General features: G+C 60.3%; 48 protein-coding genes (1 of these 48 running past the window's edge). 20 read left to right on the top strand and 28 right to left on the bottom strand.

What is annotated here, in order from left to right; all coding sequences use genetic code 11:
- From AAAV44_RS07515 to AAAV44_RS07490, 6 genes are all read right to left on the bottom strand, one after another.
- On the bottom strand, nucleotides 1–581 hold the 5' portion of the coding sequence (locus AAAV44_RS07515; protein WP_035137222.1) for an ABC transporter ATP-binding protein. The gene continues 121 nt to the left of window position 1, outside the view; the window shows 581 of its 702 coding nt (coding positions 1–581); its start codon is at nucleotides 579–581; its stop codon lies beyond the left edge, outside the window.
- 12 nt (nucleotides 582–593) lie between these two features.
- On the bottom strand, nucleotides 594–1,454 hold the full coding sequence (locus AAAV44_RS07510) for an ABC transporter ATP-binding protein (protein WP_055310550.1): 861 nt from the start codon (nucleotides 1,452–1,454) through the stop codon (nucleotides 594–596).
- Nucleotides 1,444–2,523 (bottom strand): branched-chain amino acid ABC transporter permease, encoded by a 1,080-nt coding sequence (locus AAAV44_RS07505; RefSeq protein ID WP_349115226.1) that lies wholly within the window; start codon nucleotides 2,521–2,523, stop codon nucleotides 1,444–1,446. Before AAAV44_RS07505 ends, AAAV44_RS07510 begins: the two co-directional genes overlap by 11 nt.
- Nucleotides 2,524–2,532: 9 nt before the next feature.
- Nucleotides 2,533–3,414: a branched-chain amino acid ABC transporter permease gene (locus tag AAAV44_RS07500; protein ID WP_099432746.1), complete on the bottom strand. Its 882-nt coding sequence runs from the start codon at nucleotides 3,412–3,414 to the stop codon at nucleotides 2,533–2,535.
- A 139-nt stretch (nucleotides 3,415–3,553) separates the two neighbouring features.
- Nucleotides 3,554–4,741 (bottom strand): ABC transporter substrate-binding protein, encoded by a 1,188-nt coding sequence (locus AAAV44_RS07495; protein WP_349115225.1) that lies wholly within the window; start codon nucleotides 4,739–4,741, stop codon nucleotides 3,554–3,556.
- A gap of 269 nt (nucleotides 4,742–5,010) precedes the next feature.
- Complete coding sequence (locus AAAV44_RS07490) at nucleotides 5,011–6,177, bottom strand: ABC transporter substrate-binding protein (RefSeq protein WP_349115224.1); 1,167 nt, start codon at nucleotides 6,175–6,177, stop codon at nucleotides 5,011–5,013.
- A gap of 253 nt (nucleotides 6,178–6,430) precedes the next feature.
- Here AAAV44_RS07490 and AAAV44_RS07485 point away from each other — a divergent pair, with 253 nt between their 5' ends.
- Entirely contained in the window at nucleotides 6,431–7,774 is a 1,344-nt protein-coding gene (locus tag AAAV44_RS07485; RefSeq protein WP_349115223.1) for a homoserine dehydrogenase, read from the top strand.
- A gap of 271 nt (nucleotides 7,775–8,045) precedes the next feature.
- Here AAAV44_RS07485 and AAAV44_RS07480 read toward each other — a convergent pair whose 3' ends face one another.
- Complete coding sequence (locus tag AAAV44_RS07480; RefSeq protein WP_349115222.1) at nucleotides 8,046–9,608, bottom strand: cation:proton antiporter; 1,563 nt, start codon at nucleotides 9,606–9,608, stop codon at nucleotides 8,046–8,048.
- Between the two features lie 184 nt (nucleotides 9,609–9,792).
- On the opposite strand from AAAV44_RS07480, the gene AAAV44_RS07475 reads away from it, so the two are divergent.
- On the top strand, nucleotides 9,793–13,539 hold the full coding sequence (locus AAAV44_RS07475; RefSeq protein ID WP_349115221.1) for a phosphoribosylformylglycinamidine synthase: 3,747 nt from the start codon (nucleotides 9,793–9,795) through the stop codon (nucleotides 13,537–13,539).
- A gap of 99 nt (nucleotides 13,540–13,638) precedes the next feature.
- Nucleotides 13,639–14,574, top strand: coding sequence for a DMT family transporter (locus tag AAAV44_RS07470; RefSeq protein WP_226790398.1), 936 nt, complete (start codon nucleotides 13,639–13,641; stop codon nucleotides 14,572–14,574).
- A gap of 189 nt (nucleotides 14,575–14,763) precedes the next feature.
- Here AAAV44_RS07470 and AAAV44_RS07465 read toward each other — a convergent pair whose 3' ends face one another.
- The 4 genes from AAAV44_RS07465 to AAAV44_RS07450 all read right to left on the bottom strand — a co-directional run bounded on the left by AAAV44_RS07465 (nucleotide 14,764) and on the right by AAAV44_RS07450 (nucleotide 18,238).
- Nucleotides 14,764–15,906, bottom strand: a complete 1,143-nt coding sequence (locus tag AAAV44_RS07465) for a diguanylate cyclase (protein ID WP_349115220.1) — start codon at nucleotides 15,904–15,906, stop codon at nucleotides 14,764–14,766.
- 189 nt (nucleotides 15,907–16,095) lie between these two features.
- Nucleotides 16,096–17,118 (bottom strand): 2-keto-3-deoxygluconate permease, encoded by a 1,023-nt coding sequence (locus tag AAAV44_RS07460; protein WP_349115219.1) that lies wholly within the window; start codon nucleotides 17,116–17,118, stop codon nucleotides 16,096–16,098.
- Between the two features lie 150 nt (nucleotides 17,119–17,268).
- A complete protein-coding gene (locus AAAV44_RS07455) occupies nucleotides 17,269–17,592 on the bottom strand; it encodes an AzlD domain-containing protein (protein ID WP_035137063.1) in 324 nt (107 codons plus the stop codon).
- Nucleotides 17,582–18,238, bottom strand: coding sequence for an AzlC family ABC transporter permease (locus tag AAAV44_RS07450; RefSeq protein ID WP_349115234.1), 657 nt, complete (start codon nucleotides 18,236–18,238; stop codon nucleotides 17,582–17,584). The genes AAAV44_RS07455 and AAAV44_RS07450 overlap by 11 nt, the downstream gene beginning before the upstream one ends.
- Before the next feature lie 162 nt (nucleotides 18,239–18,400).
- Here AAAV44_RS07450 and AAAV44_RS07445 point away from each other — a divergent pair, with 162 nt between their 5' ends.
- Nucleotides 18,401–19,213, top strand: coding sequence for an HD domain-containing protein (locus AAAV44_RS07445; RefSeq protein ID WP_349115218.1), 813 nt, complete (start codon nucleotides 18,401–18,403; stop codon nucleotides 19,211–19,213).
- Here AAAV44_RS07445 and AAAV44_RS07440 read toward each other — a convergent pair.
- Genes AAAV44_RS07440 through AAAV44_RS07430 form a run of 3 tightly spaced genes read right to left on the bottom strand, consistent with a single transcriptional unit; the run spans nucleotide 19,210 to nucleotide 22,835 of the window.
- A complete protein-coding gene (locus AAAV44_RS07440; RefSeq protein WP_349115217.1) occupies nucleotides 19,210–20,415 on the bottom strand; it encodes an electron transfer flavoprotein subunit alpha in 1,206 nt (401 codons plus the stop codon). The genes AAAV44_RS07445 and AAAV44_RS07440 overlap by 4 nt on opposite strands.
- Nucleotides 20,416–21,231 (bottom strand): electron transfer flavoprotein subunit beta/FixA family protein, encoded by an 816-nt coding sequence (locus AAAV44_RS07435; protein WP_349115216.1) that lies wholly within the window; start codon nucleotides 21,229–21,231, stop codon nucleotides 20,416–20,418.
- A gap of 2 nt (nucleotides 21,232–21,233) precedes the next feature.
- The gene (locus AAAV44_RS07430) at nucleotides 21,234–22,835 is read right to left on the bottom strand and encodes an FAD-binding oxidoreductase (protein WP_349115215.1); all 1,602 of its coding nucleotides are present in this window, start codon (nucleotides 22,833–22,835) and stop codon (nucleotides 21,234–21,236) included.
- A gap of 345 nt (nucleotides 22,836–23,180) precedes the next feature.
- Between AAAV44_RS07430 and AAAV44_RS07425 the strand changes: the two genes are divergently transcribed.
- The 9 genes from AAAV44_RS07425 to AAAV44_RS07385 all read left to right on the top strand — a co-directional run bounded on the left by AAAV44_RS07425 (nucleotide 23,181) and on the right by AAAV44_RS07385 (nucleotide 32,927).
- The gene (locus AAAV44_RS07425; RefSeq protein WP_035137058.1) at nucleotides 23,181–23,477 is read left to right on the top strand and encodes a hypothetical protein; all 297 of its coding nucleotides are present in this window, start codon (nucleotides 23,181–23,183) and stop codon (nucleotides 23,475–23,477) included.
- A complete protein-coding gene (locus AAAV44_RS07420; protein WP_117746254.1) occupies nucleotides 23,474–23,983 on the top strand; it encodes a hypothetical protein in 510 nt (169 codons plus the stop codon). The genes AAAV44_RS07425 and AAAV44_RS07420 overlap by 4 nt, the downstream gene beginning before the upstream one ends.
- A gap of 89 nt (nucleotides 23,984–24,072) precedes the next feature.
- On the top strand, nucleotides 24,073–24,672 hold the full coding sequence (locus AAAV44_RS07415; protein ID WP_349115214.1) for a hypothetical protein: 600 nt from the start codon (nucleotides 24,073–24,075) through the stop codon (nucleotides 24,670–24,672).
- A 49-nt stretch (nucleotides 24,673–24,721) separates the two neighbouring features.
- Nucleotides 24,722–24,946 (top strand): hypothetical protein, encoded by a 225-nt coding sequence (locus tag AAAV44_RS07410; RefSeq protein WP_349115213.1) that lies wholly within the window; start codon nucleotides 24,722–24,724, stop codon nucleotides 24,944–24,946.
- Nucleotides 24,947–24,955: 9 nt separating this feature from the next.
- Complete coding sequence (locus AAAV44_RS07405; protein ID WP_349115212.1) at nucleotides 24,956–26,386, top strand: hypothetical protein; 1,431 nt, start codon at nucleotides 24,956–24,958, stop codon at nucleotides 26,384–26,386.
- Nucleotides 26,387–26,504: 118 nt separating this feature from the next.
- Nucleotides 26,505–27,221 (top strand): DUF554 domain-containing protein, encoded by a 717-nt coding sequence (locus AAAV44_RS07400; RefSeq protein ID WP_349115211.1) that lies wholly within the window; start codon nucleotides 26,505–26,507, stop codon nucleotides 27,219–27,221.
- Between the two features lie 87 nt (nucleotides 27,222–27,308).
- Nucleotides 27,309–29,069, top strand: a complete 1,761-nt coding sequence (locus tag AAAV44_RS07395; RefSeq protein ID WP_349115210.1) for a TerB N-terminal domain-containing protein — start codon at nucleotides 27,309–27,311, stop codon at nucleotides 29,067–29,069.
- Nucleotides 29,062–30,366 (top strand): ATP-binding protein, encoded by a 1,305-nt coding sequence (locus tag AAAV44_RS07390; protein WP_349115209.1) that lies wholly within the window; start codon nucleotides 29,062–29,064, stop codon nucleotides 30,364–30,366. The genes AAAV44_RS07395 and AAAV44_RS07390 overlap by 8 nt, the downstream gene beginning before the upstream one ends.
- A 116-nt stretch (nucleotides 30,367–30,482) precedes the next feature.
- Nucleotides 30,483–32,927, top strand: coding sequence for a DEAD/DEAH box helicase (locus AAAV44_RS07385; protein ID WP_349115208.1), 2,445 nt, complete (start codon nucleotides 30,483–30,485; stop codon nucleotides 32,925–32,927).
- Nucleotides 32,928–32,954: 27 nt separating this feature from the next.
- Here the strand turns inward: AAAV44_RS07385 and AAAV44_RS07380 are convergent, their stop codons facing one another.
- The 4 genes from AAAV44_RS07380 to AAAV44_RS07365 form a co-directional block, all read right to left on the bottom strand.
- Nucleotides 32,955–33,833: a fused MFS/spermidine synthase gene (locus AAAV44_RS07380; protein WP_349115207.1), complete on the bottom strand. Its 879-nt coding sequence runs from the start codon at nucleotides 33,831–33,833 to the stop codon at nucleotides 32,955–32,957.
- Nucleotides 33,834–35,741 carry an elongator complex protein 3 gene (locus AAAV44_RS07375; protein WP_349115206.1) on the bottom strand — a complete coding sequence of 636 codons (1,908 nt, stop codon included), beginning with the start codon at nucleotides 35,739–35,741 and terminating at the stop codon, nucleotides 33,834–33,836.
- Nucleotides 35,742–35,840: 99 nt separating this feature from the next.
- Nucleotides 35,841–36,740 carry a DUF4097 family beta strand repeat-containing protein gene (locus AAAV44_RS07370; RefSeq protein ID WP_349115205.1) on the bottom strand — a complete coding sequence of 300 codons (900 nt, stop codon included), beginning with the start codon at nucleotides 36,738–36,740 and terminating at the stop codon, nucleotides 35,841–35,843.
- Nucleotides 36,737–37,453 (bottom strand): helix-turn-helix transcriptional regulator, encoded by a 717-nt coding sequence (locus AAAV44_RS07365; protein ID WP_349115204.1) that lies wholly within the window; start codon nucleotides 37,451–37,453, stop codon nucleotides 36,737–36,739. Before AAAV44_RS07365 ends, AAAV44_RS07370 begins: the two co-directional genes overlap by 4 nt.
- A gap of 267 nt (nucleotides 37,454–37,720) precedes the next feature.
- Here AAAV44_RS07365 and AAAV44_RS07360 point away from each other — a divergent pair, with 267 nt between their 5' ends.
- From AAAV44_RS07360 to AAAV44_RS07350, 3 genes are all read left to right on the top strand, one after another.
- A complete protein-coding gene (locus tag AAAV44_RS07360; RefSeq protein WP_349115203.1) occupies nucleotides 37,721–38,593 on the top strand; it encodes a hypothetical protein in 873 nt (290 codons plus the stop codon).
- Between the two features lie 118 nt (nucleotides 38,594–38,711).
- Nucleotides 38,712–39,551, top strand: coding sequence for a methyltransferase domain-containing protein (locus tag AAAV44_RS07355; RefSeq protein ID WP_349115202.1), 840 nt, complete (start codon nucleotides 38,712–38,714; stop codon nucleotides 39,549–39,551).
- 309 nt (nucleotides 39,552–39,860) lie between these two features.
- Complete coding sequence (locus AAAV44_RS07350; RefSeq protein ID WP_260699365.1) at nucleotides 39,861–42,542, top strand: DEAD/DEAH box helicase; 2,682 nt, start codon at nucleotides 39,861–39,863, stop codon at nucleotides 42,540–42,542.
- Between the two features lie 79 nt (nucleotides 42,543–42,621).
- On the opposite strand, the gene AAAV44_RS07345 is transcribed toward AAAV44_RS07350, so the two are convergent.
- From AAAV44_RS07345 to AAAV44_RS07320, 6 genes are all read right to left on the bottom strand, one after another.
- Complete coding sequence (locus tag AAAV44_RS07345) at nucleotides 42,622–44,379, bottom strand: DUF2130 domain-containing protein (RefSeq protein ID WP_349115201.1); 1,758 nt, start codon at nucleotides 44,377–44,379, stop codon at nucleotides 42,622–42,624.
- Between the two features lie 140 nt (nucleotides 44,380–44,519).
- Nucleotides 44,520–45,065, bottom strand: coding sequence for a metallophosphoesterase (locus AAAV44_RS07340; protein WP_349115200.1), 546 nt, complete (start codon nucleotides 45,063–45,065; stop codon nucleotides 44,520–44,522).
- 66 nt (nucleotides 45,066–45,131) lie between these two features.
- Nucleotides 45,132–45,311, bottom strand: a complete 180-nt coding sequence (locus tag AAAV44_RS07335) for a hypothetical protein (protein WP_195364020.1) — start codon at nucleotides 45,309–45,311, stop codon at nucleotides 45,132–45,134.
- Nucleotides 45,312–45,329: 18 nt separating this feature from the next.
- Nucleotides 45,330–45,656, bottom strand: a complete 327-nt coding sequence (locus AAAV44_RS07330) for an HIRAN domain-containing protein (RefSeq protein ID WP_117655201.1) — start codon at nucleotides 45,654–45,656, stop codon at nucleotides 45,330–45,332.
- Between the two features lie 425 nt (nucleotides 45,657–46,081).
- Entirely contained in the window at nucleotides 46,082–47,461 is a 1,380-nt protein-coding gene (locus tag AAAV44_RS07325) for an aldehyde dehydrogenase (protein ID WP_349115199.1), read from the bottom strand.
- Nucleotides 47,462–47,470: 9 nt separating this feature from the next.
- Nucleotides 47,471–48,691 carry an iron-containing alcohol dehydrogenase gene (locus AAAV44_RS07320; RefSeq protein WP_349115198.1) on the bottom strand — a complete coding sequence of 407 codons (1,221 nt, stop codon included), beginning with the start codon at nucleotides 48,689–48,691 and terminating at the stop codon, nucleotides 47,471–47,473.
- Between the two features lie 253 nt (nucleotides 48,692–48,944).
- Between AAAV44_RS07320 and AAAV44_RS07315 the strand changes: the two genes are divergently transcribed.
- On the top strand, nucleotides 48,945–49,508 hold the full coding sequence (locus AAAV44_RS07315; RefSeq protein ID WP_070097113.1) for a ferritin family protein: 564 nt from the start codon (nucleotides 48,945–48,947) through the stop codon (nucleotides 49,506–49,508).
- 241 nt (nucleotides 49,509–49,749) lie between these two features.
- On the opposite strand, the gene AAAV44_RS07310 is transcribed toward AAAV44_RS07315, so the two are convergent.
- Both AAAV44_RS07310 and AAAV44_RS07305 read right to left on the bottom strand, forming a co-directional pair.
- Nucleotides 49,750–50,631 carry a hypothetical protein gene (locus tag AAAV44_RS07310; protein ID WP_349115197.1) on the bottom strand — a complete coding sequence of 294 codons (882 nt, stop codon included), beginning with the start codon at nucleotides 50,629–50,631 and terminating at the stop codon, nucleotides 49,750–49,752.
- A gap of 542 nt (nucleotides 50,632–51,173) precedes the next feature.
- Nucleotides 51,174–52,610 carry a PLP-dependent aminotransferase family protein gene (locus tag AAAV44_RS07305; protein WP_349115196.1) on the bottom strand — a complete coding sequence of 479 codons (1,437 nt, stop codon included), beginning with the start codon at nucleotides 52,608–52,610 and terminating at the stop codon, nucleotides 51,174–51,176.
- A gap of 145 nt (nucleotides 52,611–52,755) precedes the next feature.
- On the opposite strand from AAAV44_RS07305, the gene pdxS reads away from it, so the two are divergent.
- Both pdxS and pdxT read left to right on the top strand, forming a co-directional pair.
- Nucleotides 52,756–53,646 (top strand): pyridoxal 5'-phosphate synthase lyase subunit PdxS, encoded by an 891-nt coding sequence (gene pdxS / locus AAAV44_RS07300; protein WP_349115195.1) that lies wholly within the window; start codon nucleotides 52,756–52,758, stop codon nucleotides 53,644–53,646.
- Between the two features lie 20 nt (nucleotides 53,647–53,666).
- Entirely contained in the window at nucleotides 53,667–54,254 is a 588-nt protein-coding gene (pdxT, locus tag AAAV44_RS07295) for a pyridoxal 5'-phosphate synthase glutaminase subunit PdxT (RefSeq protein ID WP_349115194.1), read from the top strand.
- A 349-nt stretch (nucleotides 54,255–54,603) separates the two neighbouring features.
- Here pdxT and AAAV44_RS07290 read toward each other — a convergent pair whose 3' ends face one another.
- Together AAAV44_RS07290 and AAAV44_RS07285 are read right to left on the bottom strand one after the other, a co-directional pair.
- A complete protein-coding gene (locus tag AAAV44_RS07290) occupies nucleotides 54,604–55,515 on the bottom strand; it encodes a hypothetical protein (RefSeq protein ID WP_349115193.1) in 912 nt (303 codons plus the stop codon).
- Between the two features lie 152 nt (nucleotides 55,516–55,667).
- On the bottom strand, nucleotides 55,668–57,083 hold the full coding sequence (locus AAAV44_RS07285) for an MFS transporter (protein ID WP_349115192.1): 1,416 nt from the start codon (nucleotides 57,081–57,083) through the stop codon (nucleotides 55,668–55,670).
- A gap of 205 nt (nucleotides 57,084–57,288) precedes the next feature.
- Between AAAV44_RS07285 and AAAV44_RS07280 the strand changes: the two genes are divergently transcribed.
- Entirely contained in the window at nucleotides 57,289–57,558 is a 270-nt protein-coding gene (locus AAAV44_RS07280) for a peptide deformylase (protein ID WP_349115191.1), read from the top strand.
- Nucleotides 57,559–57,671 lie beyond the last annotated feature (113 nt).

The raw sequence follows: 57,671 nt of genomic DNA, 5'->3' as shown, positions 1-57,671 counted from the left end.
TGCGCGTTTTGCTCGACCAGAAGTACCGTGGTACCGGCCTTGTGCAGGTCCTCGACAATCTGGAAGATCTGTTCGATCAGAATCGGTGCCAGACCCATGGAAGGTTCGTCGAGCATAAGCAGTTTGGGGTTACTCATAAGGGCGCGCCCCATAACGAGCATCTGCTGCTCGCCGCCCGAAAGGGTGCCGGCGACCTGGCGACGACGTTCCTTCAGGCGCGGGAACTGCTCGTAGACGCGCTCCAGGCCCGGAGCCACCGTGGACTTGGGCTGCGTATAGGCACCCATCTCCAGGTTCTCCTCGACCGTCATCTGCAAAAAGGCGCGACGACCCTCGGGAACCTGAGCCAGGCCCTTACCAACCAGCTTATCAGCGGGCGTATGAGTAATGTCCTCGCCCATAAACTTGATGGAACCGGTCTTGGAACGCAGCAGGCCCGAGACGGTCTTGAGCGTTGTGGACTTGCCGGCGCCGTTGGCGCCGATCAGGGCCACGATCTCGCCCTCGTTAACGTTAAAGGAGATGTCCTTAATGGCGTGGATGGCGCCGTACCAGACGTTGATGTTGTAGACGGAAAGCATCGGCTCTGCCATTTAGTTCTCTCCCTTATCCTGCTTGCCCAGATATGCCTCAATAACAGCGTCGTTGTTCTGGATTTCCTCTGCCGTGCCCTTGGCGATGACCTTACCAAAGTTGAGCACGCAGATGCCCTCGCAGATGTTCATAACGAGCGACATATCATGCTCGATAAGCATGATGGCGATGCCGAAGGTGTCGCGAATCTTGACGATGTTCTCCATGAGCTCCGCGGTCTCGGACGGGTTCATGCCGGCGGCAGGCTCGTCGAGCAGCAGTAGCTTGGGGTTGGTGGCAAGCGCGCGGACGATCTCCAGACGACGCTGAGCGCCGTAAGGCAGCGATCCGGCCTGCTCGTTTGCCAGATGCTCCATATCAAAGATGGACAGCAGCTCCATGGCGCGCTCGTGAGCAGCCTTCTCGTGCTTCCAATACGTCGGCAGGCGCAGCACGCCCTCAAAGCCGGAGTAACGCTCCTGGTTATGCAGGCCAACCTTGACGTTATCCTCCACCGTCATGGTGTTGAATAGGCGAATGTTCTGGAAGGTACGGGCAATACCCATGCGGTTGACCTGGTAGACCGACTTGCCCGAGGTGTCCTCGCCGTCGAGCAGGATGGTGCCATGCGTGGGCTGGTACACCTTGGTGAGCAGGTTGAAGACCGTGGTCTTGCCGGCGCCGTTGGGACCGATCAGACCGGCGATCTCGGTCTTGCCGATAGTCAGGCTAAAGTCGTCGACTGCCTTAAGGCCACCGAACTCAATGCCCAGGTGGATGCACTCGAGTGCAGGGCGCTCGCCCAGGTCACGATCGGGAACGATGGCGCCAGAAGGATACGGGACCATCTTGCCCTTCTTGAACTCAAATTTACTGGGCATCGGCTGCCACCTCCTTCTTGGAAGCAAAGCGGTCCTTGACGCGACCGAAGAACGCCTTGAGCTGCGGGTTGTTGGTAAAGATCATGACCAGGATCAACACGATGGCGTAGATGAGCATGCGGTAGTCCGAGAACTGACGAAGCAGCTCGGGAAGCACCGTGAGCAGCGCCGCCGCGATGACGGAGCCGCGCATATTGCCCAGACCGCCCAGGACCACGAACACCAGGATGAGAATGGACGTGTTGAAGTCGAACTTGGTGGCGGAGAGCTGCGAGAAGTTACCGCCGAAGAGGGCTCCGGCAGCACCGGCGAGGGCAGCGGAAACCACGAAGGCGATCATGCGGTACTCGGTGACGGAGATGCCTACGGACTCGGCTGCAATCTTGTTATCGCGCACGGCCATAATGGCACGGCCGGTACGGCTGCGAACCAGGTTGAGCACGATCACGAGTGCGACCATGACCAGGATGGCACCGGCGAGGAAGGTCGAGTACGTCGACACGCCCGAGGCGCCCTGGGCGCCCTTGATGATGGCGGTGCCGTCCTCGAGCAGGTGCAGGTCGTCGATCGTAGAGTTGCCCGTGATGTTAAAGATCACGTGCAGGCCGCGGGAGTCGACGCCCACAATGAGGCAGGTGACGATCTCTTTGATGATCTCGCCAAAGGCCAGCGTCACGATAGCCAGGTAATCGCCGCTCAGACGAAGGACCGGGATGCCAATCAAGAAGCCCAGGATGGCGGCAGCGATGGCGCCGACCACGATACTGATGATAAGGCGCAACGGATCGGAGGGAACGGCGCTCTCCAGCGCGACGGCGGTGACGATTCCCGTATAGGCGCCGACACTCATAAAGCCCGCGTGGCCCAGCGACAAGTCGCCCGCGATGCCGACGACGAGGTTAAGGGAAATGGCCATGACGATATAGGCCGTGATGGGAACCAGCTGACCGGCGATCATGCGCGGAATCATGTGGTTAGACTGCATAAAGAACACGATGGCGAAGGCCACGATGCACATGGCGTACGTGACAAAGTCGTGACGCGTCTGCTTGTCTTTAAGAAACTTCATAACGCTCACCTACACCTTCTCGGGGACGTACTTGCCCAAGAGGCCGGCAGGCTTGACGAGCAGGACGATGATCAGAACACCAAAGACGATGGAGTTGGCAAGGCTCGTGGAAATGTAGGCCTGCGCCATCGCCTCGATGATGCCGATGAGAATGCCACCGACAAAGGCGCCGGGGATGGAGCCGATGCCACCGAAGACGGCGGCGTCGAAGGCCTTGATGCCAGGCATGGCACCCGTCGTGGGCTGCAGCACCGGCGAGTAAGAGCACAGCAGCACGCCGGCGATGGCGGCAAGGGCGGAGCCGATGGCAAACGTCATCGAGATGGTGCGGTTGACGTTGATGCCCATGAGCTGAGCGGCGGCCTTGTCCTCGGACACGGCGCGCATGGCTTTGCCCATCTTGGTCTTACCTGTAAAGAACATCAGGCCGGCCATGATAACCAGGCAGGCGACGATGGTGACGAGCGAGACGGCGCTTACGTTGAACTTGGCCAAGAACTCCGGCACCTGGAAGGTGACGAGCGAAGTGAAGTTCTTAGGCGTGGCGCCCCACAGAAGCTGCGCGGCGTTCTGCAGGAAGTAAGACACGCCGATGGCCGTGATCAGAACGGCCAGAGGGCCTGCTTGGCGCAGCGGCTTATAGGCCAGACCCTCGATGAGAACACCAAGAACCGTGCAGACCACACAAGAGAGAACTACAGATGCCCAGCCCGGGAGGCCGAGATACGACGTGGCACAGAACGAGACATAGGCACCGACCATGATGACGTCGCCGTGAGCGAAGTTGAGCATCTTGGCGATACCGTAGACCATGGTGTAGCCCAACGCGATGATGGCGTAGACGCTGCCCATGGACAGGCCGTTGACCAGGTATTGGATAAAGACCGTCATGTTCCACATCCCCCTTTCGAATAGGTTTCCAGTTGATGTATGAAACAGGGACGTTACATCGTCCCTAGATACCAAGCAAGCAGGGAAGGCCAAAACCTCCCCTGCTTGGGATCAAAACCGCTCTATGTAAGGCGGCCTATTAGGCCTGTACGTACTTGCCGTCGGTAATGACGTACGCCGTCGGGTCCTTCTGGACCTGGCCCTTGTCGTTCCAGGAGAGCTTGCCAGTCAGACCGTCAACAGTAATGTTGCGCATAGCCTCGGGAAGCTTCTCGGCAACCTCGGTGGGATCGGCGTCGACACCCAGGCCGGCCTCCTTGAGAGCCTCGACCACCGCATGCACGCCGTCGTAGGCGTCGGCGGCAAACTGGTCGGGGGTATCGCCGTACTTATCTTTGTAAGCGTTGACGAAGTCGGCGTTCTTCTCGTCGTCGGCGGAGAACGGGGTCATGAGCAGCAGACCCTCGGCAAGAGAGGTGTCGAAGCCCTCAACGCCCAGGATGCCGTCCATGCCGTCGCAGCCCATCATCTTGACGTCGTAGCCCATGTCCTTGGCGTTCTTGAGCAGGACGGACGCCGGCGTGTAGTAGATCGGCGCAAAGATCATGGTGGCGCCTGCCTGCTTGGCCTTGGTCAGCTGGTTGGTAAAGCTCGTGGCGGAGTCGTCCTTAAAGGTCTCCTCGTCGACAATCTCGAGCTTGGACTTAGCGGCCTGGGCCTTAAAGGAATCTGCGATGCCCGAAGAATAGGCGTCGCCGGAGTTATAGAACAGCACGAACTTCTCGTCCGGATACTTCTGGGCCAGGAACTTGGCAGCGTTGACACCCTGGTTGGGGTCGGTAAAGCAAACCTGGAAGACGCAATCCTTGCCCTTGGTAACGTCCTCGGAAGACGCGGACGGGGTGATCATGAACGTCTCGGGGTCGTTACCGCACTCTGCGGCAACGGCGACCGACGCACCCGTGGTGGTCGGACCGACGAGGGCCTGCATGCCCCAGTCGAGCAGGGTGTTGAAGGCGTTGACGGCCTTCTCGCCATCGGCCTGGTCGTCCTCGGCCTTGCTGACAAGCGGCAGCTCCTTAGTCGAGAAATCCTTGCAGCCAAGCTCGACAGCCTGTGTAACGGACTTGCCGTAGGACGCGTTGGCGCCGGTCAGCGGGCCGATGGTGCCGATCTTAAACGAAGCGTCGCCCGACGCGGAACCGCTGTCGCCGCCGTTGGAGGAGCAGCCAGCTAGAATGGACATCGCCCCCAGACCTGCTGCGCTCGCGATAACGCTCCTGCGATTCATAACAGGGTTCAATGACTTACCGGTGAGGCTCGACATGCGGCTCTCCTCTCAAATCTCGTCGGGTTTCGGTTACCCGACAGGCCATCCTTCGCCGTGTTCGGCGTTCGCAAAATAGTAGACGCTTTAGTTGAGAAAAGTGGCGATTATTTCAACTTTTCTTTTGTTTTGCCCATTTATCCATAATTCTGCGTATTCCTGTCGGTTTATGCAGTTTAGCCACTTTATTGTGTGAAAGTAATGTTTCCGTTCTGTTACAGGCGTCCTTGCCCTGCATAAAACGGCCCCACCGGTCTCGTTATATGCACTTAGGCGGCGATGTACTTGCCGTCCTGGATTACATAAGCCGTAGCGGGCTTTTCGACCTGACCCTTGTCATTCCACGTCAGCTCGCCCGTCAGGCCCTCGATCTTGATCTTGCGCATGGCACGGGCAAGGTCGCCGGCAATGTCGGCGCCGTCGGCCGTAATGTCGATGCCCGCTTTGTCGATGGCCTCGGCGATGGCGTGGACGCAATCGTAGGCGTCGGCGGCAAACTGGTTGGGCGTCTCGTCGTAGGCATCCTTATAGGCCTTGACGAAGTCGGCATTCTTCTCATCGTCAGCCGAAAACGGGGTCATGAGCAGTACGCCCTCGGCAAGAGAGGTATCGAAGCCTTCCACAGAAAGCAGGCCGTCCATGCCGTCGGTACCCATGAGGGTCATGTCGTAGCCCATGTCCTTGGCGTTCTTGAGCAAAACGGACGCCGGCGTGTAGTAGATCGGCGCAAAGATGAGCGTGGCGCCGGACTCCTTGGCCTTGGTGAGCTGGTTGGTAAAGCTCGTGGAAGAGTCGTCCTTAAAGGTCTCGGTATCGACGATGTCGAGCTTGGACGCCTTGGCCTGCTCGGCAAAAGCGTCGGCAACGCCCGAGCTATACGTATCGCCGGAGTTGTAGAACAGGGCGATCTTGGCATCCGCGTACTTCTCGGCCAAGAACTTTGCGGCGCTGGCGCCCATGGTGGGATCGGTGAAGCAAACCTGGAAAACCGTGGTCTTGTCCTTGGTGACGTCGAGCGACGAGGCCGAAGGCGTGACCATAAGCATGTCGTCGGCAATCTCGCCCGAGACGGCAACGGCGGCACCAGTCGTGACGGGGCCGACGAGAGCCTGCATGCCCCAGTCGCACAGGGTATTGAAGGCGTTGATGGCCTTCTCGCCGTCAGCGACGTCATCCTCGGACTTAAGCGAGAGCTTGAGGTCCTTGGTCGAGAAATCCTTGGCGGCGAGCTTGGCACCCTTCTCGGCCGAGACACCATAGGTTGCCGCGGCGCCGGTCAAAGGGCCGATGACACCGATCTTGAAGGTCTTGCCGTCATCGGCGGAGCCGCCGTCCGAGCCACCCGACGAGCAACCAGCGAGTGCTGCGGTGCTACCGAGCGCCGCAGCGCCGGCGAGAAAGTTCCTACGGCTGAGCGTGCTGTTGATGTTGAACATGGTGTCCCCCTTTTTTTCGCTGGCCGCAGCGCGGCCGTCTTGCGGTACGGGGCAAACCTTATGGCGCAAACGTTGACAGTTTGTTACGGAGTTCCGTTTGTAGCGAGCATGTTTCCAATGTTTCCGCAGCGTTTCGGGGGTGCCGTTTTGTGCGACTCCTGTTGCCTGGCGAGCACGCGCCCTCGGTTCACGCTAGAATGCACTCAACCTTTAAGCGGTTAATCCATCCATAAGATGCACGAAGGAGCTATCTATGAGCGAACCCCTGCGCACCGTGAACGTCGGTCTGATCGGTCTGGGAACCGTCGGCGGCGGCGTGGCCCGTCTGATCAAGAGCCACCACGATGAGTACCTGGCCGCCTACGGCATCGACCTTAAGCTGACCCGCGCCTGCGCGCTTGCCTGGGAGCAGGCCGAGGCGGCAGGCATTGAGCGCGAGGCCTTTACGAGCGACTGGCACGATGTCGTCACCGACCCCGCCGTCGACATCGTCGTCGAGCTGATCGGTGGCGAGCATCCCGCAACCGAAATCTTCACCACTGCCTTTGAGCACGGCAAGCACGTCGTCTCTGCCAACAAGGCCCTGCTGGGCCGTCACGTCGAGACGCTTGCCGAGAAGGCGCGCGCGTGCGGCGTGCAGATTAAGTGCGAGGCCAGCTGCGGCGGTGGCATCCCCATTGTCAGCACGCTCGAGCACGACCTGGTGGGCAACAAGATCCTGACCATCGCCGGCATTCTCAACGGCACCACCAACTACATCCTGTCGCGCATGGACGCCGAGGGCGCCGATTACGCCGACGTGCTCGCCGACGCCCAGGCAAAGGGCTATGCCGAGGCCGACCCGTCCGCCGACGTCGACGGCTTCGATGCCGCCAGCAAGACGGCAATCCTCGCCTCCATCGGTTTTGGCACCCGCGTTACCACCGACGATGTTTACCAGCAGGGTATCCGTACCATCGGCGCCGAGGACATCGCCCAGGCCCGCGAGCTCGGCTACACCATTAAGCTGCTCGGCATCGCCCGCAACACCGACGCCGGCGTCGACGTTCGCGTGCACCCCACGCTGATCCCTGCCGATCACATGCTCGCCAAGGTCAACGGCGCCATGAACGCTGTCTACGTGGTAGGCGACGCCGTGGGCGAGACCATGTTCTACGGTGCCGGCGCAGGCTCCTTCCCCACCGCGAGCGCCGTCGTGGGCGACATCCTGTCGCTCTCCGAGCAGATCAGCCGCGGCGTGGCTCCGCTACCCGAGATTGAGCCCTATGGTCACAACCTCGCCTTTAAGCCTATGGACGAGCTCCAGACCAAGTACTATGTGCGCCTGAAGGTCGCCGACCGCGTGGGCGCCCTGTCCGAGACAGTCGACATCTTTGCCAAGCACAACATCTCGATCTCGCTCATCAACCAGGTCGAGGACGGCAAGTCGGGCGTCAACGATGCCTGCTCGGTCATCTTCCTGACGCATCGCGCGCTCGAGAAGGACGTCCAGGCTGCCGCCGCCGAGCTTGCCAGCGTCGACTGCGTGGCCGAAGTCGCCAACGTCCTGCGCATCGAGGACGTCGAGGCCTGGACCGAAGGCGTCATGGCCAACTAGTCCACTACTTCGAACCTCAACGAGGCCCAACGCAAAAGGCGCGCTGCCTGCATCAACCGCAGGCAGCGCGCCTTGTTCTGTTTGTAAAGGAAGCTGCGTCCCGGTATTTCAGCTCAGAACGGGGCGAAGCTCCCCTCAGGGCCTTCTTTCGGAAACTATGTCCCATTCTGGGCGCGGATTCTGGGACACGCTTTCCGTAACGGGCCTCTCGCGGAAAACGCGTCCCACTCTGGACGCCAATTCCGGGATGCATTTTCCGCGGCGGCGTTGGCTACCTGCCGTCGTCGTCCTCGGCTTCTTCTCTTGCATAGAGTTCCAGCATGCGGCGGCGGTATTCGCGCACGGCGAGCTTGGCGCGCTCCAGGCGGCGACGCTCGCGCGGAGTCAGCTCGGACGGGTCAACCTCGTCTCCATAGGTCTTATCGGCAAGAAGATGCGCCGCGTCCACAATACGGGCATCGATATGGCCGCTCGCCGCCTCGGCGGAAAGACGCTCGGCAATCGTATCGAGCGTAGGCAGGCCCTCGAATACGCGACCGTGACCATGCGAGGTCAGCAGCTCGTGCTCGCGTGCGAGCAGGCTCGCCAAATCGTGATGGGCACGCAGGATGTCGAACGCATCGGATGGATGCTCGGCAACCTCTGCCACGGCGGCGACCGGCGCGGCGTCGACCACGCGGTAAAAGAGCTGCGCGAGCAATGGCATCAAGAACACCGTAATGGCACCGGCGGCAACCATGACCGACGCAATATCTTGTGACAGCGCGCCCGCGTTGACGGCAACGCTCGTCACGGCAACGATGATCGGCAGCGCCGTGGTGCAGTACAGGGCCACGGTAATGCGACCATACGCCGACACATCGCGCGTCGCAGGACAAATGCTCATAGAGATGAGAATGGGAACGGCACGAATAATCAACAACGCCACGATAAAGCCCACGAGCAGACCCGGGCGCGACGCCACGGCCGTCAGATCGATCTTTGCGCCCGATACGGTAAAGAATACCGGAATCAAAAAGCCGTAGGCCAGGCCATCGAGCTTGGTCTCGAGCGTATGGTTGCCCTCGGGGATGATGTAGCGCAAGACAAAGCCGGCGGCAAAAGAACCCAACACGATGTCGAGATCAAAGACAGCCGAGAACGCCACGAGCGTGACCAGGATGAGCACCGTCAGGCGCACGAAGGTCTGCGACGTGGTATCGGCGCGTTCCTCGACAAACGCAAAGAAGCGGCTGCCGACGCGCTTGGAGCGGCTCGGGACCACGGCCAGCAACACGCAGACCACCGCAAACAAGCCAAGGATAACGAGCGTTTGGATGCCAGTGCGGGCAGACAACAGCACCGACATGGCGAGCACGGGACCGAGCTCGCCCCAAGTGCCATACGCGAGAATCGAGTCGCCCACGCGCGTGCCGGTGAGCGAGCGCTCACGCATAATGGGCACGAGCGTACCGAGCGCCGTCGAAGTGAGGGCAAGCGTCACGGCGATACCGTCGAAATGACTGACTGAGAACCACGGGGTAAAGCGCACGGCAAGCCAGGCGATACCAAACGTGACGACCCACGTCGCCAAGCCGTAGCGCCCCTCGACGCCCGTGATGCTCTTGGGGTCGATCTCAAAGCCGGCAAGCAGGAACAAAAAGGCCAGGCCCAGCTCGGACACAAGTGAGACCTCAGCATCTACATGGATGACGCCGAGCATATGGGGTCCCAGCACCGCGCCGAGCACGAGCAAAAAGACCGTCTCGGGAACGGGTTTTCCGGGAATCGCCGAGGCGATAAAAGGACTCGCAAAGGCCACGAGTGCGATGATGGCGAGCGAAACGAATGCCATGTGATGCCTTTCTCTTGTTTGCGCTTCACTGTAGCACCCTCGCCGTCCTCAACGCGCCGCGAGCTGTCGTATCATAGTGAGGTTTACAAACATGTGGCTCAAGGCGACCGCAGGGCAGACCCCGCAAACCGACCGCTGCCGCATACCGTACCGTACGCCCAACCGATCAGGAAGGCAGGAACCAATGGTCTCTCGTATCTACGTGGAGAAGAAACCCGGGTTCGACGTCGAGGCTCAGCAGCTCAAGGGCGAGCTGACCGAAATTCTCGGCATCAAGGGCATCGAGGCCCTGAGGATCATCAACCGCTACGACGTCGAGGGCATCGACGAGGAGCTTTTCCGCTCCTGCGTGCCGACCGTCTTTAGCGAGCCCCAGGTCGATGTGACCTACGACGAACTCCCCGCAAGCGATGGCGCCGTCTTTGCCGTCGAGTTCCTGCCTGGCCAGTTTGACCAGCGCGCCGACTCCGCCAGCGAGTGCGTGCAGCTCATCAGCCAGGGTGAGCGCCCCGCCGTGCGCTCCGCCAAGGTCTATATGATCTCGGGCGCTCTGGACGAGGCCGCCATCGAGGCCATCAAGCACTACGTGGTGAATCCCGTCGAGGCCCGCATCGCCTCGCTCGACCTGCCCGAGACGCTGTACATGGAGACTCCCGAGCCCCAGCCCGTCGAGGTGCTCGACGGCTTCCGCAAGCTCGACGAGGCCGGCCTTGCCGCCTTTATCGCCGATCGCGGCCTTGCCATGGACGAGGCAGACATCGCCTTCTGCCAGCAGTACTTCCGCGATGAGGACCGCGACCCCACCATCACCGAGATCCGCGTAATCGACACCTATTGGTCCGACCACTGCCGCCACACCACTTTCGGCACCGTCCTGGACGACGTGACGATCGACGACGCCGTGGTGCAGCAGGCCTTCGACCGCTACATGGAGATGCGCCATGAGCTCGGTCGCGACGCCAAGCCCGTCTGCCTCATGGACATGGGCACCATCGGCGCCAAGTACCTCAAGAAGACCGGCGTCATGACCGATGTCGACGAGTCCGAGGAGATCAACGCCTGCACCGTCAAGGTGAAGGTCGATGTCGACGGCGAGGACCAGGACTGGCTGTTCCTGTTTAAGAACGAGACCCACAACCACCCGACCGAGATCGAGCCCTTCGGCGGTGCCGCCACCTGCGTGGGCGGCGCCATCCGCGACCCGCTCTCGGGCCGCAGCTACGTGTACCAGGCCATGCGTGTCACCGGCGCCGGTGACCCCACCGTCCCGGTTTCCGAGACGCTCGAGGGCAAGCTGCCGCAGCGCAAGCTCGTGACCACTGCCGCCGCCGGCTACTCCAGCTACGGCAACCAGATCGGCCTTGCCACCGGTCAGGTCAACGAACTCTATCACCCCGGTTACGTGGCCAAGCGCATGGAGGTTGGCGCCGTCGTGGGCGCTACCCCGGCAAACCACGTTCGTCGCGAGTGCCCCGCCCCCACCGACAAGATCATCCTGCTGGGCGGCCGCACCGGCCGCGATGGCATCGGTGGCGCCACCGGCTCCTCCAAGACCCAGAACACCGAGTCCATCGAGACCTCGGGTGCCGAGGTCCAGAAGGGCAACGCCCCTGTCGAGCGCAAGCTGCAGCGCCTGTTCCGCCGCGGCGACGCCTGCCGTCTGATCAAGCGCTGCAACGACTTTGGCGCCGGCGGCGTCTCGGTCGCCGTGGGCGAGCTTGCCGACGGCCTGTATGTCGACCTTGATACCGTGACCAAGAAGTACGACGGTCTGGACGGCACCGAGCTCGCTATCTCTGAGTCCCAGGAGCGCATGGCCTGTGCCGTCGCCGACGGTGACGTCGAGGAGTTCATGGGCTACGCCGCCGAGGAGAACCTCGAGGCGACCGTTATCGCCGAGGTTACCGCCGAGCCGCGCATGCGCATGGCCTGGAACGGCGTCGCCATCGTCGACCTGTCCCGCGAGTTCCTCAACTCCAACGGCGCACCCAAGCACCAGGTCGCCCACGTGTGCGCCCGTAGCGTGTGGCAGCCCAGCTGGGCCGGCACCACGCTTGCCGAGCGCATGACCTCGCTCGTCACCGACCTCAACGTCGCTTCCAACAAGGGCCTTTCCGAGCGCTTCGACTCCACCATCGGTGCCGCAACCGTGCTCATGCCCTTTGGCGGCAAGACGCAGCTCACCCCGAGCTCGGCCATGGTCGCCAAGTTCCCCGTGGACGGCGAGACCACCACGGCGAGTGCCATGGCATGGGGCTTCAACCCCTATCTGATGGAGGCCGACCAGTTTGCGGGCGCCTACCTGTCCGTGGTCGAGTCCATCGCCAAGCTCGTGGCTGCCGGCTTTGAGCACAAGCGCGCCTATCTCTCCTTCCAGGAGTACTTCGAGCGTCTGCGCACCGAGGCCGAGCGCTGGGGCAAGCCCACGGCAGCCGTCCTGGGCGCCCTCATGGCCCAAGTCGACCTGGGTGCCGGCGCCATCGGCGGCAAGGACTCCATGAGCGGTTCGTTTGAGGACGAGACCGGCGAGCTCAACGTTCCGCCGACCCTGATCAGCTTCGCCGTCGCCGTAGGCAAGGCCGCCCGCGCCGTCTCGCCCGAGTTCAAGGGCCTCACGCACCGCGTCGTCCGCATCGCCCCCGCCACCTATGGCGAGGACTACCGTCCCGACGCCCAGCAGTTGCTCGCCGCGTTTGACGCCGTCGAGGCGCTCACTGCTACCGGCAACGCCCTGGCCATATCCACGCCCGGCTACGGCTGCGGCGCCGAGAGCCTCTTTAAGATGTGCGTCGGTAACCAGATCGGTATCGAGCTTGCCGAGGATGTAGACGTGGAGAGCCTCTTCACCCCGCTCTACGGCAGCTTTATCGTCGAGCTCGCCGAGGACGCCGAGCTGCCCGAGGTCGCCGACGGCGTTGTCGTCGAGCCCCTGGGCACCACCGTCGAGGGCTATGTCATCGACACCGGCTCCGAGGTCATCGAGCTCGCCGAGCTCCAGGAGGCCTGGGAGAGCGGCATCGAGGGCGTCTTCGCCTACCGCAGCGCCGGCGAGACCCCCGAGGTCGAGACCATCGACTTCCGCGCCAAGGATATCCACGTGTACGGCGGCGCCAAGATCGCCCGCCCGCGCGTGATCATCCCCGTGTTCCCCGGCAACAACTGCGAGTACGACAGCGCCCGCGCCTTCCGTGCCGCCGGTGCCGAGGCCGACACCTTCGTGATCAACAACCTCACGCCCGAGGCCGTCGCCGAGAGCACCCACGAGCTTGCCCGCCGCATCCGTGCAAGCCAGATCGTTATGATCCCCGGCGGCTTCTCGGGCGGCGACGAGCCCGACGGCTCTGCCAAGTTCATCACGGCGTTCTTCCGCGCTCCCGAGGTCACCGAGGCAGTCCGCGACCTGCTCAAGGCCCGCGATGGCCTGATGCTGGGCATCTGCAACGGCTTCCAGGCCCTGATCAAGCTCGGCCTGGTGCCCTACGGCGACATCGTCGACGCCACGCCCGATGCGCCCACGTTGACGTTCAACACCATCGGTCGCCACCAGAGCCGTCTGGTGCGCACCCGCATCTCGTCCAACTTGTCCCCGTGGCTGTCGCAGTGCAGCCTGGACGACCCCTACACCGTCGCCATCAGCCACGGCGAGGGCCGCTTTGTCGCCAATGACGAAGTGCTCGCCCAGCTGATCGCCAACGGCCAGGTCGCCACGCAGTACGTGGGCGAGAACGGCAAGCCCAGCATGGACCTTTCCGTCAACCCCAACGGCTCCGCACTCGCCATCGAGGGCATCACGAGCCCCGACGGCCGCGTCCTGGGCAAGATGGGCCATGCCGAGCGTCGCGGCGACAACCTGTACCGCAACGTGCCCGAGCATGTCCCCGGCGATAAGTTCATGCCGATCTTCGAGAGCGGCGTGGCCTACTTCGCTTAAACCTTTCCCATCGGGTACAATCCCTTCGGGTAACAACACCCGCCACCAGCACATCCGGTGGCGGGTTCTTTTTTGCTTCGCGCATGTAGGAAGGACATCATGGAAAGCCGCAAGCCGTATCTCGCCACCCTGCCCGGACTCATCCTGGGCTGCCTCGTCTGCTGTGCACTCTGGGGATCGGCCTTTCCCTGTATCAAGATCGGTTACGCGCTCTTTGGTATCCCAGCGCACGATAGCGCCTCGCAGCTGCTCTTTGCGGGCTTGCGCTTCACGCTTGCCGGCGCCCTGGTTATCGTTGGGATGAGTGCGGCCCAACGCCGCCCCCTCATTCCGCAGGCTCGCGACATCAAGCCCATCTTTGTCTTGTCGCTCTTCCAGACTATCGGGCAGTACTTCTTTTTCTATCTGGGCCTCTCGCGCGCCAGCGCCATGTCGAGCTCCATCATCGAGGCCAGCGCCAACTTCCTCGCAATCCTCTTTGCCGCCCTGGCGTTTCGCACCGAGAAGCTCAATACGGCCAAGGTGCTTGGCTGTGCGCTGGGCTTTGCCGGCGTCGCTCTCGTCAACCTTTCGGGCGCAGATGGCACCTTTGGCTTCAGGCTCGATGGCGAGGGCTTTATCCTAGCCTCCACCGTCGCGGGTGCCCTTTCGACCTGCCTGATTGGCATCTTCTCGCGCGAGCACGACGGCGTCTTGCTTGCCGGGTGGCAGTTCTTGGTCGGCGGCCTTGTCCTCACCGCCATCGGCTTTTTGATGGGTGGCGCGCTCTCCCCCACGGCGATTGCCCCCGCCATCGCGCTCATCATCTACATGGCGCTTATCTCCGCGGTCGCCTACTCGCTGTGGTCGCGCCTGCTTGCCGTCAACCCCGTCAGCCGCGTCTCGGTCTTTGGGTTTATGAACCCCGTCTTTGGTGTGCTGCTGAGCGCGCTGCTGCTCGGCGAAGGCGCGGGCACGAGCCCCGTTACCGTCATCGTTGCCCTGTTGTTGGTCTGCGGCGGCATCATCATCGTCAACAAACCCAAAAAAGCCTAGCGAGCTCACCTTTTTAGGGAGGGCATTCGCATACTTTAGCTTAATGGAGCACACTGGTTCTCGTTGATTTCGTACCGAGTCGCGGCGGCAGACGCCCGTCTTGCCGCACCGCGCCTGGGCATTATGGCCGGTGGCCCCCCCACAAACGCAAAAGGGGCGCACGACCAAACACGGTCGTATGCCCCTTTTCTAGCGTATTTGTACGCCGGCTTTCTTTTTCTCGGCCTTGACGCGATAGAGCTCCGCATCGGCAGCGCGAAGTAAGTCTTGCCAGGTATCAACACTATCGCCGACCCGCGCGCAACCGATGGACATCCGCAATGCATACGGCACCTCGGCATGCGCGAGCTCGTCGTTGATTGTCGCGCACAGATGCATGATATCCTGTTCCGCCGCTGCCTTTTGGAGCACCACGAACTCATCGCCACCATAACGCGCGATAAAGCCACCAGACGCCGAGCAGACATCCTTGAGCGCCGTCGCAACAACCTGAAGAGCATGGTCGCCCTCCACATGTCCATAGCGATCGTTAATCTGCTTAAAGCCGTCAGCGTCCATCATAAGCAGATATACATCTTCGGCCTGATCCACATTTGAAAAGAGCGACAGCATATAGGTCTCAAAACGGTTGCGGTTGTTGAGTCCAGTCAACGGGTCAGTCGAGATCAGTTGCTCCTGGCAGATGATATAGAGCAGTAACATGCTAATCATTATGCCGACACAAAGGCCAGGCACCGAGTATACGATCTGAAAGGTACCGCCCACCAGGGCCGGAATGGCGAAAAATGCCAAGGTTCGATAGATAGCCTTCGTCTGCAGGCTCTCGACCCTACGAGATTGCACAAACGCATGCAGGGACGTATGTATAACGTAACAGTAGCTGACAATGGGCTGGATCATATAGGCAAAGCCGCGACGATACACGCCCTGCGAATCGATATAGAACAAGGCGTGCGTCCAGTAACTGGTGAAAGCCAGCACGACCACCAGAGCCGTAGGCAACGTTACAAGCACCACCCTATAGCGCGAGGTCACAAGGCGAGAGCCCTGCATCGTCTCGGAATAGATAAACCAAATGAGACACGCGATAGCAAAGAGCGAAAACGAAACCGCGTTGGAAATCCAGTTGGCAGCAATACCCAACGTGCCGTCCGCACCATCCGAAAGCGTCCAGATCATATCGAATAATATGTACGCGGCAGAGGTGTAGCCAAGCATGCTAAACAATAGCTGCAGGGTGCTCGAGAACAAGGAGCGACGACTTCGCGCGGCAAGCCCGATAAGAACAATCATGCATAGCAGGAATATCTCAATCTTGAGTGCCTTAACCACTAGACGCCATCCCTTCAATATCCGAATGGTCAGAATCGCCCAATTCGAATCAGGGCAATAAACACCCCTTTACTCCGCAGGGGTAAAGGGAATCATAGCAAAGCGCCCGAACATCACTGCAAAACAGTTTCTGTTCGGGCGCTCGGACGGCGCGAATTGCACGCCGGAATCAATTATCGGTAACGGCCGTTACTCGCCGTCGATGTCGGTCGCGACGGCCTCCTCGATGGCCTCGACACCGGCAGGCGACAGGTCCTCCTTGCCCTGGCAGAACTTCTTGTCGACCCAGCCGGTCAGAATCGGAGCCATGATTGCCGTGATGATAACGGCAGTGGCGATCTGGGCGTACGCGGTGGGTGCAAGCTCGGCGTAGCGCGGCGCGACCTCGGCGAGAGCAACCGGCGTGGTCATAGCCGTGCCGGCGATGGTGGAGCAAGCCACGGCAGCCTTGCCGTTACCACCGCACAGGCGCTCGAACGCAAAGGTGATGGAACCGACGACAAACAGCGTGACAAGGCCCAGCAAGATGCCGGAAATACCGCCGGTGATAAAGCTCGACAGGCTCATGGACGCACCGAGCTGAAATCCGATGACGGCAATCGCGGGATTGGCACCGGGAACCAGCAGGTTCTTGATAAACGGGAACAGGTTGCCCAGAACCATGCCGATAACGAGCGGCAAAATGGAGCCGATGATGGTACCGACAGGGATGTTGGCAAGGCCGGAAACACCGAGGATGATCATGGTGACGGCAGGGCCGGCCGTAAAGAACAGGATACCGACGGCGCCCTGCTCGGACTCATTGCCGAACTCGCCCATGATGCCCGTATAAAGCGCCATGTTGCAAAACGTGATGCCGCCGATAATAGACACGGAGCTCAGGCCCAGGAAGTTGTCGTTAAAGAAATATGCCACACCCAAGCCAAGGGCGGCCGCAACAACAAGCTTGGGAATCAGCACGACGATGCCGGTCTTGATGGCGCCCGGCGTGGACTTAAAGCTGATGCCGGCGCCCACAAACAGCAGGATCGCGGCAACGATGGTATTGGAGCCACCGCGGCAGGCAGCCGTAAAGAAGCCGCCGATCTCAAAAGCCTGCGGGCAGAAGGTGTTGAGTAAAAGACCGACGATCATCGGATAGATCATGATGTCGCCCGGGATGCGCGGGACCCTGAATTTCTTTTGCTCGTTGGCGGTCGCTTCCTGTGCCATGAAACCCCCATTTCCGCTGACGGGGTACAAAAGCCCACGTCACGCTTTGCTACAGTAAAGTTTGACCATGGTACCAGAAGAAATAGACCAGCTCGGTGAAAAATTCGACAAGTTGGGATGGAACGAGATTCGGCGCCCGCGACGCCACCCCTATATAAGGCTCAAGACGATATAGAGTACGATGCCCGAGACGCAGCACCACAGCATCGATTTTGTCTTGACCGCCACGACCACGACGCCGGCGGCCGCAATCCAGGGAACCAAGGCAGGCCAGAGTCCCGCGTCGAACGCGCCGGGGCTCACCAAGTCGTTGGCGACCAGCGCGGCAAAGGCAGCGGGCGGGATATAGCCCAGGGCCTCGGTAATGCGGGGCGACAGGGTCCGCCCGCGCAAGGCGAACGCCGGCGCGATGCGAAAGAACGCGATAGCAGCCCACGACGACAGCCACAGAACCAAGAACTCGTTAACGGGCATCGCGGGCACCTCTTCCGTCAAATACAGCATCGCACGCCAGCGCAATGGTAATGCCGACCACGACGCTTGCCGGCACGGCAATATTCACGAGGCCCAAGAACTTGCATACGGCGACGGACACCGCGCCCGAAACCGCCGCGACAACGTTGCCGCGCGACAGCCGCTGCGAAAAGAGCAGGCAGATAAAGAGTGAGGTGCAGACAAAGGCTGCAATGGCGGTGGGAACATCGACAACGGCTCCGACGATGGCGCCCGTCGTACACGAAACGCCCCATGTTGCGATAAGGATCACGTTGAGCACGAAGGACTCACGCGGGCCCCAATCCTCCCCTTCAACCAACTTGGCAAGCGAGATGCCGTATGCCTCCTCGGTAAGTGTCGCGGCAACAGCCAGCGTCTGACGCTTCGAGGCACCCCTCAGATGCGGCGCGATCGATGCCGAGTAAAGCGCAAAGCGCGAGGAGATTGCGGCGACGCTCGCGACGATCGATGCTGCAGGCACACCCGCCAGCCACAGGTTGCAGATCATAAACTGCCCGCTGCCCGTCACAAACGTGCTGCTCAGGACAAAGACCATCCAGGGCTCCATTCCCGTCTGCCCCATGATCATTCCGCACGGCGCGCCTATTGCAACATAGGTAAGCATCACCGGCCAGACGGTTCTAACGATTTTGAGCACCATACGCTTCTCATCCTGACAAGGTCTCCGAGCCGCATGTAGCGATACGGCAGAATCATCATCCGACAGCAACCGAGTTCACCTACAATTGCCACCGGATCGAAAGACACAACTTTTTAGGAAGTCATTATGACAGCTATCGATCGAGACCGGGCGCGCGCGGCCTTCAAAAGCTACACCGATGCCTACGACGCCACCAACCCACGCATCGCGCTCAAAATCGAGCATACGTACCACGTGGCCGAGGCATGCGATGCCGTAGCGCGCGAGCAGGGCTGGTCGTCAGAAGATATTGACCTGGCATGGCTTTGCGGCCTGCTGCACGATATGGGCCGCTTTGAGCAGCTGCGACGCTGGGACACCTTTAAGGACGCCGAGAGCATGAGCCATGCGGTGCTGGGCATCGAGATCCTCTTTGGCGAGAATCCCGCCGATGCACCCGCCGTAACGAGCATCCGCGACTTTATCGATGACCCGGCAGAAGATGAGCTCATCCGAGCGAGCATTGCCTATCACAGCGATTTCCGTCTACCCGCGCAGCTCGACGAGCGCACGCGGAGCTTCTGCGATATCGTGCGCGATGGCGACAAGATCGACATTATGCGTACCATCGCCGACAGCACCGTCGACACCATCCTCAAGGTGGACGAGAAGACGTTTCTCGGCAGCCGTTTCTCGTCGCCGACACTTGCCGCCTTTGACGAGCACCGCTGCGTCGCGCGCGACGAGCGCAACGAGCCGGCGGACTACCTGGTGGGGCTCATCTGCTTTATGTTTGAGCTCGTCTATCCAGCGAGCCGCGCGCTGGCGCGCGAGCAGGGCAATATCTACCGCCTGCTCGACGCGCCTTTTGGCATCACGCGGCCCTTTACCGACCCCGCCACGCAGGCAACTTGGAGCCGCCTTAAGGACAAGATGCGCGACTGGCTGGCGCGCGCCTAGCGCTCAAGCTGAGCCAGCAGCTCCTCGACGACCTCGACGGCATCGCCGACAACCTTGTACTGGGCAGTACCAAAAATGGGGGCATCCGGGTCCTCGTTGATGGCGATAATGCACTCAGCCCCACCGATGCCGGCAAGATGCTGGATGGCGCCCGAAACACCGATACTCACGAGAAGCTTGGGCGAAACCGATACGCCCGTCTGGCCAATCTGATGGCGATACTCCAGCCAGCCGGCCTCCACGACAGGTCGCGTGCAGCCAAGCTCGGCTCCCAGAGCCTCGGCGAGCCTTCGCATCAGCGGCAGATTCTTCTTGGAACCAATGCCGCGACCCACCACGACCAGGCGCTCGGCATCGGCGATCGAAGCCTGCTGTCCCCACTCCTCGGCGGGAATCGAGATCTCGACACGAGCCTTAGCATCATCCGCAAGTGATATCTGGGTGATCGTGCCGGAGCGGCCGTAGTCGAAGTCGGGAGCCTTAAAGATACCGGAGCGCACCGTTGCCATCTGCGGACGGTGGTTGGGGCAAATGATGGTGGCCATCAAGTTGCCGCCAAACGCCGGGCGCGTCTGCTGCAGTAGGCCCGTCTCCGCATCCATCGAAAGCACGGTGCAGTCGGCCGTAAGACCCGTCTGCAAACGCACGGCAACGCCGGGTGCCAGTTCGCGACCAAAAGCGGTCGCACCGTATAGGATGGCCTCGGGTTTGCGTTCGGCTACCAAATCGCAGATCAAGTGGGCGTAGACCTCCGCATCGTTTTGGCGCAGACGCTCGTCGCGACAGGCCAGGACTTCGTCGGCGCCCGCGCAAACCAGATGTTCCAGGTCCCCGAGCGAGCCCTCGGGGCTCATGCCGACCAGTGCCACCAGACGGCAGCCGCGAGCATCGGCAAGCTCGCGCCCCTTGCCCATAAGCTCATAGGCAACGGGAGTCACCGTATCGTGCTCGTCGGTCTGCGCGAATACCCAAATGTCTCGATATGCATCAAGGTCCACCGCACCAGCGGCCTCGTCACGCTCGATCGAGATAGCGTTGACGGGGCAGACGTCGACACATCCGCCGCATAGGATGCAGCCGTCGGTTACGCGGGCGCAACGGTTGGGCCGCTCGCCTTCCACTACGATGCCGCCCGAGGCGCAGGCGCGAACGCAGCGACCGCAGCCGATACAGGCTTCGCTATCGATAATCAGTCCGCTCATCTATGCCATCCCCTCGATAATCTTGGCAAGTTTTACCGCCTGCTCGGACGCCGTTCCCTCAACGGCCTCGCACGTTTGATCACGGTCGGGCACAAACGAGCGCACGACCTGCGTCGGTGATCCGGCAAGGCCACAACGCGAGGAATCGGCGTTCACGTCGGCGGCACTGACCACGCGCACGTCCGCCTCCTCTGCCGCGCGAATACCGGCAATACTCGGCATACGCAACTGGCCAATCTCCTTGGCGGTCGTCATCGCGCACGGCATCTCAAGGTACACCGTCTCCTCGCCGGCATCGCATCCGTGAACGAGCGCCAGCGAGCCACACGTCGTAAAGCCCGCGCTTTGCACGCAGCTCACGTCGGTCACGCAGGGGATCTCAAAGGCACCGGCAAGCTCGGGGCCGATCTGGGCCGTATCGCCGTCCACTGCTATCTTGCCGCAGATGAGCAGGTCGAAGTCCTCATCGAGCGCCTCGATACCGCATTTGAGGGCATAGGTGGTGGCTAGGGTATCGGCGCCCGCAAAGGCTCGGTCGGTCAGCAGCAGCGCGTCGTCGGCACCGCGGGCGATACAGTCGCGCAGCAGCGACTCGGTCGCGGGGATGCCCATCGACACCACCGTCACGCGCACATCCATGCCAAAGCCGATAAAGTCGTCCTTCAGCGCCAGCGCGCATTCCAAAGCGCTCGCATCAAAGGGATTAATGACCGCCTGCTTGCCATCGCGCACGATGGTATTGGTCTTGGGGTCCATCTTGACCTCGGTGCTGCCCGGCACGGCCTTGACGCACACCACCATATGGAAATCGCTCATCTTCACGCGCCCCCTTTCTGAACGAGCTCATCCAAGAGCTTCTCCGAAAACAGGTTACCGCGACCCAGCTGCCCGTCAGGATCGAGCTGGAGCTTGAGCCGCGCCGACTCGACCATGGCCTCGTGACCGTACATCGTCTCCAAGAAGCCCGCCTTGATCTTGCCGACGCCGTGTTCTGCGGAGACGGCGCCGCCCATGACCGTGACCTCGGAAGCCCACTGGGCAAAGAGTTCTCCGCCGCGGCGATAATCCTGCGCATCGCGCGGCAGAATGTTCACATGCAGATGGTTGTTACCGATGTGCCCCCAGGCGGCAGATTCAAGCCCACTTTCGGCCAACGTGCGGCGATAAAGGGCGATGACATCGCCCAAGCGTGCGTTGGGCACCGACATGTCCGAGCCCAGTTTGGTGATGGTGGGATCCATGCGGCGGCGCTCGTCGATGAGCATGTTGACGCTCTCGGGGACCGCATGGCGGAAGAATCGCTGACACTCGCGATCGACCTCGGTGCGCGCGACCCATGTCGCATCGTCACTGCCGCCCGCAAGCTCCAGTACCCACCCCAAGTGATACAGCTCCTCAGTCGCCTGAACTTCGTCATCGCAGTCGAGCTCCATGTAGACACAGACCTTGGCCTCTTTGTCGAGCGACGGCAGCGAGGCGAACGCGGTCGACTGCTCACGCTGACGACGCAGGATATCCAGGGCGCCCGCATCGAAATATTCGATGGCAGCCGCGTGGGACAGGACGGGACGCACAGAATCGGTGAAGGACACGGCCTTGTCTTCGCTGTCAAAGAAGCAGCTCACGCCCCAAACGACCGCAGGCGCCGCCTGCAGGACAATCTCGAGCTCGGTGATGACGCCGATTGTGCCACACGCACCGATAAACAGATCGATGGCATCCATATCGTCAGCAACGAAATAGCCCGAAGCATTTTTTGTCTTGGGCATGGTATAGCCGGGAAGATCGAGCTCGAGTGTACGGCCCGCTGCCGTCACGAGCGACAGGTGGCGGCCCTGGGCAAAAGCCTCGCCGCGCCGAAGCTCAAGCAAATCGCCATCAGCCAGCACGACGTGGAGTCCCGTGATATGTGGGCGCATGGGGCCGTAGGCGTAGCTGCGGGCACCGGAGGCGTTACATGCCGCCATGCCGCCCAGACAGGCAGACGCCTCGGTGGGATCGGTGGGAAAAAACTGCTCGGGAGCCTCTTGGAACTCCTCGTAGGCCTCAAGCGATGCCTGGTCCCAACCAGCGGTCGGCAGCACCTTCTTGCTCAGCTGCTTGCGCAGCTCCGAGAGCACAACGCCCGGCTCCACGCGCAGCAGAAATTGGCCTTGTTCATCGCGGCGAAAGCCCAAATAGCGATTCATACGGGAAGTATTGAGGATATGCCCGCCGTGGGGCACGGCGCCGGCGGCAAGGCCGGTTCGGGCGCCCTGAACCGTTACCGGAACACGCTCGACATGGAGCTTTTCCAAAATGGCACGGACCTCGTTTTCCGTTGTCGGAAACGAGATGCTCGAGGCCTCGCCCGATGCGCGAGATTCATCGCGGCCATACTCTTCGAACTCGTCGGTGAAGGGTTTGATGGTTGCAGACACGCGAACTCCCCCTTTAGCTAACTACAGTGTTTGCAGGGAGATGTTACCGCATCGTTTCGTCGACGTGTTCGAGACCGTCTCCATAATTGGCGTTTTTTACGTTCGTGCAATTCGGCGAGCGGCTTGATTTCCTCGGCAGACGATGCTTTTGACACATATGGCCCCGCCGTCGCCGACCGCGCGATTGTCGCTCGAAAAAAGTTGGAGTATTTTTTGCCGCCTTTTACCTGCGGAGACGCCAATCCGTCAAGCATTTGGTCAGAAATTGGTCAAGTAGCGGCTGATACGGTCGGCGTCGACAGCCGAAACCGATAGAAGTTTTGGCCCAGAAGCAGGGAGGTTCCCATGGCATATTACTGGCCCCAGTACGGCATCGCCATCGAAGTCGACGACGATCCCCATCTCCTGCCTTTCGACGAAGAGGCATTCCCCGATACGACGGTCTACCACGTTACCACCGATGTGATCTGCGACCCCGAGTCGTTCTCGGCGCTCGCCCACCACATCGCGCATATCCACGACATCGAGCTCCCTCCCGACTTCGACGAGCTCGTCTACTCGCGCCGTCTGATGCTTCACATGCTCTTTGGAGCGGACCCGTCCACCTTTGCGCGCGTCTATACCGCCAAGGATGCCGCATGAGCGCGAAGAAGCCACCCCACTTTGCAGGCCTGGGTCGTCGCAAGAAGCTCATCGTTGCCTGCTTGGCCATCGTCTGCGCCCTTGTCGCCGTAGGACTATACGCTTGGCAGTCGCAGCCCGTACCCGAGGCGGGCGCTTCGGTCACGACGGCCGAGGGCAAAACGCGTCAGGAAATCCAAGATGAGCTCGACGCCATCGTCCGCGACAACATGATGACGATTTCGGTCGCGCCGGTCGCTCAGCTGCAGGAGGACGGCAAGCTGCGCGTCAACGTGCAAAACGTCCAAGACAATAAATTTCCCCAGCGATTCCGCGTCATCCAAAACGACGAGACCATGTACGAATCCGGTGTGGTCGAGACCGGCAAGACAATCGAGACGTGCCCCGCCGGCGACATCAAAGAAGGCGAGGCGTACATCGAGATCCAGGCACTCGATGCAAAGACCCTCGACAGCCACGGCAATCCGACACGTGTCAAGGTACGGGTTGAGCAAGCCGAGAACTAGCTTTCCGGCCGACGCGGCACCGCACGCAATTCACCAGCATTCGTCCAATCATCGCGGGGACGGCCCGCGGCGAATAGAAAGGAACGACCATGGACATCACCAGGAACATGAACGGAGCCAGAGCGCTCGTCGTGGGCGCAGGGCTCGCGCTCGCGCTCGCAATGGGCGCCGCCCCGACGCCAGCTATGGCAGCCGGGCGCGTTGGAACCACGAAAGTAATGGTCAGGACCGAGATCGACAACGTTGAGTTCAAAGTTCCGACGGTTATTCCCTTCGTCGCCAAGGCCGACGGCACGCTTCAGGGTCCCTCAGAAGACGCGACCACCATCGACAATCATTCGGCCTACGGCATCCATGTCACCAACATGAAGATCGACGCCATGAACACCTGGACCATTGCCGCCGACGCCAAGGCCGGAACCGCGCAGAACTCCATCGACTTTAAGGTCGGCCCCGACGGCGCGCTCCAGAACGCCAGCGCCGCCGCGCAAGGGACGGGCCTCGATCTTTCCAAGAATGCAGCCTTCGACATGGGCTACCAGGGCATTGCCGGCGGCACGGACAAAATCAAGCTCAAGACAAGCGGAAACGTCGCCCGCGTCACGCGCGACATCTTCCGCGTAACCGGCGAAGGCGATCAGGTTGCGACGATCACCTGGACGGTCGAGCCCGGTGCGCACACGGCATAAGGCCGTCGCCCTGGCCGCCGCCGTCAGCATCCTAGCGTTTGGGCCAGCCATGGCCTTTGCCCAGCAAGAACAGGCGCAGGCCGCCACGCAAGTGACGGTCGACCTCTCGGAGCTCGACCGCGGCGACCGCGAGGAACCGTTGGCGCAGACAGGCGACAGACGATGGCTCTTGGCAGCAGGCGCCACAGCAGCAGGCGCGGGAACCGCCGGCCTCGGTCTGCACATCAAACGCAGCCAGAAACAAAACACGGACAGGCCGCACAAAATTAGCTAAGGAGACCCCATGGCATCGAAGAACCTTTTGCCCGTCGTCGCACTCTGCGGCGCGCTCGCAACCGGAACGCCTGTCGCCGCTTGGGCGACTCCCGTCATGGCAGACTCCTTACCAGTAGCCCTAAGTTCCGCACCAAATCCGTCGAGCGCCATTGCGTGCGAGCGTTTTTCGATCGCACAGGCCGTGATCTCAACCTCGGGATGCCTTCGTCGTAATACGGACGGCTCGATAGTCGTGGATATCAAGCGTTCGAACAAGGCAAACGGCTCCCAGGCGGGGTGCGCCGTCTGCACGTGGCGCTCGGTTGTGCTCGATGCAGATGGCGATCCATGCAATTTAGAGCTGCGCATCGACATCGCTTCGGTCGATGACTCGGCGAACGGAGCGAAGGTCGCCTTCGACGGTACGTTTTTTGAGAAAGGAGGCGGTATATGGCTGGGCTGCGCCGCCGCGAATGCAGACGACACGCAGCCCACCCTCTCATTCACGGCATCGTTGCGGCTGACCAAAGCCGGCACCGATGCCATCGCGGCGGGAGAAGCGTCCCTGCTGTTCTACGCCGTCGGCGCCAAAGACACAGACGCTCATTTCGAGAAACCAGCCGGATCACTCAGCCTTACACGAGGGATAGAGGCAGGCCCTATTGAAATCGATGCCCACGCGCAAAGCAGGCAACGAATTCTTGCCGACCCGGCGCTTCTCGAAATGGAGTGGAACGGATCCGGAGCCATCGGAATTCTCCCCTCCGCGCTTGACGCCAAGACGCTCCCCCCAAACGACGAACCCATCAACGCAACCATACAAGAAGAGAGCGCGGATAAAGAAGCAGGTGCGGGCGACACGCCGTCGCCGACAAACAGCGTCCCAGCTTCTTTCGAAGCACCGAATGAGCCCGCTACCGATCCAAACGATCCCGAGCTCGCGGACAGCCTGGGGCTTGCTGATCCTCAAGAGATCGATGAAGGTAACTGCTGCGTGCTTGCCGCGCTCGACCACACAGAGGTCATCGACGCTGCGAACATCGAAGTTGCCGCCGCCAATCAGCCCGTCCGCAAGTCGGCTATCATCGCATTTCCTGAATCCATCGAAGTCGTCTTTTTGCCATCGGGCGAGGTCGTGGCCCCAACACTGCTCACCTTGTTGGGCGCCAAGAATACTCGAAACGAAATTAAAAAGGTCACAGTTGTCGACCCTGCAACCACCGCCAAGCTGCGTCTATACGCCGTTGCCGCAAACGGAAGCAAGACCCTGGAATTCGATGGCGACACACTTCTAACCTGGCGACGTCTGGACATTATGCAAGACGTCTCGTACCAGATCGAGCTCGAAGGGTTTGATCGTGCCCGCGATGCCAATATCATCGCCGCGGCTATTGAATCCCCGCAGCGGCTTATGACACTGCGCTTTGAATACTATCCCTATGTCCCGACAACCACCTGAGGCTTAAATGCTGCGCATCATTCCTAATACCACTTATATAACGTATTAGATGGGTTGCGATGTGCCTCGCATTTCGTTCTGCTACGATTGCCACGTTGGCATCAATACAGGAGGGCTCATGCCGGGCTTGGGAACAATCATCAACGTTGTGCTTTTAGTTGCGGGCGGTCTTTTAGGATTAGCGGGCGGCCGCTTCATTACACCGCGCATCCAAGACACGCTCATGAAAGCATCGGGGCTGTGCGTCCTGTTTATCGGCCTGGGCGGCACCATGCAAAAGATGCTCATCATCGATGGAAAGGCGCTAGCGACCACCGGTACCGCCATGCTCATCGTCTCATTTGCGCTCGGTTCGCTCATCGGCGAGGCCGTCAACTTGGAAGCCGCCATCGAGAACCTTGGCGAATGGCTCAAGCGCAAAACCGGCAGCGAGGGCGATAACGAGTTCACCAACGCTTTTGTCTCGACTTCACTCACCGTGTGTATCGGCGCCATGGCCATTGTGGGATCGATCCAGGACGGTCTGCTCGGTGACTGGTCAACGCTTGCCCTGAAAGGCGCATTGGACTGCATCATCGTCTGCACCATGACGGCGTCGCTTGGCCGCGGCTGCATTTTCTCCGCCCTGCCCGTCGCCGTGTTCCAGGGGACGATCACGTTGTTTGCCGGCGCGCTCTCCCCCATCATGACCACAGCAGCCCTCAACAGCCTTTCGCTCGTAGGCTCCATGCTCATCTTCTGCGTCGGCGTCAACCTCATCCGTCCTCAGACCTTCCGCACGGCCAATATGCTCCCCTCCGTCGTCATCGCCGTCATCTACGCCCTCCTGTTCTAAATCTATCTACGCAGCGGTATCTCGAACACCTGTTTGATGCTGTGCTATGATATGAGGTCACCGTAGCTGCGTTCGAGAGGAGGAGCGGTGGCCGACCAGGACATCAAGATGCTCATCGAGCGCATTATGGCCGAGGCCCGGACCCATCAGTCTGCCCGCTTCTCACATGAAGTCTACGCAGACGAGCCGATTCTCAAAACCGGCCGACAGATGCAGAATTTCCTCCCCGACCAGTACCGTAAAATGCGCGAGATATCGCGCTGGCAGGATGACCCCAAAGGCGGCGCAGGTCGCTGGCTTTCGGAAGCCGAGCTTTTCTACCGCCAGGGCCTGCTGATGGCCGACTTTGAGGACGACTGTCCCTACAACGGCACCTTTAAATCGTACTTTCCCACCTACAACGCCATGAGCGACCGGCAGTTGCGCGGCTACTTTACCTGGCGTGCCCAAGTGCGCCGCGGAACCGTCGAGGAAACGTCTACGTCCTTTGCCTTTCTGTATCTCTATGAGCTGATTTGCGGCATTGGCGTAGATGACCCGCTCGATGGTTTTAACAAGATCAAGGCTTTTTGGGATGTCTATCGCGCCTTCGAGCCCGGCATCGACCGATTTGCACGCGTGTGGCTGCAGGATTACGCCGTGTTCCACGGGCTCGACCCCAAGCTGCTTCGCGACTCTAAAACCGTCATGTTCGATAACGCCCTTATCGAGCTGCGGCGCGCGGCACGAGACCTTGTACCAGCACCGGCACCGTCCGGCCAGACCCCCAAGCGTCGCAAAACCTCCGAGCACACGCTCCCCCTTCCGCCCGATGAGGTGCGCGAGGAGCGACTCATGGCCGCCATCAACGCCCTCTCCACGTACAACCTAAGTAACTCGCGGCTCGACCGCAGCCACCACCGCGATCTGCGCCACGTGGCGTGCGCCGTGTATGTCCGTATGGCGCGCTACTATGACACGCACCGAAAGACCGGCATCGTGGCGAGCTTATTTGGGGAGGAGACGGCCATGCCCTACACCATGTTTGCCTCGGCCGTATTCTTTGCGCCCGAGCGCCACGAGGACTGCGAATACCGCTTGGATCCCATCCATATCTACCGTTGCCAAAACGGCTTTTGGGAATGCATGCGTATCCACGGTAGTAGGCAAAAGAGCAGCAAGCTCGGTGAAATGATGCGCGCCTGCGACCAACGCCTGCGCCTGGCGCTGGACCCCGCCCATCCCCTTAAGGAAGAAAAGGTCCCCAAATATCTGGCCAAGATTATCGATGACGAGATTGTGGCATGGCTTTCGTGGGACGCCGCACACCAACCCGTCAAGATCGATATCGATCTGAGTCAGCTGGGGCACATTCGGAGCGCCGCTGCGCAAACGCGCGAAGCGCTTTTGATCGATGAAGAGCGCGAGGACGGCACACCTGTGGAAGCCGAGGCAGCGGACTCAGGGCAACCGGAAGCCGAGCCCGTAGCCGACGCGATTGTCGAGGCGGTCGCGGCACCCATTCGGCAGGACGAGACCGACGAGCCAACCATATCCACCGAACAGTTTGGTGTCGTGGCACCGCTTCTCGCGCCGACGCCCCCGCTCGCAGCGGCTGCGCCCACTGACGCCGCGAGCGAACTCGCGCCCGCCGCAACCGCGTATCTGCGCGCACTGCTCGAGCAGAACGCAGCGCAAGCGACATCGGCAGTGGCGCACTCGGGACAGAGCGAGGACATGCTCGTCGATAGCATCAACGAGGCGCTCTTTGACCTGGTGGGTGACACCGTAATTGAATTTGGCGCGGCAGGACCGCAAATTATCGAGGACTACGAAGCAGACGTGAGAGGATACCTAGACTATGAGTGATACCGCATCCGCAGCACCCCGCGTGCCCAAGCGCGTCGCCGCCGTCATTCTCAACTCGCTCAAGGGCGGCGTGGTCCCGCGCATCGGCCTTCCCTATATCACCGTGGGACGCGAGGTCGAGATTCGCGCCCTGCTCACCGATTTGAGTCTCATCGCCGACGGCGGCGCAAGCTTCCGCTTTCTGGTCGGTCGCTACGGCGCCGGCAAGAGCTTTTTGCTCCAAACCATCCGAACGCATGCCATGGGCGAGGGATTCGTCGTCGCCGATGCAGACTTATCCCCCGAGCGCCGTCTGCAGGGCGGGCAGGGGCAGGGCCTTGCCACCTACCGCGAGCTCATACGCAATATATCGACCAAGACGCGCCCCGAGGGCGGTGCGCTCAACCTAATTCTGGATCGCTGGGTTGCCTCGTGTGCCGACGTCGACGAGTCGGTCGTCAATGCCCAACTGGCCCCGCTCGAGGAGATGGTCCACGGCTTCGACTTCACCCGCATGCTTCGCCGCTATCGCACGGCCGTATCCGAGGGCGACGAGGAAGCCATGAGCCGCGTGACCAAATGGATCCGCGGCGAATACCGTACCAAGAGCGAGGCTCGCGCCGAGCTGGGCTCCTCGACCATCATCAGCGATGACGACTGGTACGACTACGTTAAGCTCATTGCACGCTTTTTGGTCTGCAGTGGATACAAGGGCATGCTGGTGCTCATCGACGAACTCGTGAATCTGTACAAGATTCCCAACGCGATCACGCGCCAATACAACTACGAGAAGATTCTGACTATGTACAACGACACGCTCCAGGGCAAGGCGCAGTACCTGGGCATGATCATGGGCGGCACTCCAACCTCTATCGAAGACCGCCGCCGAGGCGTGTTCTCCTACGAGGCCCTGCGCAGCCGACTCGCTCAGGGCCGCTTTGCGCGCGAGGACCTTAAGGACATGCTCGCGCCCATCATCCGCCTGCAGCCACTCACCTATGAGGAGTTGCTGGTGCTGATCGAAAAACTCATGCAAATTCACGCCGGCTACTTTGGCTGGACGCCCACGCTTACCGAGAACGACTTGGTGGACTTCCTCAAGATCGAGTTCGGTCGTGTGGGAGCCGACACACATCTGACGCCGCGTGAAGTCATTCGCGACTTTATCGAGCTGCTCGACATCCTATGCCAGAACCCCGACGCCAACGTAGCCGAGCTGCTGCAAAGCGTCGGCGGCGACGCGCTGGTGTCGGCAGCAGCAACAGGCGACACCGGCACCGCAGGCGGCGACCGTAACTTCGCCGAATTCACCATCTAACCTGCCAAAAAGGGACAGGTTTATTTTGGCAGGTTTTATCTGGGCGAACGTTGAGACTGTAATGCAGCAAGCCGTTGCCAGCCGCGTTAAGAGATTCGTTTTTGAGAGGAGGCCCCGTGAACGCCTTTGACCGCTACGCCCCGTTTATCCAAGACTTCATCTACTCCCACGATTGGGAGAGCTTGCGCTCTATCCAGGTTGCGGCGGCAGATGCCATCTTTAACACGCAGGACAATGTGCTCCTGACGGCATCCACGGCTTCCGGCAAAACCGAGGCAGCCTTTTTTCCCATCCTGACCGAGTTTTGGGAGAGGCCGCCCGCAAGCGTGGGCGCCCTCTACATTGGCCCCCTCAAGGCGCTCATCAATGACCAATTCGTCCGCCTCAACGATCTGTGCGAAGAAGCCGATATCCCTGTCTGGCACTGGCATGGCGATGTCTCGCAGTCGCACAAGGCTAAGCTCATCAAAAAACCGAGCGGCATCTTGCAGATTACGCCCGAGTCACTCGAGGCGCTCCTGATCCATAAGCACATGGCGATCCCTCGTATATTCTGCGACCTGCGCTATGTGGTTATCGACGAAGTCCATTCGCTCATGCGCGGCGACCGCGGCGGGCAGACGCTCTGCCTTATCGAGCGGCTCTCGCGCATGGCAGGCGTGCAGCCCCGCCGCATCGGTCTGTCGGCAACCATCGGCGACCCCGAGCGCACGGGCGCCTTCCTGTCGCAGGGGACGGGACGCAACTGCGTCATCCCCCGTTTTGAGGAGCCGCGCCGCGTGTGGCGCATCTCCATGGAGCACTTCTACAACTCGGGTCCCCAGGCGCAGCAGCGAGGATTCGCGAGCACAGGTCCGCAGGAAGCTGAGGTGCTCGCATGCGAGCGCATTGAGGCAGCGGCACCAGCGGCACTGCCCGCCGGCGCCCAAGACATGCGTCACAGCGGACAGCTCACACAAGAGGAGCGCCGTCAACGTCGTGAGCGGGCACGGGGCAAGGCCGCACCCAAGGACCGCCGAACTTCCTCGGCCCCCGAGGGCGAAGTCGACATCCCACGAGCGACCGAGCAGGCGCTTCTCAACCCCACCGACACGGCGCCCGACAACGCCGACCCCGGTATGGGCTATATCTTTGAGCATACGCGCGGCCGCAAGTGCCTGGTCTTTGCCAACTCGCGCGAGGAGGCAGAGGCCGTGTGCTCCATGCTGCGCAGCTACTGCGAAAGTCGACACGAGCCCGACCGCTTTCTCATCCATCACGGCAATCTTTCGGCATCGCTGCGCGAGACGGCCGAGGAGCTCATGCGCGACGAGGAGCAGGCGCAGACAACCGTCACCACCTCTACGCTGGAGCTCGGTATCGATATCGGCCGCCTGGAGCGCGCCTTCCAGATTGACGCGCCGTTTACCGTCAGCTCCTTTTTGCAGCGCATGGGGCGCACAGGCCGTCGCGACCTTCCGCCCGAGATGTGGTTTGTCATGCGCGAGGAAGAACCCGAGCCGCGCACGATGATGCCCGAAACCATTCCCTGGAAGCTCCTGCAGGGTATCGCGCTCGTACAACTCTATCGCGAGGAAAAGTGGGTCGAGCCGCCCGAGCTCGATCGACTCCCCTACAGCCTGCTCTATCACCAGACTATGTCGACCCTTGCCAGCACCGGCGAGCTCACGCCGGCCGAACTAGCCCAGCGCGTGCTCACGCTCAGTTATTTCCACCGTGTCTCGGCAGACGATTACCGTGTGCTGCTACGTCACCTCATTAAGATCGACCATATCCAGGTCACCGAAGGTGGCGGGCTCATCGTGGGTCTCGCGGGCGAGCGCATCATTAACAACTTTAAGTTCTACGCCGTGTTCCAGGAAAACGAGGAGTTTACCGTTCGCAGTGAATCGGCCGAGCTGGGCACGATTGTCAACCCGCCACCGCCCGGTGAGCGCATCGCCATCGCCGGACATTGCTGGATTGTCGAAGAAGTGGACTGGAAGCGCCATACCGTCTTTGCCACGCAGGTCAAAGGCCGGGTGCCGGCCTACTTTGGCGACTGCCCCGGCGACATTAACACGCATGTGCTCGAGCGCATGCGCCAAGCGCTCACTGAGCACGCGGCATATCCGTACCTTATGGGTAACGCACGGGCTCGCTTGGCGCAGGCTCGTCATACCGCCGAGATTTCGGGCGCGGGAACTAAGCCGCTCATCAACCTGGGTGGCGACACCTGGGTGCTCTTCCCCTGGTTGGGCAGCTACGCCTTTTTGGCACTCGAGCGCATGCTCAAGATTAAATGCGCCGCGGAGCTGGGCCTTCGCGGGCTCGATCCGTCACGCCCGTACTTTATGCAGTTTAAAATGAAGGCCGACGAGGAGACGTTCTTTGAAGTGCTCGCCGCCGAAGCCGAGAAAGACTTCGACCCCATCGAGCTCGTCTATCCCGGCGAGGTGCCTTATTTTGATCGCTACGACGAGTACGTTCCCGAGGAGCTTGTGCGCAAAGGCTTCGCCGAAGGCGTGCTCGACATCGAGGGCATGAAGCAGCGTGTCCGCAGCTGGCGCGACCACGCCTAAGGCCAGTCCTTTTTGGGACGGGGAGACTTACTTGTCGTGAAGGATGGTGCCGAGGAAGTCGGTGTCGAAGGGCACAGCTTCGGCAAAGGCGTGGTCGCCGTCGCTGGCGATGAGCAGATAATTCTCCTCGCCGCCGAACTCTGCATCGCCACAGGGGACCACCCAAGCATGGTCGAACACCTCAAGCGCCGTGGCGGCACAGTCGCGCAGGAACGTCACATCGCTCCCCTCGTTTGCGCTCACGATATTGGCCACGTAGATACCCCCGGGGTTCAGGCTGCCCCGCACCAGGCGCAGCGCCTCAACGGTCGCCAGCCCGCGCACGGGCTCGGCACCGCCAAAGCAATCGCTCACGACCACGTCGTAGCGACGATGGCCCACGCTCGTCACACCCAAATACGAGCGAGCCTCAGCGGTTATCACCCGCAGGCGATCGCCCGCCGCGCGCTCCAGCTCGTCTAGGTAGAACCAGCGGCGCGCCAGGCGCGTAACCTCGGCATCGTACTCAATGACGTCCATGCGCAAGCTCTCGTGCGACATCAGCGCGAACTTGGGATAGGCAAACCCGCCGCCACCCAGCACAAGCATGCGGTCGATGCCGTGACCATAAGCATCGCGCATCGCATCCTCGGACTCAAACACGTCGTCAAACGCACGATAGTACGCAAAGACGGGCTCCGCCCAACGCTCACCAACGTAGCTTGCGCTTTGGTAGACGCCGCCTTGCACCAACACGCGAATCTCATCGCCATCCCCATCGTGCACGCGCTTCACACGCGCCAACCCATTGCGGGTTCGCGCAACCTGCAGACAGGCAGCACGAACAGCGACGGCGGCCGCACCAAGCGCCGCGGCTCCCAGGGCAACGCCGGCAACGACGCCAGCAGAAACACTCGGCTTGTTCATCTAGAGCTCCTTTTGCAGATAAAGGCCATGGTCATAAAATCCAAGATGGCGATAGTACTCGCGTGTGCCAATCGCGCTAATCACGTTGATACGCGCATAACCCGCATCCCGGGCAATCTCGCACGCACGCTCTACGAGCAGACGCCCCAACCCATGGTGCTGGGCCGCCTGGCCTTGATACCCCACGCGCGCCGCCATGCCATACACGTGTACCTCGCGAATCATCGCCTCATCCGGCATCGTCAGCAACTCGTCCGCATGCGCGGCAACAAACGAATGGTCGGGCAGCGACAACCGCAAAAAGCCCGCGATCTTGCCCTGCGGCGTCACCCACTGCAAAAAGCGCTCGTGCGTCACCGGCGTCTCGTACGCCACCTCCTCATCAAGAGATAGCTCATCCAAGTCGGCACCCGCCGTGCTGATCTCGCGATAGCGAATCTCGCGCACCGTCGCACCGTCACCCCGAGCGGCCAAGCGGTTTTCGACGAGCTGACGCAGGTTGGGTTTCTTGTTGCCCACCATGATGTCGTCGGAACTAAAGTCACGGATCATGCGACTGATGCGGCAGAACGCCGGCGTCACCACGATGTCGTCGGCCAACACATCGAGCAGTTCTTCCTCGGTATAGGGGCGCCACTCGCCGCGCTCGTAGCAGCCCACCAGACGCGAGCCCTCGATGAGCGCACACGGGTAGACCTTGACCTCGTCGGGCATAAAGGCCCCTTCGGTCATAAAGCGTTCGTAGTCGCGCTTGTCCCCTTCGGGCGTGGCACCCAACAAGTTAAGCATAAAGTGCGCGTGGATCTTAAAGCCAAACAGGCGCGCAAGCGAAAACGCCCGCTCGATCTGCGCCACCGAAATGCGACGCTCGTTGATATCGAGCAGGTGCTGGTCGAGGCTCTGGATACCCATCTGGATCTTGGTGCAGCCCAGGCGGCGGATGAACGTAAGTGCCTGCGGCGTTACGGCATCGGGACGCGTCTCGATAACGAGTCCCACCACGCGATGCTTTGCCGTCTCGTTGATGCGCTGCTGACGCTCAAGCTCCTCCATCGTTGCCGTTTGCCACTCGGCAACCTCGCCCCACGGCGTACCAGGGCCGTACAGACAACGCACCGCGCGGTTATAGCCGCCCACGGCAGCATCCACACGACCCTGCTCGTCGGCAACGCCGGCAGCAAGCTCAGCCTCGTCAGTCGCAATGCCGGCAGCCCGATAGCGCTCGCGGCGCTCCGCTACCACCGGCGGCAGGGCATCGGCAGGCGCATCGTCGAGCAGACGCCCCGCCTCGGCACGGCTGATGCCCGGACGCGCCAACATGGGGTTAGCCGCCACACCAGCCACGGCATCGTCATTGAGCGCGCGGAAGAGCTCCGACATAAACCACGCCTGATACCCTTGCGGATAGTCGCTCCAGGTACCGCCGAGCACAATGAGCTCGATCTTATCGGTCGCATGCCCCATCTGCGAAAGCGCCGTCAAACGGGCACTCACCTGCAGATACGGGTCGAAGCAGTTTTGCTCCGCACGGGCACACGCCGGCTCAGCGTGCAGATAGCTTTTGGGCATGCGCAAATCGTTGGGGCAAAACAGGCAATCGCCCGAGCACGACCAGGGCTTGGTGATGACGGTAATGGTCGCCACGCCCGAAGCCGTTCGGCGCGGCTTCATACGCAGCACCTGCAGCAGTTGACGTTCCAGTTCGGCATCGACATTCCACCCAGCCCAACGAGCCGGCTCCTCACGTTTTACCCGCTGGTAGAACGGCAGCAGACGGCGCTTGGCCAAATCGCGTTTGTCGGCACCCTCACGGCGCGCCTCGGCATGTATCAGTTTGACGAGCGCTTTGTCGTCCACGGTCTCGCCACGACGCAGGGCCTCGAGTATGTTCAAGATAATCTGTTCCATGCCCCCATTGTAAAGGCAAAGGCGCCGAAGCCCGTCACGGCTTCGGCGCCTTCATCAAACAGCGCGTCTATATCTTCGCCTAGGCTTTCGTCTGCCTCACTACTCCGAATCAAACGACATGTCGCCCGAACCGACCTCAAAACAATACGTAGCAGACTTATCCCCGTTATCGAATTCAAGATTCAATATGGTCTCGCCGTCATAGCCAAGCGGAAGGAAATCGCTCTCGAAGTCGCCGCTGCCCAAGGTGAGGCTCGCCTTAAAGCCCGTAGAGTTCGGAACCGTCATCTCCACATCGCCCGAGCCCACACTCACGTCCATCGACTTCGCGGGGGCCTGGTAGAGCTCGAACGTTACATCGCCCGACCCGACCTCTGCACTAAGCGCATCAGTCACGCTGCCCGCAAACTCTACATCTCCCGCACCCAGGAAAAGGTCGAAACCATCACAGGTGACACCGGCAATCTGCAGATCACCCGAGCCCACGTGCGCGTTGATTCCCTTCAGATGTTCGGCAACACGGCGCGGCAGTTCAACCGTAACCGAGCGGTCAATTGCCTTACCGTCATCACTTCCAAACTGAGAAACCTTGAGCGTCGATTCCTCGACGGATGCGATGTTCTGCGTCGCGGCCTTGGAGGCATCCATACCATTGGCAACGCGTCCCCGCTCGATAACGCGAGCCTTGTTGCCATCAACAACCTTGACGTCCACCGTAGCCGCATCGATATCGAAATCGAGGTAGCGAAACTCATCAGCATCAAAGGTCGTACACGAAAGCTGCTGAGGCCGAGCGGAATATTTACCGCCATCCAAAAGATCGCCCTCGTCAACCGCATCGTCCTTACCAGACAAGCCGGATACAACATCGTCGAGATCCCACGGGCCATCAAAATGAATCAATGTCCGCGAAATGCCAAAGACAAGTCCGATGATGAGCACGAACGCTCCGATGCCAACGCCCAAGCGTACCTTGGATTCATGCGAAAGCTTCATCATTCATCACCCTCTTTGGCGATCGGGTCAGTGGTAGTCGCGGTAGCCACGCCAGTATCAACCGTAGCGGAAACATTCTGAGCCCTAGCCACCACCGGCGCCGGACCAACCTGGATATCCCCGCGCGCCCAATCGCCATCGAGCGCACGCGCCACCCAGTGATAGATGGGAATCGTAAAGAAGATCAGTGCGGGAAAGGGGCTGACACCAACCAGGAACATCAGCAAAAAGAACAGCAGCCAGCACACGGCCCAATACGGGAACGACTGGAAGGGGCCCTTCACCGGAGTCGAGCCAACTGCGCCGCCACTCGTCGCCTGCGCCGTAGCAGCATTGGCGGCTTGCGCACTCCAGCTTGCCGCTTGCGCCGCCTTGGCCGCAGCATCACTCGCCTGTGTTGCCGCTTCGGTGGCGCGCGCCGCCGCCTCATGGGTGCGGGCACGCTCTGCCGCCTCGGCCTCGCGCTGGCGGGCGCGGTCCTCGTTCTCAAACTCGATATCGTCCTCGATCTCATCGCTCGGATTGAGCAGCTCGTCCAGGCTCACGCCATAGAGCTTGGCGAGCGAGATCAGGTTCTCGGTATCGGGCGAGCTCTCCGCGCGCTCCCATTTACTGACCGCCTGGCGCGACAGCCCCAGCTTTCGTGCCAGCCCTTCTTGGCTAAAGCCTTTGCTGCGGCGAAGGTCGGCGAGCCGCTGCGCAGTTTCTACATTCATGGTTCCTCCTATGTGATACCAGCCGTGCCGCCGGACCGTTTTTGTTCTTAAGGCGCCTTGCACAGTTAAAAATCTATCCGCCACTGCCAAAAGCATGCCACCTATTCTAGTGAGATTTTTGACAACCGGCGGTTGCGGGCACATATGAGCTGCGGAAATGTGTCCAAACAAAGCAATGACCCGCAGCTCGGTTGTCCCCGTTGCGGCGTTAACGGTAGTATGGTCGTACTGTTTATTCCGCACCGCCAACGGAGGGAGTTCCGCGCCGTGAACCGCGATTTCGCCTCATCGCTCATCCAGCTCAACAACACGTTCTATCGCGAGCACTCCGCTTCCTTTTCCGATACGCGCCAGGCCCCGTGGCCCGGCTGGGTACGCACCATGGATATCGCGCTCGAACAGCTCGACGTCGCCACGATCGAGCATCCCGTCCGCGTCTTCGATCTTGCCTGTGGCAATATGCGATTCGAGAACTTTGCCGCCGGCGGCGCACTTGCCGCCAAGGGCGTCGATGGCGCAAACCCCTCAGCAGATGCCAGCTGCCCGTTTGAGTTCTATGGTGTCGACTCGTGCCAAGACCTGGCCATCGATGCACATGGCCACGCGCTGCGCATTCCCAACCTGCACTTCCAGGAACTCGACGTGCTCGACGCCCTTATGAAGCTCAACCCCGCCGAGACGCCCGACGTGCTTTTCGACGCCCCGCTCGCCGACATCTCGGTCTGCTTTGGCTTTATGCACCATGTGCCGTCGTGCGAGTACCGTGTACGCGTGCTCGACGCTCTGGTGCGCCAGACGCGCCCGGGCGGCATCATCGCCATCAGCTTTTGGGAGTTTATGAACGACGAGCGCATGGCGCGCAAGGCTGTTCGCGCCGAGGCCCGCGCCGAGCTCACCCCGCCGTTTAAGGGTTACGATTCCGCGCAGTTTGAAGCCGGTGACCACCTCATTGGCTGGCAAAACGACCGTCACGCCTACCGCTATTGTCATCACTTTGACGATCAACAAATCACCGATCTGGTGCGCGGCGTGCGTACGTTCTACAAGAGTGGCGAGGTCCCCGTGCGCGAGCTTGAGCGTTTCCATGCCGACGGTCGCAGCGGCGAGCTCAACCGCTATGTGATTCTCAAGCGCCTGTAGGTATCGGCGACTCGCCGCCGGGCTGCACCGCATCTTTCGGGCAAGCTATGCCCGCCCTTTTTCAATCCATTGACGGAACGTGCAGCTATGCGTTCCAAACTTATGACCAAGGAGCCTCATGGGAGCCGTCCACGTTCGCACGCCTAAGAACTTTGTGCTCGAGGAGCGCCTGGAGCGCTACGCCGATGCGATTGAGACGAACCCCGAGGCCTATGCCGGAGATTGGCGCAAGGCCTGTGCGCCCGCAGGCAGCAAGCCCTTCGAACACCTTCACCTGGATCTTGGCTGTGGCAAGGGAACCTATCTGGTCGAGCGCGCCCACCGCGAGCCCGACACCCTCTTTATCGGCATGGACCAGGAGCCCATCTGCATCGCCTATGCCGCGCAGAAAATCTGCGAACAGGGGCTATCCAACGCACTCGTCCTGCCCCGAGGCGCCGCATCGCTGCCACAGCTGTTTGCCGCAGGCGAGCTCGATGCCATCACCATTAACTTTCCCACGCCGCAGCCCAAGGCCAAGTACGCTAAAAAACGACTCGTCCATGTCGACCATCTGATGCTCTACCGCCCGCTCTTTTCAGCCGGCGCTACCGTCACACTGCGCACCGATAGCAAGCCGTTGCGCGATTACGCCCTGGGACAGTTTGCCGCGGCCGGCTACGATACGCTTTGGGTAAGCGACGACGTCCGCCGCGACCATCCCGAGCATCCCGAGACCGAGTACGAGCGCCGCACGCGCGAGATGGGCGCCACCGCCTATGGCATTTGCGCCACACCTGGAGCGCAGCCCAGCGATGAACAGCTCGCGGCGGGCCGCGCGCAGGAGCAAAGCCTCGCCTGCTACCTGCCCGAAAACCTCGATGAACTCACCTATGTACCCCTGGGCATGGAAGAAGCCGTCGAGAACTTTAGAAACCGTGCTCGCAAAGGCAAAAAACGCCTGCCGCAGGGGTCCTAGGGGCTTCTGATGGTCGCGGCGTCGGCAAACAAGTGAAAATAGGCGCCAGCGAACGACCCTCAAACCTAAGTGAGTAGACTTTTTTGCAATAGCCAAGCACAACCCGCATAACGAAAACTAAAACCGCAGATAGAGCCCTTGCGCAAAAGCCATGTGCTCACGACATCGCAAAAAGTCTACTCACTTAGCCGGCAACTGCACCAAACGGCTGGGTAGAACGCCCATTTCCTGCATTTTCTCGCGCGCTGGCACCCCGTGCCGCCGCTACGCCATAATAGTTGGCGGACAATCGCGAGAGAAAGCAACCACATGGCACAGACCACGACAGATACCGCCGCCAGCACCGTCTCCGGCGCCGGCGCCGCCAGCTCATTCTCGGGCGGCACGGGAACCGAAGCCGAGTTTGGCTCGCTCGGCGCGCTCTCCCCCACCTGGTGGGAGCCCGAGGACGGCAGCGAGCCCGAACCGTGGCTCACGCCCGACCAAGCCTTCGAACGCTTCTTTGAATGGACGAGCGATCGCGGCATTGAGCTGTGGGATCACCAAGAAGAGGCCCTCATGGACCTGGCTGCCGGCGACCACGTCATTTTGGGAACACCGACCGGATCGGGTAAATCGCTCGTCGCGCTGGGCATGCTCTTTATGGGCATGGCGCAGGGCAAGCGCTGTTATTACACGGCTCCTATCAAGGCTCTGGTCAGCGAAAAGTTCTTCGATCTGGTACAGGTGCTCGGCCGCGATAACGTCGGCATGATCACCGGCGATACGCACATCAACACCAAGGCGCCCGTCATCTGCTGCACGGCCGAAATCCTTGCCAACGATGCGCTGCGCGAGGGCGAGGACGCCGACGTGGGCTGCGTGGCCATGGACGAGTTCCATTACTTTGCCGACCCCGACCGCGGCTGGGCTTGGCAGGTGCCGCTGCTCACCCTGCCCCATACGCAGTTTATGCTCATGAGCGCCACACTTGGCGATGTCACTGCCATCGCCGCCTCTCTCGAAGAGCACACCGGCGCTGCTTGCGACTTGGTTGTCGACGCCCCGCGTCCTGTTCCGCTGAGCTACGACTATGTGACGACCTCCCTCGAGGGCACGGTCGAGCTCGCCATGCGCCGCGGCGAGGCCCCGCTCTATATCGTACACTTTAGCCAGGATGCCGCCCTTGCGACGGCGCAGTCGCTCGCCAATTTTGGCATCGCCAGCAAGGAGCAGCGCGAGGCCATTAAGGAAGCGGCAAAGGGAACGAGCTTCTCGACGGCCTTTGGCAAGATTCTCAAACGCCTGCTTGGATGCGGCGTCGGCGTGCACCATGCTGGCATGTTGCCGCGCTATCGCCTCCTGGTCGAACGCTTGGCGCAGCAGGGCCTGCTGCCCGTCATCTGCGGCACCGATACGCTCGGCGTCGGCATCAACGTACCCATCCACACCGTGGTGCTCACCGCGCTCACCAAGTTCGACGGCTACAAGATGCGTCGCCTGCGCGCCCGCGAGTTCCATCAGATTGCCGGTCGCGCCGGCCGCTCGGGCTTCGATACCGAGGGCATGGTAATCGCCGAGGCCCCGGAGCACGAGATCGAGAACGCCAAGCTCATGGCCAAGGCGGGCGACGACCCCAAAAAACTCCGTAAGATTAAAAAGAAAAAGGCCCCCGAGGGTTTTGTCACCTGGAACAAGCAGACCTTTGAGCGTCTGATTGAGACGCAGCCCGAGACGCTCAAGCCGCGCCTGCGCATCACGCACTCCATGGTGATTAGCGTGGTCGAGCAGGGCGGCGATGCCCGAGCCCGCGTACACGACCTCATCGAGACGAGCCTGCAGACTTCCGAGGAAAAGGCTAAGCTCGAGGTTCGCGCCGACGAAATCTTCGCCACGCTCATCGATTCCGGCGTCGTCGTTCGCACCGAGGTGCCGCCCGCGCCTGACGCCCCGACTGACGCCGCACCAGACATCGACTATGCGCTGACGGTCGACCTGCCCGAAGACTTTGCGCTCGACCAGCCGCTCTCGCCATTTTTGCTTGCCGCGTTGGAGCTGCTCGACCCCGAGAGTGAGACCTATACCATGGATCTGATCTCGATGGTCGAGGCTACGCTCGAGGACCCCAAGCAGGTATTGCGCGCACAGGAGCGCGCCGCGCGCGACCACGCGATGGCCGAAATGAAGGCTGACGGCATCGAGTATGAGGAGCGCTTGGAGCGCATTCAAGACGTCACGTACGAAAAGCCGCTCGAGGATTTGCTCGACGCCGCCTTTGACAAGTACTGCCAGGAAGTGCCCTGGGCAAACGACTACCAGCTCTCTCCCAAGAGCGTCCTGCGCGATATGCTGGAAAGCGCGAGCGATTTTAAGGGCTATATCCAAAAGCTCGGAATCGCCCGCTCCGAGGGCATTCTGCTGCGCTACCTGGCAGAGGCTTACCGTTCACTTGACCGCACCGTACCCATCGAGAAGCGCGACGAGCGTCTGCGCGACATTATCTCGTGGCTGGGCTTTGTGGTGCGCTCGGTGGACTCGAGCCTGGTGGACGAGTGGGAGAACGCCGGCAACCCGGCAGCCCTCGATGCTGCGCCGCCGCAGGGCATCGACGAGGTCGTGGCGGACCGTCGCGGCTGCACGCTGTTGGTGCGCAACGCGCTCTTCCGCCGCGTGACCCTTGCCGCCCGCGAGCACGTTCGCGACCTGGGCGAGCTCGACGACAACTGGGGCATGAGCGAGATCCGCTGGCAAAAAGCACTCGACGCTTACCACGAGCAGCACGAGGAAATCCTCACCGACGGAAATGCCCGCAGCGCCGCGATGTTTTCCATCGATGAGTCCGACGAGAAGACCGCGCACGTATGGCACGTGCACCAGATCTTTGCCGACGAGGATGGCGACCACGATTTTGGCATCATGGGCGATGTCGATCTGGACGCCACGCAAGACGGCGGCGAGGTCATCTTCAAAAATTACCGCGTCGGCTTTATCGAGGACCTGCTCGAGGACTAGCCGTACATACTGGAACGAAATGAAGTGGGGCCGCTGGTAACATCGCCAGCGGCCCCACTTTTGCACTATATGCTATGCCTTACTCGGCATCCTCGACCTCATATGAATCCGCCTCGGCGGGCTCATCGTTTGTCTCCGTCGCAGCCCCGCGCGCCTCGTCAAACGCCACCTTCATGGTCTTGTTACCCCAGGTGAGCTTGCGAATGGTAAGATCGTCGGCTTTCTTGTTGGCTAGGCGCAGATTGTTCTCGGAGGACAGCAACGCCTCCTTGGTTTTCTGCAGATGGCTAATCGTCTTGTCGATCTCATCGATCGCCGTTTGAAACTTGCGGCTCGCGATCTCGTAGTTGCGGCCGAAATCGTTCTTGAACTTCTCCATCTTGGCTTCGAAGTTCGTAACGTCGATATTCTGCTGTTTATACTCCGCTAGCTCCTGTTTATAGCGCAGCGAACCCATGGCGGCGTTGCGAAGAAGTGTAATCATGGGAATGAAAAACTGCGGGCGAATCACGTACATCTTCTCGTAGCGATAGCTCACGTCGACTATCCCTGCGTTATAGAGCTCGCTCTCGGGCTCGAGCAGTGTGCAGAGCACCGCGTACTCACAGCCTTTCTGGCGACGATCGTGATCGAGTTTCTTAAAGAAGTCCTCGTTTTTATGCTTGGTCGCGGTCTCGTCGTTCTCGTTTTTCATCTCGAACATAATCGAGATGACCTCGTTACCGCTCGCGTCGCACTCGCGGAAGATAAAATCGCCCTTGGTGCCCTCGGATGCATCGTTATCTTTCTCGAAATATGCATTGGGAAACGCCGTCATGCGCAGGCGATTGAACTCGGTCTCGCAGTGCTGCTCGAGCGACTCGCCCACCATCTTGGTGGACAGGCGGACCTTCATGTCCTTAAGACGCTCAATCTCTTCGTCCTTGTAGCGAATCAGGTCATCGCTCGCGCGCTTGGCCTGCGCAAGCTCGAGCTCGTGTGCCGCCTTGGCCTGCTCCTCGCGAGAATCGCGCACCGCCAGCTCGCTCGTCAGTTTGGCACGCGCCTCATCGCGCTCTCGTTCCGCCGCCGCGACTGCCTCCGACAAGTTCATTTTTGCCATCAGCTCCTGCTCGCGCAGCTGGGCACGCAGACCCTCGGCCTCTTGCTCAGATTGTGCCTTTGCGGCGGAAAACTTCTCTTGTACCGTCGCGCGGTAGTCAGCAAGCACGCGCTCGGCCTCGCTGCGAGCGGCATCGAGCTCACACTGCGACTCTGCCGCGGCAGCGGCAAGCGCCATCTCCTGGGCCTTGTCAGCCGCTGCAAGCCTGGCCTGCAGCTTGGCAATCTGAGCATCACGTGCAGCTAAGTCGTTTTGAGCAGCGTTGCGCGCCGCCGACTTGGCAAGCTTGGCTTCGTCATCTTTGCGTCCCAGCTGCGCACGCAAATTGTCGATCTCGCGCTGAAGCTCGGCATTCTCCTTCTGAGCATCGGCACGGGCCTCAACCGCCGCACGCTGACTTGCGCTCTCGCGCTCTGCGACAGCGCCCTCGAGCTTGGCGCGCAACTCGGCAAGCTCGGCATCGCGCTTGGCGACCTCTTGTGCCAGCTGCTGAGCCGCAGCGTTCTTCTGCTCAACGAGCTGAGCGTTGCGCTGAGACTCTGCCTTTTGCAAGGCGACCGTCGAACGCGAGCGTTCAAGCTCCAGCGCCTGCTCGCCCTCGCGCTGGACTGCCCTCACACGCTCATCCAGATCACGCGAAAACTCGGCATCGCGTACTTGCTTGACGATATCCGCATAGCCGGACGCATCGACCTTAAAGACTTCGCCGCAATGCGGGCACCTGATCTCATTCATGGCAGCTCCTCGATGGACGCAAATTTCAACCGACTATACTCTACCGCGCCGCGCGGACAAAAAAGGCGCCGCCGCCATAATGGCAACGGCGCCAGAACCACCACAAAGGTGCCTGTCCCCTTTGTGGTGGCTCTGGCGCCCTATAACCCAAAGAAGCTAAGAATCTGATCGCGGCTTACGGGCTTGTACTCGTTGGCATCGAGACCGACATCGTAGCGAAAGATAGGGCGCTCGCGATCGCGGTTGCGTGCGTTGGCGCGGTCACCCCTGCTGTGGATATGCCCATGCAGCATAATGGCGCCACGTGCCTTGCCGTTCCAGCTGAGCATGGGGTAGTGGCTCATAACCAGACGATGGCCCTTGGCATAGCCGGGAGCAATCTCCAGGTAATCGCGCACGTCTTCCCAAATCTGCGGTACGTCGGAATCTTCCCAGTCGCCGTCATGGTTACCGCGGATGAGCGTCACGTTCTGGCATTCGATACGCTCGCGCAGGCGCACCGCCTCCGCCAGGGGCAAACGATAGGTAAAGTCACCCAGAATATAGAGGCGGTCGTCCGCAGCCACGCACTCATTGATGGCATCGATGACCTTGCGGTTCATCTCCTCGACCGAATCAAACGGCCGATCCATGTCGTGCAAGATATTCGTATCGCCCAGGTGTAGGTCGGCGGTAAACCACATCATCGTCTATGCCCTCATTTCGCAACGCGTCAAACTGGTGCTAAGTATACAGACACAGCGATGCGGCGGTTAGCCAAAGAGCCCGCCGAACAGTCCGCGGCGGCGCTTGTCTTGCTTTTTCGAAGCGTCACCCTGAGTTTTCTTGTCCTGCCGTTTCCTACGGCCCTGCTCCAACTCATCGTCATCGAGTAGCATATCCCATTCAAACGGATCATCCGTCAAATCGAACAGGTCATCGTCGTCAAACATGGCAGCTTCCCTTACCGATTAGCGAGCATCCACCACATAGAGGCCAACGCGCACCTGATGCCACGGGCTGCGCTCGGGAGCAACCTGTTGCACGCGGGCCTCAAATACGTCCTCGTGGCCGTAATACATCATCAAGGACAGCGGGCCGACCTCGTTTCCCGGAACATAGCCAAGCTTGGTGTTGCCGTAATAGATCGCAACCGCCTCAGGGTCATGGGGATTATCACGCTCGGCACACAGCGTCAGCTTATCGCCCGCTTTAAGATCGCCCAGGACCAAGGCGCCATCGGCATACTGAAATCCTGCAATGTGAAATGACAGAAGAACACGTGAAGGCTCGTACATAGCAGCTCCTCTAACAGCCGGATAAACCGGTGTGTAACCTTATTGAGAAGTCTACGGTCCCGTGCGGACACAAATACATCCTGTCTGCGTCCTTCAATCGTTTGCCTCAACGCTTGCGCGACAGAACGCTTGCAGATAAGATAGGAACACGGATGGCACCCGTTGCCGCGGGTCTTGCCAACTCCGATACACGTTTTCATCGTGAGAAGTGGCCGTCTTCGCTTACGCGGGGGCGGCTATTTCATTCGGCCGATAAACAGACCGAGTTCGATAGCCGCAATCAACAACGCCAATAACGAAATAACATCGCTTACGTTCATACCAAATCCCTTCTAAAGGGAGTTGGCCCGTCCGTGCTCCATAACAGTAGTCTAACGCAAAATGCAGGTAATAGGAACACTTGTTCGTATTACCTGCGCCCTTTTCTAATGCACAAACATGCGCACGAATTTGTGCTTCCAGCTTGCGTAGGGCGCATACCGAAACGGCACGTCCAGCCAGGTTGCCTTGTTCACGATGCTCTTCTTGTGGCTAAACGTATCGAAGCTCTCGCGGCCATGGTACTGCCCCATACCGCTCGCGCCCATGCCGCCAAAGCCCATATGGCTCGTAGCCAAGTGCATGATGGTGTCGTTGACGCAGCCGCCGCCAAAGGGCACGTAGCGCACAAAGCGCTGTTGAACCGTACGGTCCTGGCTAAAGATATACAGGGCCAGCGGCGTTGGACGATCCGTAATAAACGCTTCGGCCTCGTCTAGGCTCTCAAACGTCAGCACCGGCAAGATGGGGCCGAAAATCTCCTCCTGCATCACGGCGTCATCGGGGGTCACGCCGTCCAAAATCGTCGGCTCGATCTTGAGCGACGTCTCGCGCGCGGTACCTCCAAGCACGACCTTATCGGGATCGATCAGCCCGCGCGCACGCGCAAAATGCTTGGCGTTGACGATATGCCCGTAGTCCTCGTTATCGAGCGGATGCTCGCCAAACATACGGCGGGCCTCCTCCTTGATAAGGTCCAGCAGCTCGTCGTGCACGCGCGCATCGACCAGCAGGTAGTCGGGCGCCACGCAGGTCTGCCCCACGTTGAGCCACTTACCAAAGGCGATACGCCGTGCCGCAACCTTCAAGTTTGCCGTCGCATCCACGATACAGGGACTCTTTCCGCCCAGCTCAAGCGTCACGGGCGTAAGGTTTTTACTTGCGCGCTCCATGACGAGCTTGCCGACCGGAACGCTACCGGTAAAGAAGATCTTGTCCCAGCACTCATCGAGCAACGCTTCGTTCTCGGCGCGCCCGCCCTCGACAACCGTCACCAGGCGCGGATCAAATGCCTCTTCACAGATTTGCTTGAGCACCGCGCTCGATGCCGGAGCATAGGCACTCGGCTTGATGACCACGGTATTGCCCGCGGCAAGGGCGCCGGCGAGCGGCTCGAGTGTTAGCAAAAACGGGTAGTTCCACGGAGTCATGATGAGTGTGACGCCATAGGGCACGGCTTGCGTTTTGCACACGCTCACGGCGTTAGCGAGATCGCACGGACGCAGGCGCGGACGACTCCACCGAGCCACGTGAGCGATCTGATGTCGAATCTCGGAAAGCGACGTACCAATCTCGCACATATAGGCCTCGTCATGCGACTTCCCCAAATCGGTCTTGAGCGCATGGGCGATATCGGCCTCGTGCGCCCGTACCGCATCGCGTAAACTCACGAGCGCGCGACGTCGGGCATCGACATCAAACGTAGCGTGCGTTTTAAAGTAAGTGCGCTGATCGCCGACGATGCGCGCAATTTCCTCGGTGTTCATGGCACCCTCCTAGTTCTCGTCCTCAAACATACCACCCGCGACGACCTCGTACATACGCTCGAGCTCCAAGCGGTCCATCAAAAGCGGAACGGGGTACAGCGGATTGGCCTCGGCATCGGCATGCGCCGCCATCTCGGGAATGTCGGAGCGGCGAATGCCCGAGACATATTTGGGGATTCCCAGGATCTCGTTCATGCAATCGATCCAATCGATAAAGGCCTCGGCCGCCAGGCTGTCCTGCGCGTTAACCGGCACGATGCCGGCCATGCGGGCGAGATCAGCGAGCTTAGGAGCAGCAGCTTCGCCATAGGCGCGAAGCATGTGCGGCAGGATGATGGCGTTGGCCAAGCCGTGCGGAATCCCGTAACGCCCGCCCAGACTGTGCGCGATGGCATGCACATATCCGACATAGGAGCGGGTAAACGCAACGCCCGCCTTATACGCCGCCGAAAGCATATTGCGACGAGCGCGCATGTCGTCACCATGCTCATAGGCCTCGAGCAAATTGTCGTGGATAAGCTGCACCGCCTGTCGCGCCATCTTACGCGTATAGGGCGTGGTGCTTCGCCCGATAAAGGCCTCGACGGCATGCGTCAGGGCGTCCATGCCCGTCTGCCCCGTAATGGAGGCGGGCAGACCGCGCGTAAACTCGGGGTCGTGCACCGCAAAGCGCGGGATGAGCACAAAGTCGTTAATGGGGTACTTGTAGTGCGTCTCGTCATCGGTGATAACCGCCGCGAGCGTGACCTCGCTTCCCGTGCCCGCCGTAGTGGGGACGGCGATAAGCAGCGGCAGGCGACGATGAATCCGCAGCAGGCCGCGCATCTTGTTGATGGGCTTGCTTGGCTGCGTGATGCGTGCACCCACGCCCTTGGCGCAGTCCATGGCCGATCCTCCGCCAAAACCGATAATGGCCTGGCAGGCGCTCTCTCGATACAGGGACGCCGCCTCCTCCACATTCGAGACCGTGGGGTTCGCACGCGTTTCGGCATAGACCGCAACGCCAACCCCCTGAGCCGTAAGCGCACGCTCGAGTGATGCCGTGAGCCCCAAACGTGCAATACCAGGGTCCGTCACGATAAGAACCTTCTGGATCGAGCGCTTTTGAAGCACCGCGGGCACATCCTCGGCATGCTCCAAAATGCGCGGCTCGGTATAGGGCAGGATCGGCAATGCAATGCGAAAAACCGTCTGATATGTTCGGCACCAGGCACGACGGGCTAGATGCATAAAGGAAACTCCTTCATTTGTTGATTGGTCAACATTTGCTCGACCGATTGTACTCAGCGGCGGTCAAAGGCGGCCTGCCAATCGTTAATCAATCAACATCTTCATATCTCAAAATTGTTTTATTAAAAATCATTCCTAATAGGCTTCACATTTGGTTGCATTTATGGATAATAGAACCCGTCAAGACGCACGTCCGGAGAGGGCCCTTACGGGACCGGACAAGCGCCCCATCGCCATCGATCGAAAGGATCGAATCATGAAGTTTGTTTGCCCCGTTTGCGGTTATGTGGAAGAGTTCGACGGCGACCAGCTGCCCGAGGACTTCAAGTGCCCCCAGTGCGGCGTTCCCGGTTCTCGTTTCTTGAAGCAGGAGGAGGGTCAGCTCGAGTGGGCTGCCGAGCACGTCGTGGGCGTCGCCAAGATGGAGGGCGTCTCCGAGGACATCGTTGCCGACCTGCGCGCCAACTTTGAGGGCGAGTGCTCTGAGGTCGGTATGTACCTGGCCATGGCTCGCGTCGCTCATCGCGAGGGCTATCCCGAGATCGGCCTGTACTGGGAGAAGGCTGCCCACGAGGAGGCCGAGCACGCCGCCAAGTTCGCTGAGCTCCTGGGCGAGGTCGTGACCGACTCCACCAAGAAGAACCTCGAGATGCGCGTTGAGGCCGAGAACGGCGCCACCGCCGGCAAGACCGATCTTGCTAAGCGCGCCAAGGCCGCTGGCCTCGATGCCATCCACGACACCGTGCACGAGATGGCTCGTGACGAGGCCCGCCACGGCAAAGCTTTTGCCGGCCTGCTTAAGCGCTACTTTGGCTAAGCCAACCGCTTGAGACATAACCTCTACCTCGATGAGGCCCGGACCGTATTGGTCCGGGCCTTTTTGTGTCTCGAGGACTCGTTAACGCCCTGAAATAGGACCGCCTTCGGCATCGGCTTCTCGTCAAAAACTAAGTGAGTAGACTTTTTGGAACTTGCCGAGCACGCCATCCATATTGCTTTATAAAGCCGCAGGTAAATGACTTGTTGCAAAACGGCTTGGTCGCCAAAGTGCCAAAAGTCTACTCACTTAGAACCGCAGCCGTCCACGATCGAGCCATTTTGTGTCTAACGGGCATCTTTCCGTCGATTACTCCCAATTTTGTCCAGTCAATGAATAGTTCAGACCGGAGTAATATCTCAGCCCTTTGCTCATCCGAGCTTTTATCACGATATTCAGCATCGAGCATCCTGCATATGGCCTTAACGATCGCGCGGAATCTATCCTCATCCGATATCTGTCTGTGTGTCAGGAGAAGCACATCGTAGCCCATGGCCTGAAGGGCCGTCATGCGGTCAGCGTCACGCAAGCCATCCCCTGCGCGTCCGTGCGAGGCCTTTCCCTGACATTCAATGGCCACCTGTCGCTTACCGTCCGGTGAAGAAAGAAGTAGGTCAATATATACACGGGACTTTCCCACAATCGCTCGAGCACTTGTGCCTAGCATCACTTCAACATTAAGCTCTATGTCGCAAAAACCTTCGCCTCCCAGGGATCGCGGCAGTGCAAGTAGCAAATACGCCTCGACCTCAAAAGGCGACGCGGCACCCAATGGAACGAGTTGCGATACCGCCATAAATCTATTGCCGTAACGCATCCCGCAAACATCTGAACAAAAACGGTCAAGGTCTCCGCCCAAAACCAAAGCGTCTCGACGCCATAAATTTGAGGCGGTGCCGTCCTCGGACGGGCAGCGCACCCAACCGAACGTTGTCGAAATCGCGCCCGAATCAATTGCACGCGAAAGCTCCGCCTCAAGTGCCGCCGGCAGAGCGCACACCGCAAACAAGCCATACATCTCCGCCAATACCAAAAGAAGCTGGAGATCCGTCAGGTGCCGCGACATAATGAATGCCGTCAGTAGAGGAGACGTAACCAAAAACCCATGTTCCGTTTCCAGCACGGATTCCCTGGGGAGCTCACCAAGAAACAGCCGCTGCCTAATGCTGGCAGGACAAGTCCGTTTGTTTCTCGTCCGAACCAATGTATACAACGGGAAACCGAGCGCGACCGCAGCCGTCGGGTTGCGGGCGAGATCATATCGCTGCCGGTCTTCTTCCGGTCGTGGAAGCGGCGGACACAAAGCGCGGACTTGAGGAGGCAAACGCCAGTACCTAAAAGCTGATATGTCACAAAGTAGATCCTTCATAGGCACAGGAAAACACGAATTTCAACCCAGTCAGTCACGCATTGGCGCGAACGCGCCAAAAATGGTGCCGAACGGACTGCCAAGTTTTTAACAGCCCTCCCCAACTGGCCAAAAACTTGCCGAGAGCTGGACGAAGCTCTGTTGAAAACCCCATTTTTTTCTCATGCAGAAGCTTTGCGCGACAAGTGAGTAGACTTTTTTGAACATCCCGAGCAGCCCGGTCATCCTGCTTTTCAAAACCGCAGGTAGATAGCTTGTTACAAAACTGCCTGGTCGCCAAAGTGCCGAAAGTCTACTCACTTAGGTTGCAGAGTGCCCCTCATTAGCTGCAATTCCAAGGTAGTTAGCACTTTTGGACTCAGATCGTCATACTGGACAAGGATTCGAGTCGGGTTTTCAGGGGCAGACGCACCATCGGCACACCAAAAACAGTCACTGACATCAATGAACGGGATACTCGAGCGTGTGAGGGCCTGCGCAAAAGAGCTTCCGCCCGTTCCGCGCTCCACGGCCACGACGCAGTAAAGGCCGGCGTCCGCGTGCTCGACTAAAACTTCCCCCGCCGGAAACGTCTTCCGTACAAGCGCCGCCAAGCCATCACGCGCCTCGCGAGCACGAACGCGCACGCGGTTCACATGTCGCTCGTAATCACCCGATTCCAGTAAACGCGCCAAAGCAACCTGGTCAACAGAGCTCACCGACGAGGCGTAAAAACCAAGGTTGCGCCTAAACCGCTCCATTAGTTCATCGGGCAACACCATGTACGCTAGACGCAACGCCGATGAAAGGCTCTTCGAAAACGTGTTGGTGTAGATAACCGACTGGGCGGCATCAATCGACGCGAGCGCGGGAATCGGCTTCCCGGCAAGGCGAAACTCACAATCAAAGTCATCTTCGATGAGATACCGACCTGGTCGCTCAGCGGCCCAGCTCAGAAGCGCATAGCGACGCGCAATGCTCGTCACAAGACCGGTCGGATACTGATGGGACGGCATCAGGTGAAGGACATCGGTCCCGCTTTTCTGCAGAGTGCTCAAGTCCACGCCCTCATCATCCAACGGGATATGTCGAACTTTGCAGCCCATAGCCTGATAGATACGCGTCAGACGCAAATAGCCCGGATCCTCAACCGCATACACCTTGTCCGCGCCAAGCAACTGAACCAACATGGTATCGAGCAGCTGGGCGCCCGCACCGATAACGATGTTGTTGGGGTCGACATTCATACCCCTTGTCCCGTGCAGATGGTGAGCAATTACGCGTCGCAGCCGAGCAGTGCCCTGCGCCGGTGCGGGCGAAAAGATTTCGCGCTCGTCTTCGGATGCCAGCGTCGCCCGTAGCGCGCTTTGCCAAAGCCGCGCCGCCTCCAAAGCAGAAGGAGAAAGCGCATCGAATCGCTCGACCTGTCCGTTGACATCATGCACGCTGGGGCCCACAGAGACGGCATCTCGGTCGATGCCCTCCGCAGCCGAAGCCAAAACCGGTGCATCCGGAAGCTCACAAGCGTAGTAGCCACGACGTGGTATTGAGCAAATATAGCCCTCAGCGAGTAACTGGCTATATGCATTCTCGATGGTAATAACACTGATTCCCAGATGACTGGCAAAGGCGCGCTTAGACGGCAAATGCTCCCCCGCCACAATGCGTCCAGCTACGATATCATCTCGAATTTGCTGGTAAACATACTCATAGAGCGATGCTTCGCCGCGTTTTTCCAAATTGTAGTCAAGCATGAGCCTATCACCTGACCTTATTAAGTCATTCAATCTGGTATTAGTCTGACCTTGTAATTATCTCGAAAACTGAGTATTTTGTCATACCCAGCTCCCCGATAGGATGTTCCGTCAAGCAATGCACATGCCAACCAAGGGAGCAACCATGGCAGAACAGAACAGCAAGGCCGACCGCGTCAAACTCAATCGCGAGCTCGCGCAGATGCTCAAGGGCGGCGTCATCATGGACGTTACCACGCCCGAGCAGGCACGCATCGCCGAGGAGGCAGGCGCCTGCGCCGTCATGGCCCTCGAGCGCATCCCGGCCGACATCCGTGCCGCAGGCGGCGTCTCGCGCATGAGCGACCCCAAGATGATCAAGGGCATCCAGGAGGCCGTCTCCATCCCCGTCATGGCCAAGTGCCGCATCGGTCACATCGTCGAGGCGCAGGTCCTGCAGGCCATCGAGATCGACTACATCGATGAGTCCGAGGTTCTCTCCCCTGCCGATGACGTCTATCACATCGACAAGACCCAGTTTGACGTGCCGTTTGTCTGCGGCGCCCGCGATCTGGGCGAGGCGCTGCGCCGTGTTGCCGAGGGCGCCACGATGATTCGCACCAAGGGCGAGCCGGGCACGGGCGACGTGGTCCAGGCCGTGCGCCACATGCGCAAGATCCAAAAGCAAATCCGCGACGTTGTTGCCCTGCGCGATGATGAGCTCTTTGAGGCAGCCAAGCAACTGCAGGTTCCGGTCGAGCTGGTGCGCGAGGTCCATGCCACGGGCAAGCTTCCCGTTGTGAACTTTGCCGCCGGCGGCGTAGCGACCCCTGCCGACGCCGCGCTGATGATGCAACTGGGCGCCGAGGGCGTCTTTGTCGGCTCGGGCATCTTTAAGAGCGGCGACCCCGCCAAGCGCGCCGCCGCCATCGTCAAGGCCGTGGCAAACTTCACCGATGCCAAGCTCATCGCCGAGCTTTCGGAGGACCTGGGCGAGGCCATGGTGGGCATCAACGCCGACGAGATCGAAATCATCATGGAGGAGCGCGGACGCTAGTCCGGCAGAAAGGATCGCACATGAGCGATTATGCAGACCAAACGGTCGCCGTGCTGGCGGTCCAAGGCGCATTTGCCGAGCACGAGGCAAGACTATCCGAGCTGGGCGCGCGCTGTATTGAGCTGAGACAGGCGGCTGATTTGAAGCAGGACTTTGACCGTCTGGTACTTCCCGGCGGCGAGTCCACCGTTCAGGGCAAGCTACTTGCCGAGCTCGGCATGCTCGAGGAGCTTCGTGCCCGTATCGCTGAAGGCATGCCCGTCCTGGGCACCTGCGCTGGCCTGATTCTACTGGCTCACGACCTTGCCGCCCATGACGATAAGGGCACGCCGCGTTTGGCAACCATGGATGTACTTGTCGAGCGCAATGCCTACGGCAGGCAGCTCGGCAGCTTTCGAACCAAGGGGCAGGTAGCCGGCATCGACGGTAAAGTGCCGCTGACGTTTATCCGCGCGCCCCGCATCGTCGAGGTCCACGGCGATGCCAAGGCCTTAGCGAAAGTCGACGGCCGTATCGTCGCCGCCCGTCAGGGCGACCAGCTCGGCGTTACCTTTCACCCCGAACTCGACGAGGATACCCGCCTCCACGAACTGTTCCTACAAATGTAGGCATCGAAATCAACAAACGAAACGAGAGTGGATAATCTCCCACCTTGAGCATGAATATGGGCTCATACCGGGAGATTATCCACTCTCATGCTACGTAGTCGTTGGGGACGTTCTTAAATGACCAGTCAAACAAGAACGTCCCCAACGACTATCTTTTAGCAGGTCTGGATCATGGCAATGTCGATGTTTTGGCACCGACAGCGAGCGCCCACCAGAGCGAACAAATTGGCATGAAAAGAGGACGGCATAGACCTTCTGGTCATGCCGTCCTCTTTGAATGACAAGTTGTCGCTCTGGTGGGCGCGCAGCGTCAACTAGTTACGCGGTTTGGTAAAACCGCGTAACCCAACTAGAAGCGGTTGCCGCGGAAGCCGCCGCCGTTGCGGCCGCCACGATCGCCACCGCGACCGCCGCGGTCGTTACCACGGTTGCCGCCAAAGCCGCCACGGTTGCCACCGCGATCGCCATAGCCACCACGGTTGCCGCCAAAGCCGCCGCGACCGCCACGGTCGCCGCCACGGTCACCAAAGCCGCCACGGCCGCCACGATCGCCACCGCGACCGCCGCGGTCGCCACCACGGCCACCACGATCGCCAAAGCCGCCGCGACCACCACGGTCGCCGCCACGACCACCACGGTCGTCACGGCCGCCGCGAGGACCGCGATCCTCGTCCAGGCCCATGGCGACGAGCGGAGCGATAACCTTATCGAGAGCGGCCATCAGCTCGGTGGCCTCCTCGTAAGAAAGCTCGGGCAGGAGCTTCTCCTTCTTGTTGGCAAGCTCGACCAGGCCCTCAGCGGCATCCTCGGCAGCGAAGACGACGATCTTGCGCATATCGCCCTCGGCGTCGTCGATGCGGCCGACCAGATCGGCAGCCTCGGCCTCGGCCATCAGGCCATCGAGCTCACGGAGGCGCATGCCCAGCAGGTCGGACATTTCCTTCTGCTCCATCTTGGGCTTGAGGTCAAGAAGCTTGATGGCGCGCTCGATGTTCGCCATGCGCTCGGCCTTGGCCTCCTCCTCCTTAGAAATAGCAAAGCGACGGCTACGCAGCAGGCGGGCGGCCTTCTGCATCTTGTCCATCAGCTCTTCGTCATCGTAATCAACGGCGGCCTCGGCAACCTCGGCCTCCTCCTCGGCGGAAACCTCGTCAGCAGCCTCAACCTCGGCAGCTTCGGTCTCCACGGTCTCGACTGCCTCGACCTCGGCAGTCATGGTCTCGTTCTCGGTCTCGTTCATGATCTCTTCGTTCTCGGACATGAGACTCCTTCTTGGCCCTCTCGGGCATCATCGCCCCATTCGCGGGGCCCGTCGCGCACTCTTTGCGCTTTAAACATTCATGCCTCTCGGCAAAACGTCCATTAGTTTATGGTGTCGCCATCTAATCTAGCTGCAGAATCTATGTGCACACATTAATGCGACATGTGTGACTCGCGACGAGCGTACACCAGCGACGCCACAAACCCGACCACGGCAATCACGGCTGCCACGCGCACGGCAGTTGCAAATCCAATCGCCTGGGCAACGTCGGTCGCAGCGCCAGCCGCGCCGGCAGTCGCTGCAGAACTCGAGAGCAGGCCGATAAACAGGGACGGGCCAAACGATGCGGCAATCATGTTCCACGTGTTAAGCAATGCCGTTCCGTGAGGATGTTCAGCGGCAGGCAGCGTCTCCAATCCGGCCGTTTGCGAGGGGCTCAGCACCAAACCGACTCCGGCATACACCACAACGGTCAGCGCCACAACGACGCCGATGTTCATGCTTGCCGCCGTCATCGAGATTGCAATCTGTCCCACGGCAATCAGGGCAAAGCCGACCGGCAGCAGCGGCCATGCGCCACGGGCGTCCATCACGCGTCCGCCCACAATCGAGGTCACGGCGTTGCAGGCAATCGCCGGCAAAATGAGCAAGCCCGCAATAAGTGCGGTCATGCCGTATGCGCCCTCAAAATAGAGCGGCAACAAAACGCTCATCGAGAACGTCGTCATCATCGACACCACCACAAGCAGGCACGCAGGCCAAAAACGAACGCTCGCCATGGGACGCACGTTAAGCACCGGATGCTCGAGCTTGAGCTGACGGGCCGCAAACAGGCCGAGCAGCACAATGGCGGCGAAAAGCGCCACGATGCCGGCAATCAGATTGGTCGAGAACTCGCCTACGGAATACACAAATGCCGTAATGCCGGCGGCGAGCAAAACAACCGACAGAATATCAAGCGTGGTGTTCGAGCGCTCTCCGACATTCTGAACAAGCTTAACGCCCGCCGCAGCGACCACAATGCCGCCCACCAGCGGCACTACGAACACCGCCCTCCAGCCAAATAACGTGCACATAAGACCGCTAATCACGGGTCCAAACGCCGGTCCTAGCGTAATGCAGGCGCCGCCCAGGCTCAGATACAAACCGAGCTTCTCGCGCGGGGCGCAAGACAGCACCACGTTCATCATGAGCGAGAACAAGATGCCCGATCCCGCAGCCTGCAAAATACGACTTGGCAGCAAAACGCTAAACGACGGAGCGACCAGGCACAGGACTTCGCCGGCGACCATGCATCCGCATGCGAAAAACAGCAGCTTGCGCGTCGAGAAACGGCCGGACAGGAAGGCCATGATGGCCGTAAAGATCGACGTCACGATCATGTAGCCCGAGACGAGCCACTGTGCCGTGGTGGCACTCACCGAAAAGGCTGCCATAATGTCGTGCAACGCCACGTTAATGATGTTCTCGTTAAACGCGGCAACAAAGGCTGCAATATACATTACGACGAGAATCGCCGCAGAGGCCGATGGCGTTACTTGAACTTGTTGCTGAGATTTGCTCCCCATGCATTTCCTTCCTCTTGGAACGACAGTCGCATCGCCCCAGAGGAACGGTCCAGGGCGAAAAATGAGCCCTAGACTTACGCCAGACGCCGTACACGAGGAATCTGGCAACATGGTCCAACATCGAAAGATTGTAACGCGGACGCACAGCTTTCCTTCCGCGCTATTATTAAAAGTCCACGAAAGCATAAGACATGAGGAGCCCGCCATGATTAAGCCCATCATGAAATCCGAGTTCTTTTTGCGTCTGCCTTCCGAAGACGCGGGACCCGACGATGCCGCAACCGGGCAGGATCTCCTGGATACACTCCACGAGCATGAGCGCGAGTGCGTGGGCCTCGCCGCCAACATGATCGGCGTGCGCAAACGCATCATCTGCGTAAAGGACGGCAACAGGACACTCCTGATGTACAACCCTCAAATTCTTGAGCAGGTCAATGCCTATCAGACGAGCGAAGGATGCCTCTCGCTCATATGACCCAATCCGCTGTCAAGAGCCACAATGGCCCCGCCGACCGCTTGCAATCGGTCGGCGGGGCCTGCCGTTGAACCCGTCCCGGTCCGCCCCCGGCATGTCGTCGACGCCTTCGG

Source organism: Collinsella sp. CLA-AP-H1 (assembly GCF_040092945.1).
Taxonomy (GTDB): Bacteria; Actinomycetota; Coriobacteriia; order Coriobacteriales; family Coriobacteriaceae; genus Collinsella.
This window is presented reverse-complemented; position numbering and strand designations above follow the sequence as displayed.

What these genes read in the sequence shown, in the direction of transcription:
- AAAV44_RS07510 (WP_055310550.1), bottom strand. Translation starts at nt 1,454, where the DNA reads ATGCCCAGTAAATTTGAGTTCAAGAAGGGCAAGATGGTCCCGTATCCT.
- AAAV44_RS07505 (WP_349115226.1), bottom strand. Translation starts at nt 2,523, where the DNA reads ATGAAGTTTCTTAAAGACAAGCAGACGCGTCACGACTTTGTCACGTAC.
- AAAV44_RS07500 (WP_099432746.1), bottom strand. Translation starts at nt 3,414, where the DNA reads ATGACGGTCTTTATCCAATACCTGGTCAACGGCCTGTCCATGGGCAGC.
- AAAV44_RS07495 (WP_349115225.1), bottom strand. Translation starts at nt 4,741, where the DNA reads ATGTCGAGCCTCACCGGTAAGTCATTGAACCCTGTTATGAATCGCAGG.
- AAAV44_RS07490 (WP_349115224.1), bottom strand. Translation starts at nt 6,177, where the DNA reads ATGTTCAACATCAACAGCACGCTCAGCCGTAGGAACTTTCTCGCCGGC.
- AAAV44_RS07485 (WP_349115223.1), top strand. Translation starts at nt 6,431, where the DNA reads ATGAGCGAACCCCTGCGCACCGTGAACGTCGGTCTGATCGGTCTGGGA.
- AAAV44_RS07480 (WP_349115222.1), bottom strand. Translation starts at nt 9,608, where the DNA reads ATGGCATTCGTTTCGCTCGCCATCATCGCACTCGTGGCCTTTGCGAGT.
- AAAV44_RS07475 (WP_349115221.1), top strand. Translation starts at nt 9,793, where the DNA reads ATGGTCTCTCGTATCTACGTGGAGAAGAAACCCGGGTTCGACGTCGAG.
- AAAV44_RS07470 (WP_226790398.1), top strand. Translation starts at nt 13,639, where the DNA reads ATGGAAAGCCGCAAGCCGTATCTCGCCACCCTGCCCGGACTCATCCTG.
- AAAV44_RS07460 (WP_349115219.1), bottom strand. Translation starts at nt 17,118, where the DNA reads ATGGCACAGGAAGCGACCGCCAACGAGCAAAAGAAATTCAGGGTCCCG.
- AAAV44_RS07455 (WP_035137063.1), bottom strand. Translation starts at nt 17,592, where the DNA reads ATGCCCGTTAACGAGTTCTTGGTTCTGTGGCTGTCGTCGTGGGCTGCT.
- AAAV44_RS07450 (WP_349115234.1), bottom strand. Translation starts at nt 18,238, where the DNA reads ATGCTTACCTATGTTGCAATAGGCGCGCCGTGCGGAATGATCATGGGG.
- AAAV44_RS07445 (WP_349115218.1), top strand. Translation starts at nt 18,401, where the DNA reads ATGACAGCTATCGATCGAGACCGGGCGCGCGCGGCCTTCAAAAGCTAC.
- AAAV44_RS07440 (WP_349115217.1), bottom strand. Translation starts at nt 20,415, where the DNA reads ATGAGCGGACTGATTATCGATAGCGAAGCCTGTATCGGCTGCGGTCGC.
- AAAV44_RS07435 (WP_349115216.1), bottom strand. Translation starts at nt 21,231, where the DNA reads ATGAGCGATTTCCATATGGTGGTGTGCGTCAAGGCCGTGCCGGGCAGC.
- AAAV44_RS07425 (WP_035137058.1), top strand. Translation starts at nt 23,181, where the DNA reads ATGGCATATTACTGGCCCCAGTACGGCATCGCCATCGAAGTCGACGAC.
- AAAV44_RS07420 (WP_117746254.1), top strand. Translation starts at nt 23,474, where the DNA reads ATGAGCGCGAAGAAGCCACCCCACTTTGCAGGCCTGGGTCGTCGCAAG.
- AAAV44_RS07415 (WP_349115214.1), top strand. Translation starts at nt 24,073, where the DNA reads ATGGACATCACCAGGAACATGAACGGAGCCAGAGCGCTCGTCGTGGGC.
- AAAV44_RS07410 (WP_349115213.1), top strand. Translation starts at nt 24,722, where the DNA reads ATGGCCTTTGCCCAGCAAGAACAGGCGCAGGCCGCCACGCAAGTGACG.
- AAAV44_RS07405 (WP_349115212.1), top strand. Translation starts at nt 24,956, where the DNA reads ATGGCATCGAAGAACCTTTTGCCCGTCGTCGCACTCTGCGGCGCGCTC.
- AAAV44_RS07400 (WP_349115211.1), top strand. Translation starts at nt 26,505, where the DNA reads ATGCCGGGCTTGGGAACAATCATCAACGTTGTGCTTTTAGTTGCGGGC.
- AAAV44_RS07390 (WP_349115209.1), top strand. Translation starts at nt 29,062, where the DNA reads ATGAGTGATACCGCATCCGCAGCACCCCGCGTGCCCAAGCGCGTCGCC.
- AAAV44_RS07380 (WP_349115207.1), bottom strand. Translation starts at nt 33,833, where the DNA reads ATGAACAAGCCGAGTGTTTCTGCTGGCGTCGTTGCCGGCGTTGCCCTG.
- AAAV44_RS07375 (WP_349115206.1), bottom strand. Translation starts at nt 35,741, where the DNA reads ATGGAACAGATTATCTTGAACATACTCGAGGCCCTGCGTCGTGGCGAG.
- AAAV44_RS07370 (WP_349115205.1), bottom strand. Translation starts at nt 36,740, where the DNA reads ATGATGAAGCTTTCGCATGAATCCAAGGTACGCTTGGGCGTTGGCATC.
- AAAV44_RS07365 (WP_349115204.1), bottom strand. Translation starts at nt 37,453, where the DNA reads ATGAATGTAGAAACTGCGCAGCGGCTCGCCGACCTTCGCCGCAGCAAA.
- AAAV44_RS07355 (WP_349115202.1), top strand. Translation starts at nt 38,712, where the DNA reads ATGGGAGCCGTCCACGTTCGCACGCCTAAGAACTTTGTGCTCGAGGAG.
- AAAV44_RS07350 (WP_260699365.1), top strand. Translation starts at nt 39,861, where the DNA reads ATGGCACAGACCACGACAGATACCGCCGCCAGCACCGTCTCCGGCGCC.
- AAAV44_RS07345 (WP_349115201.1), bottom strand. Translation starts at nt 44,379, where the DNA reads ATGAATGAGATCAGGTGCCCGCATTGCGGCGAAGTCTTTAAGGTCGAT.
- AAAV44_RS07340 (WP_349115200.1), bottom strand. Translation starts at nt 45,065, where the DNA reads ATGATGTGGTTTACCGCCGACCTACACCTGGGCGATACGAATATCTTG.
- AAAV44_RS07335 (WP_195364020.1), bottom strand. Translation starts at nt 45,311, where the DNA reads ATGTTTGACGACGATGACCTGTTCGATTTGACGGATGATCCGTTTGAA.
- AAAV44_RS07330 (WP_117655201.1), bottom strand. Translation starts at nt 45,656, where the DNA reads ATGTACGAGCCTTCACGTGTTCTTCTGTCATTTCACATTGCAGGATTT.
- AAAV44_RS07325 (WP_349115199.1), bottom strand. Translation starts at nt 47,461, where the DNA reads ATGAACACCGAGGAAATTGCGCGCATCGTCGGCGATCAGCGCACTTAC.
- AAAV44_RS07320 (WP_349115198.1), bottom strand. Translation starts at nt 48,691, where the DNA reads ATGCATCTAGCCCGTCGTGCCTGGTGCCGAACATATCAGACGGTTTTT.
- AAAV44_RS07305 (WP_349115196.1), bottom strand. Translation starts at nt 52,610, where the DNA reads ATGCTTGACTACAATTTGGAAAAACGCGGCGAAGCATCGCTCTATGAG.
- pdxS (WP_349115195.1), top strand. Translation starts at nt 52,756, where the DNA reads ATGGCAGAACAGAACAGCAAGGCCGACCGCGTCAAACTCAATCGCGAG.
- pdxT (WP_349115194.1), top strand. Translation starts at nt 53,667, where the DNA reads ATGAGCGATTATGCAGACCAAACGGTCGCCGTGCTGGCGGTCCAAGGC.
- AAAV44_RS07290 (WP_349115193.1), bottom strand. Translation starts at nt 55,515, where the DNA reads ATGTCCGAGAACGAAGAGATCATGAACGAGACCGAGAACGAGACCATG.
- AAAV44_RS07285 (WP_349115192.1), bottom strand. Translation starts at nt 57,083, where the DNA reads ATGGGGAGCAAATCTCAGCAACAAGTTCAAGTAACGCCATCGGCCTCT.
- AAAV44_RS07280 (WP_349115191.1), top strand. Translation starts at nt 57,289, where the DNA reads ATGATTAAGCCCATCATGAAATCCGAGTTCTTTTTGCGTCTGCCTTCC.